The following is a 55,871-nucleotide window of genomic DNA, read 5'->3' as shown; positions in this document are numbered from 1 at the left end:
TGCAGCCGCGCCCCGATGTGGTGGTGATTACCGGCGACCTGGTCGATTTTGGCAGGCCGGAAGAGTATCAGACGCTGCGCGAAGCCCTGCAGCGCCTCCAGTTGCCCTTTTATCTGATGGCGGGCAATCACGACGATCGCGAGGCACTGCGTGCTGCCTTCCCGGATCACACCTACCTGCAAGCGGGGCCGACCCTGAACTGGCAGCTTAGCGTGGGCGGCGTCAGGCTGCTGGCCCTGGACTCCAGCGTACCGCAACAGCCGTGGGGGGAGGTGGATGAGCAGCAGTTGCAATGGCTGGATCAGGCACTGCGCGAGGCCGCGGATCAGCCCACGCTGGTGATGCTGCATCATCCCCCTTTTGCCTGTGGCATTGCGCATATGGATCGGCAACGGTTACGCCATCCTGAGGCACTTGAGGCGATCATTGTCCGCCATCCGCAGGTTGAGCGGGTGCTTTGTGGTCATCTGCATCGCAGCCTGCAGACCCGCTTTGCCGGAACCCTGGCCTGTGTCGCACCCGGCGTGTCGCATCAGGTGGCTCTGGATCTGCATCCGGAGGGGCCGGCTCACTTTATTCTGGAGCCGCCCGGCTTTTTGCTCCATTGCTGGCAGCCAGTGCAGGGAATGGTCACGCATCAGTGCGCGATTGGCCACTTTTCGGGACCCTGGCCATTTTACGATAGTCAGGGGTTAATCGATTAGTGCCAGCTAAATCTGTATTAAGCGGGGTGATATTTGTCTTAATGCTGCTCAAAAATGCCGACACAGTGTAGACTTAAGCCCGGCTATCAGGGCTTCTGGCACACATTAAAAAAATAATCAGGCATTCACGACATGACACTCTTCTCCGGGGCGGCGACGCCATGTTAAAGCTCTTTCGGCCCAAGGCCGACTTGCGCAATCTGATCGCCCTGCTGGTGATTGTCAGCATTGTTATCACGCTCGCGAATACGCTCTACGCCACCTGGCGGGTGCAGCGCCAGGTGCTGATTGACACCACGCTTGAGGCTAACCGGGCCTATGCCGCCAAGCTGGCTTCAACCAGTGAAATCTTTTTTCAGCTGGCGCAGTCACAGTTGCACTACAGCGCCAATCAGCTAAGCCGTGACTTTAATAATGAAGGACTGCTGAATAGCGAAGTCAATCGTCTGCGTGAGCAGACTACCAGTTTCAACTCGGTTGCTGTGGTGGATGAGCAGGGCGCGATCAAAGCGATCTCGCCCGAATCCCTGACGCTGAAAGGGATGCGTGTCACCAGCGACGCCTCCCGCGAAGCGCTGACGTTGCGGCAGCCGATCATCAGTAAACCGACCCTTTCTGCAGCCAATAATCTGCTGGTGTTTGTCTCCTGGCCAATCTGGAGTCCCGATGGCGACTATCTGGGCTACATCGGCGGCACGATCTATCTGAAGAAAAAAAGCATTCTGAATGCGCTACTGGGTGAACAATTCTACCGTGATGGCACCACGGTCTATGTGCTCGACAGTAATAATGAGGTGTTGTATCACCAGAATCGTCAGCTGATTGGTAAAGTTCTGCCCGCCATCGTCAGTCCGCGTGACGAGCAGACCAATGGCTCGCTGATGCTTGCGGGTGCAGGTGAGTCGACGCAGCTGGCGGGCTATGCCGTCGTCCCGACCACCGGCTGGACGGTGGTGGCGCTGAAGCCGATTAACGTCACGCTGAACCCGCTTTCAGGCCTGTTAATGAAAGTCCTGAAGAACTCGGTGCCGTTCGCACTGCTGACCCTGCTGGTTGCGTTAGGGCTGGCACGGCTGATTGCCCGACCACTGTTCCAGCTGGCCCGCAAAGCCAGCCGGATGGATGCGCAGGGCGTATCAAAAGAGATTGGCGGCATCAGTGCCTGGTATTTTGAGGCGGCGCAGGTCAAGCGCGCGCTGCTCACCGGCATCGGACTGGTGCAGGATAAGATCGGTCGTCTGAGTTCGGAAGCCCAGACCGACCCCCTGACTCAGTTGCTGAATCGGCGTGGTCTTAATGCGGTACTGGAGTACTACCGCACGCTACGTCAGCCTTTCTCGGTGCTGGCGCTGGATATCGATCACTTTAAAAACGTCAACGATAGCTGGGGCCACGATGTGGGCGACCGGGTGATTCAGCAGGTGGCGAGCACGCTGCGTGCCAGCGCCCGTCAGTCTGATGTGGTGTGCCGCAACGGCGGAGAGGAGTTTCTGATGCTGCTGCCGGGAACGGCGCTGGATGAGGCGCAGATTATCGCCGAGCGCGTGCGACTGGGTATTGCAGAAGCCTGGCTCACCGACGTGGGACGCATTACCTTGTCTATCGGCGTCGCGGCCTGGAATGGTTCGCAGGATGTCGGGCTGGAAGGCAGTTTAAAACAGGCGGATGCGGCACTCTATGAGGCGAAAAATGCCGGGCGCAACTGCGTTATCGTGGCCGCCGCGTAATCGCGTTAACTCACAGTGTTTCGCAACGGCAGGATAAAAATGGGTGGGGAAGGGGAAGTTAAGCAGGGCGCGGCGTTAAGGCTACCGCGCCCCTCAACATCAGGCTGACTTGACGTAATCCAGCACCATGTCGTGGTGATTCGAGGTCTTGAAGTTATCAAACACTTTTTCGATCCTGCCCTCAGCATCTATCAGGAAGCTGATGCGATGAATGCCGTCATAGGTTTTCCCCATAAACGTTTTTTCACCCCAGACGCCAAACGCCTGGCAGACTTCATGGTTTTCATCGGAGAGCAGGGTAAAGTTCAGCAGCTCTTTTTCGACAAACTTTGACAGTTTTTCCGGTTTGTCGGTGCTGATGCCCAGCACTTCCACGCCCGCTTTTTTCAACTCATCCATGTTGTCACGCAGACCGCACGCCTGCACGGTGCAGCCTGGTGTCATCGCTTTCGGGTAAAAGTACACCAGAACGCGCTGTCCCTGGAAGTCGGTCAGATTCACGTGTTCGCCGTCCTGATCGGGCAGGCTAAATGCGGGTGCAGTATCTCCGGCTTTCAGTGGATTCATTACATCTCTCCATTTTCTTATTCAGGCTGTGGGTAATACACCATCCGGTCAGAAACGGCCAGAGGGAAAATTACCATCAGGGGGTATTTCACCACATAGCCGGTCACCTTTCAGTGGCAGTAATGTGGAGAAATAACTCCGGTTAATTGACCAAAGCTTAGCGTACCGCGCTGACAGATTCGCTGCTGTCGGCATCTGACACACTGTAAAGGCGCAGCGTTCCCTGAGCATTCAGCTCCTGACAAAGGGTATTAAACGCCTGCTCAAACGGGGTGCCACTGGTTCGCGTCGGACTGTGAGCGGTCATTTGAATATAGAGCGTAGGGGGCAAATTGTGTTGCGCTGGCGTAATGCGCGACACCAGTTCGGCCACATTCATCTGATGCTTATCGATAAGATCGGTAAAGCGTTCAATAATATGCGGCGAATCAGCCACCTCAACCTGAATGAAGGCGGTGTCGGGCATCGGCGGACGGAGCCGGGCATTGGTGCGCTTCATGACGATCAGCAGTTCGAGTTCTGCCCCTTTCAGTGGCAGGGTCGATTCAATCAGTGTGATCGCGTTCCAGCTGCCCGACAGCAGCATGATAAAGGTGAACTCATCCCCAAGCATGGCAAGACGGCTATCTTCAATATTGCAACCGCAGCTGCTGACGTGTCGGGTAATGGTGTTGACGATACCCGGACGGTCAACACCGAGCGCGGTGATCACCAGATGATGGGGCTGAGATTGCGGCAAAATGGCTTTTCCTCTGCTTTCGCTAATAACCATAAGGTAAACATAAAAAAAACTGCTGACAAGCGCGGGAATGGCGTGGCTGGCTTGCTTTTCCCTAAGTGTAAAACGTACCATGAAGCACTTGTTTGTCGAGGGGATCGCCAATGTTTACGGGAAGTATTGTTGCACTCGTTACGCCAATGGATGACAGCGGTAATGTCTGCCGGTCGAGTCTGAAAAAACTGATTGATTATCACGTCGCCAGCGGCACCGCGGCGATCGTTTCCGTCGGCACCACAGGCGAATCTGCTACCCTGAGCCATGAAGAACATGGTGATGTGGTGATGCTGACCCTGGAGCTGGCCGATGGCCGTATTCCGGTGATTGCCGGAACCGGGGCAAACGCCACCGCTGAAGGCATCTCTCTGACTAAGCGTTTTGAAAATTCCGGCGTTGTGGGTTGCCTGACCGTGACCCCATATTACAACCGTCCGACGCAGGAAGGGCTGTTCCAGCACTTTAAAGCGATTGCGAATAGCACCAGCCTGCCACAGATGCTGTATAACGTTCCCTCGCGTACCGGTTGTGACATGCTGCCGGAAACCGTTGCCCGCCTGGCCGAAATCAAAAATATTATCGGAATCAAAGAGGCAACCGGGAACTTATCGCGGGTTAGTCAGATCCAAGAGCTGGTTAATGAAGATTTCATTCTGGTGAGTGGCGATGACGCGACTGCGCTGGACTTTATGCAACTGGGCGGCAAAGGCGTTATTTCGGTGACGGCCAACGTGGCTGCGCGCGAAATGGTCGAACTGTGTCAACTCGCACAGCAGGGCAATTTCGTCGAGGCACGCCGCCTGAATCAGCGTCTGATGCATCTGCACCAGACGCTTTTCTGTGAACCCAATCCTATCCCGGTGAAATGGGCTGCGAAACAGCTAGGATTAATCGCTAACGACACGCTGCGTCTGCCAATGACGCCACTGACTGCAGCCGGCCAGCCGAAAGTGGAGCAGGCGCTGGTGAAAGCGGGTTTGCGATAATTTAGGGAGTTTGAATGAATTACTCAGTAAAGCGGTCAACAGTAGCCACAGTGGTGGGGCTTTCTACCCTGATGCTGTTGTCGGCCTGTTCAAGCGATCAGCGTTATAAGCGCCAGGTCAGCGGTGACGAATCTTATCTTGAAGCCAGTCAGTTAAATGAACTGAAAGCGCCTGCCGGAATGATCCTGCCGGTGCAGCGTGGTGATTTCGACGTGCCGCGCACGACCAGTCAGGCACCCACCGGCAAGCAGCTCGACATCCGTCCGCCAGCCCAGCCGCTGGCGCTGATGAACGGCACCCGCGCACAGTTCAGCAACAATACCGGCGCGCTGATGATTGATAACAGCCGCGGTTCAGTCTGGTCGCAGGTCGTCAACGTGGTGCAGTCTTACAAATTCCCGATTGCCTCACGTAATGACGCAGGCCAGCAGCTGACAACGGACTGGGTGCAGTGGAACCGTGCTGATGAAGATCAGCAGTATCGTGGCCGCTACCAGATCAGCGTGCAGTCGCAGAGCTATCAGCAGCAGTTAACCGTTCGTCTGCTTGAGCTGCAGCAGGATGGTAAAACCATTACCTCACCTGTGCAGATCCAGCGTTACACCGCGCAGATGCTGAATGACATCAGCACCGGTATGGACAAGATTGATACGGCGAGTGAAAACGCGGCCTCTGGTCGGGTGAATGGGGCCATTGATGTGCAGAGCGGTGCAGATGATACTGGCCTGCCACTGCTGATCCTGCGTACGCCATACAACGTGGCATGGCAGCGTCTGCCTGATGCAATGAAACGCGTCGGGATGGAAGTGACCGACACGACCCGCTCAACCGGCAGCATGAAGGTGACCTACAAGTCACTGAGCAGCAGCGACTGGGATTCAGTCGGTGCGAAAGATCCGGAATTACCAAACGGTGATTACAAAGTGCAGGTCGGCGATCTCGACAACCGCACCAGTCTGCAATTCATCGACCCGAAAGGGCATGTGCTGACCCAGTCGCAGAACGATGCGCTGGTGGCCGTGTTCCAGGCGGCGCTGAACAAATAAAGTTGCCCCAGGCCGGAGATTCTCCGGCCTTTTTATTTTGTTTTTGGCATAATAGCGCGCGCCGAAGTAAACGATTGCGTCAAGGCAATCGCCGCAGCGGCACTGGCCGCTGAACACCCGTTATTTCAAGTCTGGAGTGAACAAGATGCAAAAGCGAGCTGAGTTGTATCGCGGTAAAGCGAAAACCGTATACAGCACCGATAACCCGGATCTGCTGATACTCGAATTCCGCAACGATACGTCAGCAGGTGATGGCGCCCGAATCGAGCAATTTGATCGCAAGGGAATGGTTAACAACAAGTTTAACCATTTTATCATGACTAAATTGCAGGAAGCGGGTATCCCGACCCAGATGGAAGCGCTGCTGTCAGATACTGAAGCGCTGGTGAAGAAGCTGGAGATGGTGCCGGTAGAGTGCGTGGTTCGTAACCGCGCCGCAGGCTCGCTGGTAAAACGTCTGGGCGTGGAAGAGGGCATTGTGCTCAATCCGCCGCTGTTTGATCTTTTCCTGAAAGATGATGCAAAGCATGACCCGATGGTCAATGAATCCTACTGCGAAACCTTTGGCTGGGTCAGCAAACAGAACCTGGCGCGGATGCAGGAGCTGACCTTTAAAGCCAACGAGGTGCTGAGCAAACTGTTCGACGATGCGGGTCTGATTCTGGTCGACTTCAAACTGGAGTTTGGTCTGTTTAACGGCGAAGTGACGCTGGGCGATGAGTTTTCGCCAGACGGTGCGCGCCTGTGGGACAAAGAGACGCTGGATAAAATGGATAAAGACCGTTTCCGCCAGAGCCTCGGCGGCGTGGTGGAAGCCTATGAAGCGGTTGCACAGCGGCTGGGCGTGAAGCTCGACTGAGTTTGCCTGCCGCGCAGAAAGAAAAAGGAGAGCCCCGGCTCTCCTTTTTTCATTTCAGGGTAAAGCTGGTGATTGCTGCCTCACACAACTAAAATCATGCCATCTGAAAAAATGACTGAGGGAATACAGCATGCGCTGGCAAGGGCGTCGCGAAAGCGACAATGTAGAAGACCGTCGCGATCAATCGTCCGGTTTAGGCGGCGGAGGCCGCCAGATTCGTCTGCCGCGCGGTAAAGGCGGTATTGTGCTGCTGATTGTTGTGGCCATCGCGGGTTATTACGGTTACGACCTGACCGCACTGCTGACAGGCGGCGAAGTTGCACCGACCAGCCAGCAGCAACAGCGCAGCGTCAGCGTCAATGATGATGAGGCTGCGAAATTCACGAAGGTGATTCTGGCCACCACGGAAGACACCTGGGGCAAACTGTTCCAGCAGATGAACAAACAGTATGTGGCACCGAAGCTGGTGATGTATCGCGGCGCAACCCGCACCGGCTGTGGTACCGGACAGTCAGTCATGGGGCCGTTCTACTGTCCTGCCGATCAGACCGTCTACATCGACCTCTCTTTTTATGACGAGATGAAAACCAAACTTGGCGCGGACGGTGACTTCGCCCAGGGCTACGTCGTCGCGCATGAAGTTGGCCACCATGTCCAGAAACTACTGGGTATTGAACCGAAAGTGCGTGAAATGCAGCAGGGTGCCAGCCAGACGCAGGTTAATCAGCTCTCCGTCAAAATGGAACTGCAGGCGGACTGTTTTGCCGGTGTCTGGGGACACTATATGCAGCAGGAAAATATCCTTGAAGCGGGCGATCTGCAGGAAGCGCTGAATGCCGCCGAGGCAATTGGCGACGACCGCCTGCAGCAGAAAGGTCAGGGCCGCGTAGTGCCGGACAGCTTCACCCACGGCACGTCTGAGCAGCGCTACACCTGGTTCAAGCGCGGGTTTGATGGTGGCAATCCAGGACAGTGCAACACCTTCGCCAGCAACTAATGAGTCTGCAGCCTCTTACGCAGCTTATGCAGCAGGCCGGTGTGCGTCGTCTGGCGGTGATCAGCGGCGACCCGGCCTGGTGTTTACTACGGGCTGCGGCGTGGCGTGAAACGCTGACCGGCGACTGGCTGGCGTTGAGCCCGGAACCGCTGTTCTCTGCTTCGGATAAAGGGCCGGGTCAGTATAAAACGCCGGTCCTGCACAAACAGCCTGCTGCGGTGCGCACGCTGCTTGGCCGTGAATTTCGTCATGCTCTGTTTGACGCCCGTCAGGGCTTTCATGCCGACGCTTTCGCTGCGCTGGCTGGCACGCTCACCGCCGGTAGCTGGCTGTTACTGCTGGTGCCGCCCTGGGAACAGTGGGCGCAGCAGCCTGACAGCGACAGCCTGCGCTGGGCCGATGTCGCTGAACCCATCGCCACCCCTTATTTTGTTCACCACCTGCAACAGCTGATATTAGCGGATGACCAGGTGCTGCTGGAGCGGCAGCATCAGCCATGCCGGTTTCCGGCGCAGCCGGACTGGCCGCAGTGGCACTGTCAGGCACCGCAGCAGCAGCAGGCGATACTCGATCAGCTGATGAGGCTGCCATCGGGGGTTGCCGTGCTGACCGCGCCCCGCGGACGCGGTAAATCGGCGCTGGCGGGTATGCTGGCGCGATTGAAAGGGCATTGTCTGGTGACGGCTCCGGCCAAAGCCTCAACGGAGGTGCTGAGCACCTTCGCCGCTGACGCTTTTTACTTTATGGCACCCGATGCGCTGCTGGCGCTGGAGACGCCGCCGCAGGCGGAATGGCTGATTGTGGATGAAGCGGCGGCGATCCCGGCACCGCTGCTGCAGGCGCTGGTCAGTCGATATCCCCGTGTATTGCTCACCACCACCGTACAGGGCTACGAAGGAAGCGGGCGCGGGTTTATCCTTAAATTCTGCGCCGGGCTTCCTGATGCACACTATTTTACGCTCGATGAGCCGCTGCGCTGGTCGCGTTTCGATCCGCTGGAGCAGTGGCTGAACCAGGCGCTGCTGTTTGACGATGCCGTCGCGACCGCACCCGATTCTCCTGTAACGCCTCATCGTGTTGAGCGCCACGATTTCAGCGCGCTGGAGGCCGCGTATCGTCTGCTGACCAGTGCACACTATCGTACCTCGCCACTTGATCTGCGCCGCCTGCTGGATGCTCCGGGCATGCAGCTGTGGCGGGCCGGCGACGCGTCGGCGTTACAGGGCGCGCTCTGGCTGGTGGAAGAGGGCGGTCTTGAACCTGCACTGGCACAGGCGGTCTGGGCGGGCACCCGGCGACCTCGCGGGAATCTGGTGGCGCAGTCGCTGGCAGCCCACGCCGGTCTGGCTGAGGCGGCGACATTGCGCTCGCTGCGCATCAGCCGTATTGCCGTGGCGGCGGAGCGGCGTCGTCTGGGAACCGGACAGCAGCTGGTTGCGGCAGCGGCCAGTGCGGCCGTCGGATATGACTACCTCTCCGTCAGCTTCGGCTACACTGAATCTCTCTGGGCCTTCTGGCGCGCCTGTGGCTTTAGCCTGGTGCGGATTGGCAGTCAGCGCGAAGCCAGCAGCGGCTGCTACGCGGCGATGGCCATGTTGCCCTGTTCTGCTGCGGGTGAGGCATTGCAACACCGCGCGGCAGAACAGCTGGCGCGAGACTGGCCGCTGTTGCGCCAGCATATCGCACTGGAACTGCAGTTTGATCAGGTTACTGACGACGGATTGACCGCGCAGGATATTCGTCTGGCGGCGGGTTTTGCCTGGGCGCAGCGGCCACTGGAAGCGAGCCTGCCGGTGTTGCAGCGTCTGGTGCAGGCCAGTTCAGCCTCTTTACCGCTGCTGGCTGCGGCGGTTGCCACACCCACAGCCCTGGGCGAACTGGCCCAGCAGGCGGGAGTGAGTGGGCGCAAAGCGCTAGTCGCAGCGCTGCGTCAGCAGGCGGCAGCGGCCCTCCAGACACTGGGCGTTGATGCAGCCTTGCTGCACCTGCCGTTGAAATAATTCGACCAGCTGGTTCAAATTATCCTCATATGATTTTATGCCAGGCGGCGTAGAGTGAACACAGGAGGTCAACATGACACTGAAATATGTAATCGTTCAACAGCCTGCCACCACAGCACAGCTGTTTCTGCTCTACCATGGCGTTGGCGATAACCCGGATTCAATGGGCGAGATTGGCAACTGGTTTGCCCGAACGTTTCCCGACGCGCTGGTGGTGTCCGTCGGCTCGCCTGGTGCGAGTCGTCAGTGGTTCGGCGAAACCGACCTGCACGATCAGACCGTCCAGCAGCGGGTTGATGCGGCCATGCCGCAGTTTGTTGGGTCTGTGCGTCACTGGCAAAAAAAGAGCAGCGTGCGGCCGGAAGCGACAGCCTTAATTGGCTTTTCGCAGGGCGGCAGTATGGTGCTGGAAGGGGTTAAGGCGCATCCGGATCTGGCGGGCCGCGCGGTGGTGTTTAATGGCCGGTTTATCACCTTGCCGGAGAAGGCCAGCACCCGCACCACCATCCACCTGATCCACGGTGATTATGATGAGCAGGTCCCGCTGCACCATGCGCAGCAGGCGGAGCATCGGCTGACCGCCTGCGGTGGCGACGTTACCCTGGATATCGTTGACGATCTGGAGCACGCCATCGATCACCGCAGCATGGAGCTGGCGCTGAATCATCTGCGTTATACGGTGCCAAAACGCTACTTTGATGAGGCGTTAAGCGGCGCAAAACCGGGTGACGATGATGTTATCGTGATGATGTAAAAAAGCCCCTGCGCAAGCCCGATCTTAACGCTGATGAGAGCTGACTTTGTGACGAACCATAAAAAAGCCCCTGCATAGCAGGGGCTTTTTCGTTTACTTCTTCTTCGGCCAGTTGTCGTCGTCATCCCATTTATCGTTGAAATCACGATGCGGCGGCAGGTCAGGTTTGTTATCCATAAATTTTTTATGATCGATGCGTTTCAGATCTTTATAAACGTTCATCAGCACGCCAACCATCAGCAGGATCACCAGGATCCACCAGTAATCTTTAATAAATTCCATTTGCTGCTCCTTAAAACCGCCGTCAGGCGATCAGTTGTTCCATGATGCGTTGGTACATCCGGCTCAGCATCTGCAGGTCGGAGGCTTTCACACACTCATTGATTTTATGAATGGTGGCATTCACTGGCCCCAGTTCCACCACCTGTGCACCCATCCGGGCAATAAAGCGGCCATCGGAGGTTCCGCCCGTGGTCAGCAGCTGCGGCTTAATTTCATTATAGTGCGCTACAGCTTTCACGACGGCATCAACCAGCTTACCGCGCGTGGTCAGGAAGGGCTGGCCAGAGAGTTTCCACTCAATGGTGTAACGCAACTGGTGACGATCCAGCAGCTCTGCGACCCGCTGACGAATCATCTCATCGGTGAGTTCGGTGCTGAAGCGGAAGTTAAACTGCACAAACAGCTCGCCGGGGATCACATTGTTACTGCCGGTGCCCGCCTGGACGTTGGCAATCTGCATGCTGGTCGCCGGAAAGAACTCATTCCCCTGATCCCACTCGGTCGCGACCAGCTCGTTCAGCGCGGGCATCGCCCGGTGAACCGGGTTATCCGCCAGATGCGGATAGGCGACGTGGCCCTGCACGCCATGCACCATCAGGTTAGCGGTGATTGAGCCGCGACGGCCATTTTTCACCACATCACCCACCACTTCCGTGCTGGAGGGCTCGCCTACCAGGCAATAGTCGAGCCGTTCGCGGCGCGCCATCAGCCGCTCAACCACTTTAACCGTGCCGTTGGCCCCGCTGGCCTCTTCATCAGAGGTAATCATAAAGGCGAGTCGCCCTCGGTGATTGGGACGCACCGCAACAAAACGTTCGGCAGCCACCACCATTGCCGCCAGCGATCCTTTCATGTCGGCCGCGCCGCGGCCAAACAGCATGCCGTCGCGGATGGTGGGTTCAAATGGCGGATTAATCCAGCGGCTGGCATCGCCAGGCGGCACCACATCGGTGTGACCGGCAAACGCCAGCGTTTCACCTTCGCCACGGGTGGCCCAGAAATTCAGGGTGTCGTCGATGTTCATCGTTTCAATCTTAAAGCCAATGGCTTCAAGACGGGCGATCAGCAGAGCCTGACATCCGGCATCATCGGGGCTGAGAGAGGGGCGACGAATAAGCTGCTGCGTCAGCTCAATGACCGGGCAAAACATATTATGACTTCTCCTGGATAGCATTCTGATAGGTGGCTTCGCTGAAACCGGCGAGCAGGGAGCCATCCGGGGCGCGCAACAGCGGACGCTTAATCATGGCGGGATGCGCCAGCATCAGCGCTTTGGCGCTGCTGGCATCGGTAACCGCGTCGCGATCACTCTCAGGCAATTTACGCCAGGTGGTGCCCCGGGTGTTAAGCAGAGCCTGATAACCCAGTGCATCGATAAACTCCTGCAGCAGGGCATCGTTCAGGCCATCCGCACGGTAGTCGTGGAAGTGATAGTCAACGCCTGCGTCTGTTAAAAAGCGCCGGGCTTTTTTTATGGTGTCGCAATTTTTAATCCCGAACATCACCCACTGCGTGCTCATTGCCCGATCCTTATTGTCCTGTGAGAAGTGAAAGCTGAAAAAAGCAGCCAAAGTGCGAGTTTACCATAGTGTGATCCGTTGCGGCATCTGCACAGGCGCGGGAATCGGGCCACAGAGCACGGCAGCAAGGTCATCGTCCGGCATCGGGTAAACGCTATCAATTTCGCAGCTAACCATTACCCTGCTTATCAATAAGAGCTTAGGAATTTCGCCATGTTGATAAAATAGTCTACCGCTGGGTTTAAAATAAATTATTTTCAACGGGGTTAAGGAGTTGCTGAAGTGTGCGTCAGCTTGCAAAACCAGCAACATTCATGTTTTTATGGCGTATGCCGATAGATATAACAGGTGTAAACGTATTCACCTGTATAAAAAAAGAGCGTAACATTGCCAGCACAATAAGAGAGGGCATTATGATTGACACCGAAATGGGAACCTGGAAAGAATTTATCGAAGCGATGTTACGCAACAAGTAACGCGCGAAGAAAAAGCAGGTTAATCCCGCTTGCTGGAATTCTTACCACACACAGAAATAAGGCGGCCACTGATATCAGTGACCGCTTTTTATTTGCGCCTCTACTTAGTCGAGCGGCTTCTCTTTGAGCGGGAAGCGGCGGCGTACCAGCACAAAGAACAGCGGCACAAAAAAGATCGCCAGCAGTGTGGCAGAGATCATTCCGCCCATCACACCGGTTCCCACGGCATGCTGGCTGCCGGAGCCCGCTCCGCTGCTGATCGCCATGGGCAGTACACCAAAGATAAAGGCCAGCGAGGTCATCAGAATCGGCCGCAGGCGCTGACGCGATGCCTCCAGCGTAGATTCCACCAGCTCGCGTCCACGGCTGTTGATCTCATTAGCAAATTCTACAATCAGGATGGCGTTTTTGGCGGATAACCCCACTACCGTCAGCAGGCCAACCTGGAAATAGACGTCATTTTCCAGCCCACGCATCCAGGTGGCGATTAGCGCCCCGACCACGCCCAGCGGCACTACCAGCATCACCGAGAACGGGATCGACCAGCTTTCATACAGCGCGGCAAGGCAGAGAAAGACCACCAGCAGCGAAATCGCATAAAGTGCCGGCGCCTGCGAACCGGAGAGCCGCTCCTGATAAGAGGCACCGGTCCACTGGAACCCGACGCCCAGGGGCAGGGCATTAACCAGTTTTTCCATCTCATCCATCGCCGTGCCGCTGCTGACGCCACTGGCCGCTTCGCCGACAATCTCCAGCGATGAATAGCCGTTGTAGCGTTCAAGACGTGGGGAACCGGTCTCCCAGCGGCTGGTGGCAAACGCGGAGAAGGGCACCATTTTGCCGCTGCTATTGCGCACGTACCATTTGTTGATGTCGTCTGGCAGCATGCGGAATTCAGCGGCAGCCTGCACATAGACCTTCTTCACCCGGCCACGATCCAGGAAGTCATTCACGTAGCTGGAGCCCCACGCGGTGGTCAGGGTGTCGTTGATGGTATCCAGCGACACGCCCAGCGCCTGCGCTTTACGTGCATCAACATCGATCTGTAGCTGCGGGCTGTCATCCAGTCCATTGTGCCGTACCCGCGACAGCGCGTTGTCATTGCCCGCCATCTCCAGCAGTTTGTCACGCATCGCCATCAGTTGGGTATGACCGACGCCCGCGTGATCCTGCAGTTGCAGGTCAAAGCCGGAGCTGCTGCCCATGCCGGTGATGGCTGGCGGGCTGCTGGCAATCACCCGGCCCTCTTTGATCTTCTGAAATGCCTTCGTCGCGCGATCGATAATCGCGAACGAGGTGCGATCGGCACCGGGCCGCGCTTCCCAGTCTTTCAGCCGCACAAACAGACGCGCCACGTTTTGTCCATTGCCGCCCGGACCTGCGCCGATGGTGGAGAAGACCGACAGCACATTGGCTTTCTCCTCGGTGAGATAATAGTTTTCAACTTTGGCGACGACGCTGGCAGTTTGCTCGAGCGTCGCGCCTGCCGGAAGCTGAACCTGCGTCAGGAATACGCCGCGATCTTCCAGCGGCAGAAACGACGTCGGCAGACGCAGAAACAGAAAGGCCATCAGGCCGATGATGCCGAGATAGAGCAGCAGCCAGCGACCACCCTTGCGCAGGATACCCGCGACCCCGCGCTCGTAGCGGTCAGCATTGCGATTAAAGTGACGATTGAACCAGCCGAAGAAGCCGCGACGCTCAGGCTGCTCGCCCTGCGCCACGGGTTTGAGCAGCGTGGCACAGAGCGCCGGTGTCAGGATCATCGCCACCAGCACCGACAGCACCATCGCCGACACAATGGTAATTGAGAACTGACGGTAGATGGCGCCGACGGTGCCGCCGAAAAACGCCATCGGCACAAACACCGCAGAGAGCACCAGCGCGATACCCACCAGCGCGCCCTGAATCTGGCCCATCGATTTTCGGGTGGCGGCACGCGGCGAGAGTCCCTCTTCATGCATGATACGTTCAACGTTTTCCACCACCACGATGGCATCATCCACCAGCAGCCCGATTGCCAGCACCATGGCAAACATGGTCAGGGTATTGATGCTGAACCCGCAGGCATAGAGCACGCTGAAGGTGCCGAACAGTACCACCGGCACTGCAATAGTAGGAATTAAGGTGGCACGGAAGTTCTGCATAAACAGGTACATCACGCCAAATACCAGCACAATCGCCTCCAGCAACGTCTTCACCACATCTGTGATTGACGCTTTAACGAAAGGGGATGTTTCATAGGCGATTTTTGCTTCCAGACCGTGCGGGAAGTAGTGGGACAGCTCCTCAATGCGCGCCCGCACCAGCTTATCGGTGTTCATCTCGTTGGCACCGGATGCCAGCTTCACCCCCAGGCCTGACGCGGGCTGGCCGTTGTAACGACTCAGATAATCATACTTCTCAGCGCCCAGCGCCACGCTGGCGACATCGCCCAGCGTCACCACCGAACCATCGGGATTGTTCTTCAGGGTAATCGCCCGGAACTGCTCAGGGGTCTGCAGCATCGACTGGGCGTTGACCGTGGCGTTAAGCGCCTGTTTCTCTACCGACGGCAGGCCACCCACCTGACCCACGGCAACCTGGGTGTTCTGCGACTGGATCTCACTGACCACATCTTCCGTGGTCAGCGAATAGGCGATCAGTTTATTGGGATCGAGCCAGATACGCATCGCATATTGCGAGCCGTAAGCGTCAACCTGGCCGACGCCATCAATACGGCTTAGCGGATCCTGAATATTACTGGCGACATAGTCTGAAATATCCTGCTTATCCATGCTGCCGTCGGTTGAAACGAATGCCACCATCAGAATATTACTGTCACCGGTTTTATTGACGGTCACACCCTGCGACTGCACCGCCTGTGGCAATTTGCGCAGTGCGGATTGCAGCTGGTTCTGTACCTGCTGACGGGCTTCATCGGGATTGGTCCCGGCGGTAAAGGTGAGGGTGATCTGTGCCTGGCCGGTGTTGCTGCTGTTAGAGGACATGTACATCAGATTATCGATGCCGGTCATGTTCTGCTCGATCACCTGGGTAACGGTGTTTTCCAGCGTCTGGGCGGATGCGCCCGGATAGTTAGCGGTGATGCGCACGTTGGGCGGTGCCAGATCGGGGTACTGTTCAATAGGCAGCGAAATAATCGAAAGCGTGCCACACAGGCACAGCAGAATCGCCAGAACCCAGGCAAAGATAGGGCGGTCGATAAAGAAATTCGACATTAAATCGACACTCCTCACTACTTTTATCGTTGATCAGGCCCACCAGCAACGGGCGCTCTGGCAGGAAACTCGGCGGGTCTTTGCCATGATTCTCCGCCGCCGTTTACTCTACGTGCGGCAGCGGGGGAAATCGTGGAGAAATTGAGGAGAAAATGTAAATTCGTTGGCTATTTGCGGCTTTCAAGCCACATCACCGTGGCGGCGACGCGTGAGCGGACATCCAGTTTCCGCAGCAGGTTACGAATGTGCACTTTTACCGTCTCTTCAGAGATATGCAGAATAGCGGCAACCTCTTTATTCGACAGGCCACGCGCCACCTCCTGCAGCACATCCCGTTCGCGCTCGGTGAGCTGACGCAGAGGATCGGCACTGTGCTGGCGATTAGCCAGATAGCGGGTGACGCCCTCGCTGAAGACCTTTTCGCCCCGTGATGCCTGCAGGATATGCCCCAGCAGGACCTCCGGCTCGCTGTCCTTGAGCAGATAGCCGTCAGCACCGGCATCCACCATGGCAAAAATATCGCTGCGGGCGTCAGAAACGGTCAGCACCAGAATGCGAGAACTGATCCCTTCATGGCGCAGCGCCTTCAGCGTATCCAGTCCGGACATGCCTTTCATATTCAGGTCGAGCAGAATGATGTCCGGTTCCTGATGGCGGGCCTCCGCCAGCGCTTCAGTGCCGTTGCTGGCTTCGGCGATCACCTCCAGCCGGGGATCCAGCGCCAGCAGCTGACGGACACCGCGGCGCATCAGCGGGTGGTCATCCACAATCATCAATGTTAATGCGGGCTGTTGCATATTTTCTCCGTTTCATAGGTTTCAGACTGCGGCAGATCAGACGGTATTGTTCAGGGACAACACCCTGTTCTGTATCGAATAGCCCGCGGTCGCAAACCGATAGATTATTTTAATGAATTAAGATTAGGTCTGGCCTGCTATTCCAGCGGGCGCGCCGGTTGCGGTGGAAAGCGCAACTCCACCCTGGTACCCCGTGGCTGTGCGTGGAGGGTCAGATGGCCGCTCAGGCGCTGAGCGCGCTCCGCCATAATAGTCAGGCCGTAATGGCCCGGCGGTTCCTCAGTGCTGTTCATCCCCACGCCATCATCGGTAATTGTCAGTAAGTGCTCACCTTTTTCACTGTGCTGATAATCCACCCGGATAACCTGCGCACTGGCGTGACGAATCGCATTCAGCAGCGCCTCACGGACGATCTGCAACACATGCACCTGCTGTTGTGCTTCCAGACTCTGCAGGCCGGTCTGATAGTTAAAGTGTATCTCTGCGCTGCTCTTCTCCTGCAGCGAGGCGATCATCGCCTGCATGGCCGCCACCAGATCCGCCTGCTCAATGGTCAGACGGAAGGTGGTCAGCAGCTCACGCAGCTGACGATAGGCCTCGGCCAGCGCCTGATCGAAGTCCGCGATAATGGTATGGGCGGCGCTATCGTCTTTATCAACGGCGCGGCGCAGCAGGGTCAGCTGAATGCGTAAAAACGAGAGCGACTGCGCCAGCGAGTCATGTAATTCCCGGGCAATGGTCGTGCGCTCTTCAATCAGCAGCATCTGCTGATACTGCTGCTGTGCCTGCCAGATCCAGATAGCCCGTCCCAGCATCGCCGCCAGGCTGCGCATCAGTTCATCCGGAGGCGAGGCACCAGCTGTCTGCCAGCGCAGCTCGCCAATCTGCTGCTCGTCCTGCTGTAACGGCAGACGTTGCCACTGACCGGCTGCCTGATCATCACCGGCGCGAAACTGAAACTGGTCGCTGTCGAGCCGGATCGCCGTCAGTTTCTCGCGCGTCAGTACATTGGTTAACACGGCTTCAAACAGTGCCGGATGCAGCGGGCTGGCGGTCAGCATTTGTGAGCTGTCATAGAGTAGCGACAGCGTGCGATTAGCCTGGGTTAAATCTTCTGTTTTGGCGCGCACCGTGCTTTCCAGCAGCTGGTAGTGCGAATGCAGCCGTGCCGCCATGCCGCTGAAGGCATGCGACAGCACCCGCAGTTCATTCTGCTGCTCAACGTGCAGCGGCGGAAAAGCAAAGTTGCCGCTCTCTACGTAGCGACTGGCGGTGACCAGCGCATTAAGCGGGCGCACCACCTGCAGTCGGGTAAAGCGAATCGTCATCAGTGCCAGCGCCACAATCGCAATGACCCCCACCAGGCTGCTGGCGGCCACCAGATGCATTTTCAACTCGGTATAGCGTTGCAGACCCAGTACAAAGCGATCGATTTCACCGACGTAGATCGGCACCTGCTGCTGATAAGCCACGGTATCGCCCTGTTGCAACTGTTGCTGCAGCGAGGGCCAGGCGGCACGCAGCCGTTGATAGCGAACACTTACTTCACGGGGTACCCAGGGCCGATCAAGTTTCTGCAGCACCGGGGCATCCAGCGTTTGCTGATAGCGCGCCAGATGATGAGCCAGATTTTGCGGCTGCCGGCTGGCATCCCAGGCCATGCGATAGCTCTGCATGCGCAGTGAACCCGCCAGATTGATCGCCTCCGCGTCGCGCTGGCTGCTCAGGAGCGTGACTAATGCCAGACCGGTGGTGAGCAGCGACAGCAGGACAATGGCGCTGAGCGCCTGAGCGATGCTTTGAGTTACGGAACGTTTAACAATCACATGAATGGCCCTGTTGAGAGTGCGGGAATTATAAGAGCGCATTAACGTAACGCAAATGATCCATTCCCTGTTTATCGCACAGGACGTTACACATCGCACATAAAATGACCGCAACTGACAGTTCCCAGGACGTGCTGCTGTTCAACGCTTAAAAAAGGAACAGGTTTACATCGTCCCGATGTTGCTTTTCATTGCAGCGCTAATAATTCATCCAGTCATCAACTCAACCCCGATCACAGATTAAGGAGCATCCAATGAAAAAGCTGAATGCTGTCCTGGCGGGCGCATTACTGGCTACCGCCTCATTTGCCACTTTCGCCGCCGCGCCGGTCGATCAGTCGCAGGCGCAGAGTATGCAGAGCATCGGTAGCGTTTCGGTTTCCGGTGTTCGCGGCTCGCTGGACGATGCGAATCGCCAGCTGTCGCAAAAAGCGGAAGAGATGGGCGCCAGCCATTACCGCGTTATCGGTGTCGATAACCCAGGCGACTCCAGCCTGTGGAGCGGCACCGCAGAGATTTATCGCTAACCCAACCCTCCTGTTTCCATCCCTGTAGCTTTTACCGGCCTGAAAATGGCCGGTTTTTTTGTTTTTGTGCATCAGGATGGATTCTTACAAATCAGCCTGTGCATCTGCCCGGTATATTTTGCTTCGTTCTTGCAGAACGGGTAGGATTCATCGCCGTAAATTCCCGCGCTGCCTGGCACTCACTCACAGGCAAACGCACAGAGGAAAATACCCCATTTCACAGGGCATTACGCCTGAAATGGGGGCGACGACTGATAGTCAGGACAAACAGGAATGCTATGAAATCTAAAAACAAAACCCCAGGCGAGATGCGCGCTGCGAAACGACGCTGGCTCAACTCTCATGACGCCGGCTACCAGAAGGCGATGGGTAACCGTCACGTACAGATGATTGCGATCGGCGGTGCCATCGGTACCGGTTTGTTCCTGGGCGCAGGTGGCCGTTTGCAGGCTGCTGGCCCCGCCTTAGCCATCATCTATCTGGTGTGTGGCATCTTCTCCTTCTTTATTCTGCGTGCGCTGGGCGAACTGGTGTTACACCGTCCCAGCAGCGGCAGCTTCGTCTCCTACGCCCGTGAATTCCTGGGTGAGAAAGCCTCCTACGTGGCGGGCTGGATGTACTTCGTCAACTGGGCAATGACCGGCATCGTCGATATCACCGCCGTCGCGCTCTACATGCACTACTGGGGCGCGTTTGGTGATGTGCCACAGTGGGTCTTCGCCCTGGGCGCGCTGGCGATTGTCGGCACCATGAACATGATCGGCGTAAAGTGGTTTGCCGAGATGGAGTTCTGGTTCGCGCTGGTGAAAGTGCTGGCAATTGTGATCTTCCTGGTGGTGGGCGTGGTGTTCCTTGGCACCGGCAAACCGCTGGATGGCAACAGTACCGGCTTCCATCTGATCACCGATAACGGTGGCATGTTCCCGCACGGCTTACTGCCTGCGCTGGTGCTGATTCAGGGTGTAGTGTTCGCCTTTGCCTCTATCGAACTGGTAGGTACGGCGGCCGGCGAATGTAAAGACCCGAAAACCATGCTGCCGAAAGCGATCAACAGCGTGATCTGGCGTATCGGCCTGTTCTACGTTGGCTCCGTGGTCCTGCTGGTACTGCTGCTGCCGTGGAACGCCTATCAGGCGGGTCAGAGTCCGTTTGTTACCTTCTTCTCGAAGCTTGGCGTGCCTTACGTTGGCAGCATCATGAATATCGTAGTGCTGAGTGCGGCGCTCTCCAGCCTGAACTCGGGCCTCTACTCAACCGGGCGTATTCTGCGCTCCATGTCGATGGGTGGCTCTGCACCGAAATTCATGTCTAAGATGAACGGTCAGCAGGTGCCTTATGCCGGTATTCTGGTGACCATCGCCGTCTATGTGATTGGTGTGGTGCTTAACTACTATGTGCCTTCTCAGGTGTTTGAGATCGTCCTGAACGTCGCCTCGCTGGGGATTATCTCCTCCTGGGCCTTTATCGTGGTTTGTCAGCTGCGTCTGCGCAAAGCCATTAAAGAGGGCAAGGCGGATGATGTCAGCTTCAAGCTGCCAGGCGCGCCGTTTACCTCATGGCTGACGCTGCTGTTCCTGTTCAGCGTGCTGGTGCTGATGGCGTTTGACTACCCGAACGGGACTTACACCATCGCCTCCATTCCGCTGATCGCGGTATTGCTGGTGCTGGGATGGTTTGGCGTGCGTAAGCGTGTTCACGCCATAGCTGAGACCGAACAGGATCATCACGAAGAGGAGCCTCAGCCGACCCGACTGGCTGACGACACCTCGCGCTGATAAGCGCTGCAGCAATCAGGCCAGCCTTCGGGCTGGCTTTTTTTTGGCGTAAACCGCCTCATTCACCGCGAGAATTAGGATAGTTTTCCCGCAAGCTTGCCCCTATGATGAAAGGCTCCCTTTATGCGGTAGCGGAGTCCTCATGTCGTTTAAGATCAACATCATCAAAGATAAGCTCCTGTCCGAAAACTGGTTTGTGCTGCGTAACTACACCTATGAGATCACCGATCGTCGTGGCGAGGTTATCCGCCATAAACGTGAAGTCTACGATCGCGGAAACGGGGCGACCATCCTGCTCTATAATCGTGAAAAGAACAGCGTGGTCCTGACGCGCCAGTTCCGTATCGCCACTTACGTCAACGGTAACGAGGGCGGCATGTTAATTGAAGCCTGCGCTGGCTTGCTGGACGACGACTCTCCGGAAGATTGCATTCGCAAAGAGGCGATTGAAGAGACCGGTTATGCGGTGGGCGAGGTGGAGAAACTCTATGCCTGCTATATGTCGCCGGGCGGCGTCACTGAATTGATCCACTTTTTCGCAGCGGAATATAATGAATCGCTGCGCGACAATGCGGGCGGCGGCGTTGAAGATGAGTCGATCGACGTGCTGGAGCTGCCTTTCCCTGATGCGCTGGCGATGGTCGCCGATGGCCGCATTCGCGACGGCAAAACCGTCATGCTGTTGCAGCATGCGCAGATTGCTGGCTGGCTGATACCATAAAAAATCATGCAGTTAGCCTGTTGCAGCGTGACGGCGTTTAGCGTGGAATAGTGAAACATCATCCACTTTCCATGCACGCTTTTTAAGCAGTTAACTGCGCTTTTTGCACAGGTTCACAGAATGGGAACCCTGGCAGGGCCGTTGATGCGCTATCCTCTCCACTCTGGGTATTCGGGGATCGATTTTCTTAATGTCGTATTGGATGAAATCGCTGTGGCTGTTGCCGTCTCTGTGGGTTGCCTGTGTTCAGGCGGAACCGTTGCAAAAGTCATTCAACGACTGGCAAATCACCTGCAACAATGAAGCCTTTTGCGTGGCGCGCAATATTCCGGGCGACAAAGGGTTAGTGATGACGATTTCGCGGCATGCGGGCGTCAACGATCGCCCCTTGCTGCGAATCGACTACGGCAGTGCCTACAGTGGCGCGCTGCCGGGCGGTTCGCTTCAGGACAACCTGCTACTGGATCAGCGCCGTCTGAAACCCGACCTCAAACACTGGACGGTTGAACCGCACCATCTTGCCACCAGCAATGCCATCGCAATAGATGAGTTTCTTGATCTGGTGATGGAGGCGAAAACCCTTCAGCTCACTTTCGATCCCAATGCGCTGATCTCTCTGCGCGGCATGAAGGCCGCACTGTTGCTGATGGATGACACCCAGGGGCGGGTCAACAGCATGAGCGCATGGGTTAAACGTGGCGATCGCGCCAGCTGGGATGTTCCGCCGCCGCCTGCGCTGCCGCCACTGCCGCCTGCTGTCGAGCCACCCGCGGCATTGACGCGCGACGAGACCAGCGGATTAATTGATTACGGCACCTGGCGGGTCAATACCGACTCCTGCTCACTCGATCCGCTGCGCCGTGAAGTCAGCGTTGCGCCACTCACCGATCAGCGCGCGCTGCTGCTGGTGAGTTGTGAAATGGGGGCTTATAACGTGATCGATCTGGCGTTTGAAGTGACGCGCAGCCAGCCGTATGTCGCGCGCGGCATCACCTTAACTCTGCCGTTTACCCCACCAGGTGCCAGTGATCGGCAGCTTGAGCTGATTAACGCCGAATATGATGCGGCCAGCGGCCAGCTCTACACCTTTGGTAAAGGACGTGGGTTGGGTGACTGCGGCAGTGCCACACGCTGGCAGTTTGATGGCACCCGTTTTGTGTTAGCGGAGTATGCGGAAGAGTCGACCTGTGACGCCTGGCACAGCAGTGATGACTGGCCAACCCTGTGGGTCAGCCAGTCTGACGGTGGCGTACAGCAGCGTTAACGAATCGCCTGCACCATCATCGGTGAGCCAAGCTGATTACCGACCAGTTCGGCCAGCATATTATTCACGCCGTCGCTCATTGGCGTAAAGCGGGTCAGCGGTGAGCGAGTCACCACCACAAAAACCCCCACGTTATGCTGCGGCACCATCGCCATATAGGTGATGAAACCGCCGCCGCCGCCGGTTTTCTGAATAATGCCAGGGCGACCATTTTTTGGCCCCATAAAGACCCAGCCCATCCCCAGCGCATCCGCTTTACCCGGCACATCCATGCCTTCTACTTTGCTCAGCTGATCGCGACGATAGATTAGCGTCTGTAGTCGATCGATCTGCGGCGTGCGGTGGTTAACCGAAGAGTTAAGGAACTGCTGCATCCAGCGGCCCATATCATCCGGCGTGGAGTAAACGCCGCCGCTGCCAATCGCCGCCAGGGTGTTATTACACGGACTGGCCCCTTTTTCCGCCACCATCAGGCGTCCGCACTGCTCTGGGGACGGCGTAAACGTCGTGTCCTTCATGCCGAGCGGGCGGGTAATCAGCTGCTGAAACAGCGCCGGATAGGGTTTGCCGGTGGCGCGCGACAGCGCATCACCCAGCAGATCGTAGCCCAGGTTGGAGTAGGCGGCACTGCTGCCCGGTGCTGCTTTGAGGTTAGCGCGCGATAGCCACGCCCAGCGTTCACCACGGGTCGGCCAGACAAATACCGGACGCTGCGCTTTGCCGCCTGGCTGTTCGCGCGGCAGTCCGCTGGTGTGGGTCGAGAGGTTGATCAGGCGAATGGGCTGACCATTGTAGGTGGGCACGCGTGAACCCGGCGGCGCATATTTACTCAGGGGATCGTCGAGGCGGATCTGTCCGCGCTCAGCCAGCTTCACCATCACTTCACTGGTCATCAGCTTACTCAGCGAGGCGATGCGAATCAGCGAATCTTTCTGCGGACGGACATTGTTGCCGGGACGGGTTTCACCAAAGCTGGCGAACACCCGCTGATTGCCATCAATCGCCACCAGTGCCATGCCGGTTGCACCGCTGCCGTAAAAGATATGTTCCGCATAGCGATCAACAATCTGAGAGGCCAGCAGCGGATCGGGCGCGACCTGCGCCATGCTTTTTAATGGAAGCAGTGAAACCATCAGGGCCAGTAAATAGGGTGTGCGCATGTTCAACGGAAGTGGCTTCGCTATAAAATCGGAGGAAATCTGCCTTCACTCATCGGGATGCATCAGGACAGAACCGCGTTATCCCGGCAGAACAACAGCAGGAACAGACGGACAGCCAGCGCACAGGCAGCATTAAGTATGACGGCTCTATAGTAATGAGTTTGCGCAGGGCGGGAAGAGGGGAATGGAGTTTTTTTTATGTATCAGGCTATAAGTGGAAATGGCCCTTCCCGGTGAGCCGGGAAGGGCATAAGCATTAAACTGGCTTGAGTAATGCTTCAGCGTGGCTGACGATATTCTCAACCGTGAAGCCAAACTCCGGGAACAGCTGACTGGCCGGGGCCGATTCACCAAAGGTGGTCATACCGACAATCGCACCGTCGAGACCGACATACTTGAACCAGTAGTCAGCAATACCCGCTTCTACCGCCACACGCGCTTTCACGCCGCTCGGCAGTACGGATTCGCGGTAAGCGGCATCCTGCGCATCAAACAGGTCAGTAGAAGGCAGTGAAACCACCCGCACCTTGTGACCGCCTGAAGTGAGCTTATCCGCTGCACCCAGGGTGATCTCAATCTCTGAACCGGTTGCGATCAGAATCACTTCTGGTGTGCCGTCGCAATCCTTAAGCACGTAGCCGCCGCGTTTGATGTTTTCGATCTGCTCCGGGGTACGTTCCGGCTGCAGCAGATTCTGACGCGAGAGGATCAGCGCTGTCGGGCCGTGATGACGTTCGACGGCGGCTTTCCACGCTACGGCCGTTTCGACCTGATCGCACGGACGCCATACGCTCATGTTTGGCGTCAGACGCAGGCTGGCGATCTGCTCTACCGGCTGGTGCGTCGGGCCATCTTCGCCCAGACCGATGGAGTCATGGGTGTAGACCAGAATCTGTCGTGCCTTCATCAGCGCAGCCATACGCGCGGCGTTACGCGCATATTCGACAAACATCAGGAAGGTTGCGGTGTAGGGAACGAAACCGCCATGGTGCGCGATACCGTTACCAATCGCCGTCATACCAAATTCACGCACGCCGTAGTGAATATAGTTACCGGCCGGATCCTCTTTGATCGATTTAGAACCAGACCAGATGGTGAGGTTACTCGGTGCCAGGTCAGCAGAACCGCCGAGGAACTCCGGCAGCATTTTGCCATAGGCTTCCAGCGAGTTTTGTGACGCTTTACGGCTGGCGATTTTCTGCGGGTTAGCCTGCAACTCCTGAATGAAACGGGTCGCTTCGGTTTCCCAGTTGGCGGGCATTTCGCCATTCATCCGGCGCTCATACTCTTTCGCCAGCTCTGGATGGGCTTCTTTGTAAGCCGCAAATTTTGCATCCCAGGCTTTTTCACGTTCAGCACCCGCCGCTTTGGCATCCCACTGCTGGTAGATTTCAGCCGGGATCTCAAACGCCGGATAGTTCCAGCCGAGCTGTTTGCGGGTCAGGGCAACTTCTGCCTCACCCAGCGCCGCGCCGTGCGACTCCTCTTTACCAGCTTTGTTCGGCGAACCGAAACCGATAATGGTGCGGCAGATAATCAGTGAAGGCTTATCGGTGACGCTCTGCGCCTCTTTGATCGCCTCACGAATGGCATCAGCGTCATGGCCGTCGATGTCGCCAATCACATGCCAGTTGTAGGACTCAAAGCGTTTATGGGTGTCGTCAGTAAACCAGCCTTCGGTCTCGCCATCGATCGAGATACCGTTATGGTCATAGAAGCCGATCAGTTTGCCGAGACCCAGGGTCCCCGCCAGTGAACAGACTTCGTGCGAGATGCCTTCCATCAGACAGCCATCGCCCATAAACACATAGGTGTGGTGATCGACAATCTCATGATCCGGACGGTTAAACTGCGCGGCCAGCGTGCGTTCTGCAATGGCTAAGCCCACGGCGTTAGCCAGTCCCTGACCCAGCGGGCCGGTGGTAGTTTCAACGCCTGGGGTGTAGCCGATTTCCGGGTGACCTGGCGTTTTAGAGTGCAGCTGACGGAAATTTTTCAATTCTTCAATCGGCAGGTCATAACCGCTCAGGTGCAGCAGGCTATAGAGCAGCATCGAGCCGTGGCCGTTGGAGAGGATAAAGCGGTCGCGATCAAGCCAGGCGGGATTGGTCGGATTATGCTGGAGGAAGTCGCGCCACAACACTTCGGCGATATCGGCCATTCCCATTGGCGCACCGGGGTGGCCTGAATTTGCCTTCTGTACCGCATCCATGCTCAGTGCACGAATCGCGTTTGCCAACTCTCTGCGTGAGGACATAAAGTTCTCCCTTGTTATGCATCAGGGCGGGAAAGTCCCGCCCGACTAAAATAAAGACTACAGGCGTGCGGCGAGCACATCTTCCAGCTTCTGCTGGTCAACCGCGAACTGGCGGATGCCGTCAGAGAGTTTTTCAACTGCCATCGGATCCTGATTATGTTCCCAACGGAACTCCGCCTCGGAGAGCGGCGACGGCTGGTGGAAACCTTCAGTTGAAGGCTCCAGTTTGCGCTCAAGCGGCGCATCACTGTTCTGCAACTCTTCCAGCAGGTTAGGTGACAGGGTCAGGCGGTCGCAGCCTGCCAGCGCGATAATCTGCTCCACTTTACGGAAGCTGGCGCCCATGATGATGGTGCTGTAACGGTGCTTTTTGTAGTAATCGTAGATGCGACGCACGGATTTCACGCCCGGATCTTCATCTGCCACGTAGGGGTCCATGGGTTTGCGCGAGTTATACCAGTCGTAGATGCGTCCAACGAACGGGGAGATCAGGAACACGCCCGCTTCGGCACAGGCACGCGCCTGAGCAAAGGAGAAGAGCAGTGTCAGGTTGCACTGAATGCCGTTTTTCTCCAGCTCTTCCGCTGCGCGGATGCCTTCCCAGGTCGAGGCCAGCTTAATCAGTACGCGTGAGCGATCGATACCGTGCTCTTCATACATCCGAATCAGTTTTTCTGCTTTGGTCACACACATGCCACGATCGAAGGAGAGGCGCGCATCCACTTCGGTCGAAACACGGCCCGGTATGCTTTTCAGGATTTCCATACCAAGGTTGATCGCCACTTTGTCGCTGGCGTTGATAATCTGCGTCTCTTTGCTGCCGCCCTGTTTTTTGGCGTACTCAATCGCGTCATCCATCAGGTGCTTATACCCTTCGAGACCGGACGCTTTCAGAATGAGTGAGGGGTTGGTGGTGGCGTCTTCCGGATGGTAATTACGAATCGATTCGATATCACCACTGTCCGCCACCACGGTGGTGAACTGTTTTAGGGCTTCTAGCTGGTTCATCTCTAAACTCCTTGAAAAGAAAAATGAAAGCGAACAGGGGGCACCTCAGGCCTCGCAGCCGGTCTGTGGCATGTTCTGCTACCGGGAACGCGAACCCATAACATTGCAACAGAGAGTTTCTGATGAACATGCGGTTTCTCTGATTGTTGCGCTGCGAGGCGGTGCGAAGGAGCCGTCATGCGGTGTTAACCGTGGGGTGCGCCATATTCCACCCATAAGCATAGCAGTCAGGAGGAATGACGCAGGCCACACTGTAGCAATCCGTGCCCTGTAAAAAAGAAGAGGCCGATCAGGCGAGAGGTAAGCGCAGCGCGGGTTGAGACGCGCGCTGCAGCGGCAGAAACGATCAGACTGGCAGATTCAGCCAGTTCTTCACCGGCAGGAAATCGCGATAGAGGGCGGCTTCAGGTGAGTCGGCATCGGGCTGATAATCATATTCCCAGCGGACCAGCGGTGGCATCGACATCAGGATCGATTCAGTGCGACCACCTGTCTGCAGACCAAACAGCGTGCCGCGGTCCCACACCAGATTAAACTCCACATAGCGACCACGGCGATAGAGCTGGAACTGGCGCTCACGATCGCCCCACGGGTGATCTTTACGGCGCGCCACAATCGGCCGATAGGCATCCATAAAGCCGCGGCCTACCGCCTGCATAAAGCTGAAGCTCTGCTCAAAGTCGGGCGTATTGAGATCGTCAAAAAAGAGGCCGCCAATGCCGCGCTGCTCATCACGATGCTTCAGATAGAAATAGTCATCACACCACTTTTTATAGCGCGGATAGACATCCTCGCCAAAAGGCTGGCAGAGGTCAGCGGCGGTCTGGTGCCAGTGCAGCGCATCTTCTTCGAAGCCATAAAAAGGGGTCAGGTCAAATCCGCCACCAAACCACCAGACCGGATCGGCACCCGGTTTTTCCGCGATAAAAAAGCGCACGTTGGCGTGGCTGGTAGGTACATAAGGGTTGTTCGGGTGGATCACCAGCGACACGCCCATTGCTTCAAAGCTGCGACCCGCCAGCTCCGGCCGGTGTGCAGTGGCGGATGCCGGCATCTGATCGCCATGCACGTGCGAAAAGTTGACGCCCGCCTGCTCAAACACCGCGCCGTTGCGCAGGACGCGGCTCTGACCGCCGCCGCCGCCAGGACGCTGCCAGCTATCTTCGGCAAACGCTGCGCCGCCATCTTCAGCCGCCAGCTGGTTACAAATCTCATCCTGCAATGCGAGCAGGAACGCTTTTACGCGGGAAATATCAGCCATTTTTTCGCTTATGGTTTGTCAAAGTCTGACGCGATTATACGCAAAACCGCGCCGCTTGCATGAGTGCGGCGAGTCGCACGGCCTGAACCGGCGACATGCATCAGGCGTTGCGGCGATCAAACTCATCAAAGTAATTGACGATGCCGCTGGCAATAGCCGAGGCGATTTTCTGACGAAACGCGGTGGTGCCGAGCAGCTGCTCTTCACGCGGATTAGTAATAAAGGAGGTTTCGACCAGCACCGAGGGGATCGACGGTGACTTGAGTACTGCGAAGGCCGCCTGCTCGGTGTGCTGGCTGTGAAGATGATGAACCGGGCGGATCTGATCCAGTACATGCTTGCCCAGCGTCAGGCTGTTTTTGATGGTGTCCGTCTGCACCAGATCGAACAGAATCTGCTGCAGATAGTGATCCTGCTGCTGCGCTTTCACGCCACCCAGCTTGTCCGCATCGTTCTCCCGCTGTGACAGATAGCGCGCCATCGAGCTGCTGGCACCGCGATTAGAGAGCGCAAACACCGAGGCACCGCTGGCATCGGGACTGGTAAAACCGTCGGCATGAATCGACATAAAGAGATCGGCGCCGTGCTGGTGGGCAATCTCCACCCGCTGATAGAGCGGAATAAAGTGGTCGCTGTCGCGGGTCAGACGCACTTCTATGCGCGGATGGCTCTGTAACTGACGCTGCACGTTGCCGGCAATCTCCAGCACGATGTGTTTCTCTTCGGAACCCTCTTCGCCAACGGCACCAGAGTCGATGCCGCCGTGACCGGGGTCGATCATCACGATACGTTTCCCGTTCTTTGCGGGCGGGGCAGGGCGCGAGTGACGATTTGCACCAGTAAGCGCAGACTGCTCTTTAGCCTGAACCGCGCGCGGCGATAAAATGGCCAGAGCCAGCCCGGAAAGCAGTAACTGACGGCGATGAATCAAACGTTTAAGCAGGTGCATGTGCGGGTCCGGTAACAGGAATCTTGCCGGTGTTATAGCCTAAGGGGCTGCTGCCTGCGATCACAGAACCATTTCAGGGCATTACTTTGTATTGCAGGTCGCGAACAGTAAATTTGCGCTTTTTTATTTGTCGCCCGTCATGGAGGGTTGCGTGCGGCAGAGAATGCGTGATAATCAGCAAATTGTGCTTATTTGCAGGTAAAGAAGATGGAAATCCGCGCCTTCCGCCAGGAAGATTTTGAAGAAGTGATCACCTTATGGGAACGTTGCGATTTGTTACGGCCATGGAACGATCCTGAGCTGGATATCGAACGCAAAATGAATCACGACCCCGATCTCTTTCTGGTCGCTGAAGTGGGCGGCGTGGTCGTGGGCACACTGATGGGCGGCTATGATGGCCATCGCGGCGCGGCTTACTATCTGGCCGTGCATCCCGACTATCAGGGACGCGGCTTTGCGAATGCGCTGATGAACCGTCTGGAGAAGAAGCTTATCGCGCGCGGCTGTCCGAAACTGCATCTGATGATCCGTGAAGAGAATGATCAGGTGGTGGCGTTCTATGAGAAGCTTGATTATGAGCCGGTCGATGCGCTGCTGTTTGGTAAACGTCTGATCGAAGATCGTGAATACTAAGCCGTCACCGGGCTATCTGCCGGACGAGTATGACGCCAGAGGGCAGCTGCGGCTGCCGTTTCTTTTTTGGCTGATCCTGTTACTCCAGGCGCGGACCTGGCTGCTGCTGGTGATGGCCGGTGCGTCACGGCAGCAGGGCAACGATCTGCTGGCGCTGTTCTATCCGGATCGTCAGGCGTTCTGGATCGGCCTTGCGCTGGGTTTACCGGCGCTGGCGGGCCTGCTGCTGACCGGCTATCGCACCCGACTGCCGCGACTCTGGCAGCACTGGCGCAGCGTGCTGGCGCTGTCGCTGCTGGTGAATCTGCTCTGGCAGGGAATGCAGTTTGTGCAGGGCGATCTGCTCACCTCACCGCTGCCATTGCTGCTGACGTTGTTTGACCTGCTGGCCCTGATCTGGCTGCAATCCAGCCGCCGCTGTCGCGACTGCTTTCTGCCCGAACATCATCTTCACTAAACTTTTTGTCGCTTTGCGACTCCAATCAGTTCCGCCTTTCCGGCATCGCATTTACAGGAGTTCTCATGAAAGCTGTTCGTTCCACGCTACTGATCGCCGCCGTTGTACTGAGCGGCTGTGCCAGTTCGGGTTCCGGCGCTGACAGCAGCCAGCAGGCAAGCTGGTGGAATCCGCTGACGTATCACTGGTCTTCGGCGCTGCCGTGGAACTGGTTCGGTTCCTCGCTGACCGCGACTGAACAGGGCGTGGGTGGGTTAACTGCCTCGACCGCCATGAAAGAGGACGCGATTAATGCCGGACTGAACGGTGACTATAGCCTGCGTCAGGGCATGCGCAGCCAGAACGGTCAGGTGGTCTCTTTCTGGCAGGCGCTGAATGATGGCAACGTTAAGCTGGTTATTTACGGGCAGTCGCAGGTCGAACGTATTGAGGTCATGGACAGCGCAATCGCCAGCAGTGATGGCAGCAAAGTGGGTGATCTCTTCAGTAATAAGTTCAGCAAAGCCTTCGACAACTGCACCTTAGCCAGCGGCACCGATGCGCGTGACGTGGCATGCCGTGCGCCTGGCAGTCAGCATCTGACCTATGTTTATCAGGGTGACTGGCATGGACCGGAGGGATTAATGCCCTCGGACGATACGCTGAAAAGCTGGAAAATCAGCAAGATTGTCTGGCAGCGTTAATTCCTCGTCTTCAGCGCGCCGCCCGTCAGGCGGCCGCTGAGCCTCCCAAAACCTTTGCCGGCGCGCACGGCACGGGGTTCCTCCTCCCTATCGGCTTTTGCTGATTTCTGCATAAACAGTGCCGTCGTCTTATGCTTTTTTCGACTTTGAAATCATCAAACGATATATAAAACCGTTACTGGTTTTCACTGAGTTATAAATAAACTGGTGCCTCAGCGGGTGAGATCCGCATCAAACTTTTTCAGGGTGCCAAATGACATTACAAGCGATGAAAAAAATCGTGAGCGGTATCGCGTTGTCGCTGAGCCTGGCCGGCGCAGCCAATGCCACTGAACTTCTTAATAGCTCTTACGATGTGTCGCGGGAGCTGTTTGTCGCCCTGAATGCTCCCTTCGTTAAACAGTGGGATGCCAGCCATCCCGGCGATCCACTGACCATTAAGATGTCGCACGCCGGTTCATCGAAGCAGGCGCTGGCTATCCTGCAGGGACTGCGCGCGGATGTCGTCACGTACAATCAGGTTACGGATGTGCAGGTGCTGCACGATAAAGGCAACCTGATTGCCGCAGACTGGAAAAGCCGTCTGCCGAATAACAGCTCGCCTTTCTACTCCACCATGGCGTTTCTGGTGCGCAAAGGGAATCCAAAACAGATTCACGACTGGTCAGATTTGACCCGCAGTGATGTGAAGCTGATTTTCCCGAATCCGAAAACCTCCGGGAATGGCCGCTATACCTATCTGGCCGCCTGGGGCGCAGCGGATAAAGCGGACGGGGGCGATCAGGCCAAAACCCGTGCCTTTATGACGCAATTCCTGAAAAACGTTGAAGTATTCGACACCGGCGGTCGCGGTGCGACCACGACCTTTGCTGAGCGTGGCCTGGGCGACGTATTAATTAGCTTTGAGTCCGAAGTGAATAACATCCGCAACCAGTACGGCAAAGATGAGTATGAAGTGGTGGTGCCGAAAACCAACATTCTGGCGGAGTTTCCGGTGGCATGGGTGGATAAAAACGTCGCCACCAATAAAACCGCTGATGCGGCCAGCGCTTATCTGAACTATCTCTATACACCTGAAGCGCAGAATATTATTACTCACTACTACTATCGCGTGAACAATGCACAGCTGATGGCGGAGCAGAAAGATCGCTTCCCGCAGACCAACCTGTTCCGGGTGGAAGAGGCGTTTGGCGGCTGGGATAAGGTGATGAAGACGCACTTCGTCAGCGGCGGTGAGCTTGATAAGTTGTTAGCGGCGGGGCGCGGATAATGTTTGCAGCCAGCCAGAAACGCGTGTTGCCCGGCTTTGGTCTCAGCCTCGGCACCAGTCTGCTCTTTACCTGTCTGATTCTGCTGCTGCCTATCAGCGCGGTGATCATGCAGCTGTCGCAGATGACGCTGCAACAGTACTGGGATGTGGTGACCAATCCGCAGCTGATTGCCGCCTATAAAGTAACGCTGCTCTCTGCAGGCGTCGCCTCACTGTTTAATGCGGTGTTCGGCATGCTGATGGCATGGATCCTGACCCGTTACCGTTTTCCGGGGCGGACGCTGCTGGATGGCCTGATGGATCTGCCGTTTGCACTGCCTACGGCGGTGGCGGGTCTGACCCTGGCCGGACTCTTTTCGGTCAACGGCTGGTATGGACAGTGGTTCGCTCAGTTCGACATCAAAATTTCCTATACCTGGATTGGTATCGCCATCGCCATGGCCTTTACCAGCATTCCGTTTGTGGTGCGTACCGTACAGCCGGTGCTGGAAGAGTTAGGCCCGGAGTATGAAGAGGCGGCCGAAACGCTGGGTGCCACGCCGTGGCAGAGCTTCCGCCGCGTCGTGTTGCCGGAAGTGGCACCGGCGCTGCTGGCCGGAACGGCGCTCTCCTTTACCCGCAGCCTGGGTGAATTTGGTGCGGTGATCTTTATTGCCGGTAACATCGCCTGGAAAACGGAAGTCACCTCGCTGATGATTTTTGTCCGGCTGCAGGAGTTCGACTATCCGGCGGCCAGCGCCATCGCCTCGGTAATCCTGGCGGCATCGCTAATTCTGTTATTTGCGATTAACACATTACAGAGCCGCTTTGGCCGTCGTCTGGGAGGTCACTAATGGCTGAGGTTTCACAAATTAATCACGCTGCTCGTCAGCCAGTGAACTGGGGCAAGTGGCTGCTGATTAGTATCGGCGCGCTAATCTCGATTCTGCTGCTGGTGGTGCCGATGGCCTCCATCTTCTGGGAAGCGCTGAATCAGGGGCTGATTGTCGCTCTCAGCAATCTGGCGGATCCGGACATGCTGCACGCCATCTGGCTGACCGTGATGGTGGCGCTGATCACCGTACCGGTTAACCTGGTGTTCGGCACGCTGCTCGCCTGGCTGGTGACGCGCTTTACCTTTCCGGGTCGTCAGTTGCTGCTGACCCTGTTTGATATTCCTTTTGCCGTGTCGCCGGTCGTGGCCGGTCTGATGTATCTGCTGTTCTGGGGCGTTAATGGCCCGGCAGGCGGCTGGCTGGATGCGCATAACATCCAGATTATGTTTGCCTGGCCTGGCATGGTGCTGGCGACGGTATTTGTGACCTGTCCGTTTGTGGTGCGCGAACTGGTCCCGGTGATGCTGAGTCAGGGCAGTCACGAAGATGAAGCGGCGGTGCTGCTGGGCGCCTCTGGCTGGCAGATGTTCCGCCGCGTAACGCTGCCGAACATTCGCTGGGCGCTGCTGTATGGCATCGTGCTGACCAACGCCCGTGCGATTGGTGAATTTGGTGCGGTCTCGGTGGTATCGGGATCGATTCGCGGTGAGACCTACACATTACCGCTTCAGGTTGAATTATTGCATCAGGACTACAACACCGTTGGCGCGTTCACCGCGGCCGCCCTGTTAACCCTGATGGCAATTGTGACGCTGTTTCTGAAAAGCATTGTGCAGTGGCGTTTAGAGCAACAGCACAAACGCCTGCAACAGGAGGGAAATCATGAGCATTGAGATTAACAAGATCAACAAATCCTTTGGTCGCACATCGGTGCTGAACGATATCTCTCTGGATATTGCCTCGGGTGAAATGGTGGCGCTGCTTGGCCCATCAGGCTCGGGTAAAACCACGCTGCTGCGCATTATTGCCGGGCTGGAGCATCAGAACAGCGGTCAAATCCGTTTTCATGGTAACGATGTCAGCCGCCTGCATGCTCGCGATCGTCAGGTCGGTTTTGTCTTCCAGCACTACGCGCTGTTCCGTCATATGACGGTATTCGACAACATCGCCTTTGGCCTGACCGTGCTGCCGCGTCGTGAGCGTCCTTCAACGGCGGAGATCAAACAGCGTGTTACCCGTCTGCTGGAGATGGTGCAGCTGGCTCATCTGGCGAATCGCTTCCCGGCACAGCTGTCGGGCGGCCAGAAACAGCGTGTGGCGCTGGCGCGTGCGTTAGCGGTTGAACCGCAGATTCTGCTGCTGGATGAACCCTTTGGCGCGCTGGATGCTCAGGTGCGTAAAGAGCTGCGCCGCTGGCTGCGTCAGCTGCATGAAGAGCTGAAATTCACCAGTGTGTTTGTCACCCACGACCAGGAAGAGGCGATGGAAGTGGCGGATCGCGTGGTGGTGATGAGCCAGGGCAATATTGAACAGGTCGGCACGCCAGATGATGTGTGGCGCGATCCGGCGACCCGTTTTGTGCTGGAATTCCTGGGTGAAGTGAACCGCTTTGATGGCGAGATTCAGGGATCACAGTTCCACGTTGGCGCGCACCACTGGCCGCTGGGCTATACCTCGGCCCACCAGGGCGCGGTTGAGCTGTTCCTGCGTCCGTGGGAAATCGACGTGTCACGCCGCAGCAGTCTGGAAACCCCGCTGCCGGTACAGGTACTGGAGGTGAGCCCGCGTGGACACTTCTGGCAGCTGGTCGTCCAGCCTGCAGGCTGGCAAAGCGAGCCGGTCTCGGTGGTGTTTGAAGGTGAGCAGACAGCGCCGATTCGCGGCGAGCGTCTGTTTGTTGGCTTGCAGCAGGCGCGTCTCTATAAGGGCGATACGCCACTGCGCGCAGTTGCCTTTGCACAAAGCGCCTGATATTTTCTCTTCAACACCGGGCGGGAGTGACACTCCCGCCTTTTTTTCGCATCTGGTTTGTAAGATGCCAGGAACCGCACCGTGACGACTCTCGAAAATACCATCGGCAATACCCCGCTGATTAAGTTGCAGCGCCTTACGCCCGCCAACGGCAGCGAGGTCTGGCTCAAGCTGGAAGGCAATAATCCGGCAGGTTCGGTAAAAGATCGCGCGGCCTGGTCGATGATCAATCAGGCAGAGCTGCGTGGTGATATTTCACCTGGCGATCAGCTGATTGAAGCCACCAGCGGCAACACCGGGATTGCGCTGGCGATGATCGCGGCGATGAAAGGCTACCGACTTCGCCTGCTGATGCCCGACAACATGAGTCAGGAGCGGCAGGACGCGATGCGCGCCTATGGCGCAGAGTTAATCCTGGTGCCACGTGAACAGGGCATGGAGGGCGCACGCGATCTGGCGCAGGCGATGGCGGCGCGCGGTGAAGGCCGGGTGCTGGACCAGTTTAATAATCCCGATAATCCGCTGGGTCACTATCAGACCACCGGCCCGGAATTGTGGCAGCAGTCGAACCAGCGCATGACCCATTTTGTCTCCAGCATGGGCACCACCGGCACCATTACCGGCGTAGGACGATATCTGAAAGAGCTCAACACGGGCGTGCAGGTGATCGGTTTGCAGCCCAGCGAAGGCAGCAGTATTCCAGGCATTCGTCGCTGGCCGCTGGCCTATCTGCCGGGGATCTACCGTCCCGATCTGGTGGATGATGTGATAGATATGACGCAAAAGGAAGCGGAAGAGACGATGCGCGCGCTGGCACGCCGTGAAGGCATTTTCTGTGGCGTCAGTTCAGGCGGCGCGGTGGCGGGTGCGCTGCGCATTGCGCAGGCCAATCCTGGCAGCGTGGTGGTGGCGATCGCCTGCGATCGCGGTGACCGTTATCTCTCTACCGGACTCTACCATCAGTAACTTCTGCTGATGCGGAATCAGGCCTGTGCGTGCATTTACTGCCCACAGGCCTTTTTTTAACCCCAATTTTCGGTGCCAGACAGACTGAATCTGTAAGGATCGCGTAAATCAGGCTGCGCGAATGTTCAGCACAGGACAAAATAGCGGCAATTCTCCAGAGAGATAACCATGAAAATTTTGCTTGTTGATGATGATGTTGAATTAGGCACCATGTTAAGCCAGTACCTGATCGGGGAAGGGTTTGATGCCCAGCTGGTTCTGACCGGCAGCGCCGGCGTGCAGGGCGCGTTATCGGGAGAGTTCACCGCCATGATCCTGGACATTATGCTGCCCGACATGAGCGGCATTGATGTGTTGCGTCAGGTGCGCCAGAACAGCCGGATACCGGTGATTATGCTGACTGCCAAAGGCGATAATATTGATCGCGTGATCGGTCTGGAGATGGGCGCGGATGACTATATGCCCAAGCCCTGCTATCCCCGTGAACTGGTGGCGCGTCTGCGCGCCGTATTGCGCCGTTTCGAAGAGCAGGCGCCACAGCCAGACGCCAGAGAGCCGCTGCGCTGGGGGGAACTCATGCTTAATCCCGCCACCCGCATTAGCGAATGGCAGGGTAAAACCTTTGATCTGACGGCGTCGGAATTTAATCTGCTGGATCTGCTGCTGCGTGCGCCGGACAGAGTGGTGTCAAAAGATGAGCTCTCCGAAAAGGGACTCGGTCGTCCGCGTGAAGCCTATGACCGCAGCGTCGATGTGCATATCAGTAACATTCGTCAGAAGCTCAGTGCATTAACCGCTGACAGCATCAACATCGAAACCGTTCGCAGCATCGGCTACCGTATTCGATGAAGCAGAGTTACCGTGGACGCATGTTCTGGAAGATCTTTATCGGCTTCTGGATCGTTTTCGTCATTATGAGCCAGCTTATCTGGCTCGGCTTTACGCTCTCCGGTAAACGGCATGAACCGCCTGAACTCGTGGCTATCCGTCGTATTGTGGATCTGCAGATGACCTCCGCCGCGTCAGTGCTGGAGCGGGGCGGGCCTGATGCGCTGAATGCGATGCTCTCAGACTGGGATAACAGCGACCAGCAGTTCTTCCACGTCACCCAACAGACAAAACCGTCACAATCAGAAAACAGTGGCAACCTGGATATCAGAGGGCGCTTTCCTGAAGAGGTGGTGCGCTGGGTTCGCGGTGCAGATGGCAAAGCCTATCAGCTGCGCTACGACCTGGATGGCATGCGTAAAGACAGCACGCTGAACATGATGCCGCGCAAATTTCTGAATATTCCTGAGCCGATGTTTGTCTTCGCCGGCTCGGTGGGATTGCTGTTCAGTCTGCTGCTGGCCTGGAATCTGACGCGACCTATGCGTCAGCTGCGGGAAGGATTTTCCCGCGTGGCTGAGGGCGATTTAAGCGTGCGGCTGTTTCCGATCATGCGTAAGCGGCACGACGAGATCTCAAACGTCGCTGAAGCCTTTGACGCTATGGTCGAGCGGCTCGATACCCTGGTGCGCGCCCGTGAAGAACTGTTGCATGATATCTCACATGAGCTCCGTTCACCGCTGGCCCGACTGCAGCTGGCGACCGGGCTGGCCAGACAGACGCCAGAAAGCGTGAACAGTTCGCTTGATCGCATTGATGAAGAGGCGCGTCGGCTGGACAAGATGATCGGTGAACTGCTGACACTGTCGCGGGCTGAGCATGAAAGCATCCCGGATGAGCAATATTTTGATCTGACCGGCTTGCTGCAGGCGGTTATTACCGATGTCCGTTATGAAGCGCAGATCCCAGGCGTGCAGGTAGAGTTGCAGGTCGACGAGCGGGCTGATTACACCGTGCGGGGCAATGCAGAGCTGATACGGCGCGGAGCAGAGAATGTATTACGCAATGCGCTGCGCTTCTCTCAGCCAGGGCAGCGGATTGATGTTCATCTGCGCACAGAACAGCAGTGGCTGGTGATTCAGGTGCGCGATCATGGGCCGGGTGTCGATGAGGATAAGCTCTCCAGCATCTTTGACCCGTTTGTGCGGGTGAATTCGCCGCTGATGGGCAAAGGTTATGGTCTGGGACTGGCTATCGTGCGCAAGGTGGTGCTGGCGCATCATGGTGAGGTTGAGGCAAGAAACCGGCCAGAAGGCGGACTGGAACTGACGCTGCGTCTGCCGCACTGGCAGCCCTGAACAGGTATACAGCAGAAACGATAACGGCACCCGCGGGTGCCGTTATGTTATGAACGAATGCTTACTTTCTGATGCGAATCACCGGCGTTTCGCCGACGGTGACCTGGCCAGTCAGCTTAATCAATTCCTTGATTTCATCCATGTTGGAGATGACAACCGGTGTCAGGGTTGATTTCGCTTTCTCTTCCAGCAACGGCAGGTCGAATTCGATAACTACGTCGCCTTTTTTGACCTTCTGGCCTTCTTCAGCGATGCGTTTGAAGCCTTCACCTTTCAGTTCAACCGTATCGATACCGAAGTGGACGAACAGCTCAATGCCATTGTCTGATTCGATCGAAAAAGCGTGATTGGTTTCAAAAATCTTACCGATAGTGCCATCAACAGGAGCAACCATTTTGTTGCCGCTGGGCTTGATCGCAATACCGTCGCCCACGATTTTTTCTGCAAACACCACATCTGGTACGTCTTCAATGTTCACGATTTCGCCTGACAGAGGCGCTACGATGTCAATTGTCCCAGCGCTATCCGTTTTTTCGCCAAAAAGTTTAGAAAACAAACCCATGATCTTCTCCTAAGCAGTAATTTGGGGCCAGCATCATGCGGATTAGCAGAGCGTTTTTTCCTTAATGAACTTGTTTACCAGGTTCATTAAATCTTCCGCTGTCGGTTGAGCCAGTGCCTGCTCCGCCAATGCCTTCGCATCTTCAAAATTAGTATTACGAATGATTTTCTTGATGCCAGGGATAGAAATGGCACTCATGCTGAACTCGTCCAGCCCCATTCCCAGTAACAGTAGTGTAGCACGTTCATCACCTGCCAGCTCACCACACATGCCGGTCCATTTACCTTCAGCGTGAGATGCATCAATGACTTGCTTGATTAAGTTAAGCACAGACGGCGCCATTGGGTTGTACAGGTGCGAGATCAAATCATTACCACGATCGACCGCCAGAGTATACTGCGTCAGATCGTTTGTCCCAATACTGAAGAAGTCGACTTCCTTCGCCAGATGATGAGCAATCACGGCTGAAGCCGGGGTTTCCACCATGATGCCGACTTCGATGCTCTCATCAAAGGCTTTACCTTCTTCACGCAACTGCGCTTTCAGCAGTTCCAGTTCCGCTTTCAGGCTGCGTACTTCTTCAACCGAAATAATCATCGGGAACATGATGCGCAGTTTACCGAAAGAGGAGGCGCGCAGAATGGCACGCAGCTGCGCATGCAGAATCTCTTTGCGGTCCATGGCGATACGGATAGCGCGCCAGCCGAGGAACGGGTTCTCTTCTTTTGGCAGGTTCATGTAAGGCAGGTCTTTGTCGCCGCCGATGTCCATGGTACGCACGATAACGGCCTGTGAACCCATAGCTTCAGCGACGGCTTTGTACGCCTGGAACTGCTCTTCTTCGCTTGGCAGTGAGTCACGATCCATAAACAGGAATTCGGTGCGGTAGAGACCCACGCCTTCAGCGCCGTTACGTTCAGCACCGGCGATATCGCGCACAGTACCGATGTTGGCGCAGACTTCAACCTGATGACCATCCAGCGTAACGGCTGGCAGATCTTTCAGCTTAGCTAATTCATGTTTTTCCGACAGATACTGGTTCTGTACGGCTTTCAGCTCTTCCTGAATCGCTTCAGAAGGATTGACGTGAATCGCATTGTTAACGCCATCCAGAATCAGGAAATCGCCATTTTTAACCGTGACGGTCACATTGCCGGTACCGACAATGGCTGGGATCTCCAGCGAGCGCGCCATGATTGAGGTATGTGAGGTACGGCCACCCAGATCGGTGATAAAGCCCAGCACCTTCTTCAGGTTCAGCTGTGCGGTTTCTGACGGCGTTAAATCTTTTGCCACCAGAATGGATTCGTCCGGAATAGCGCTCAGGTCAACGATATGCAGACCGAGGATGTTTTGCAGCAGACGCTTACCGATGTCACGTACGTCAGCCGCACGCTCTTTCAGATATTCGTCATCTAACTCCTCCAGTGCTTTCGCCTGGCCATCGATAACCGAGTAAGCAGCAGCATCGGCAGAAGCGTGATCTTTTTTGATCAGGTCGATGATTTCCTGCTCCAGCTCTTCATCTTCCAGCAACATAATGTGGCCTTCGAAGATTGCTGCTTTCTCTTCACCGAGGGTTTCACCCGCTTTGACGCGAATCGCTTCCAGTTGTAATGCCGCTTTGCTGCGGCCATCGAGGAAGCGCTGAACTTCCTGCTCAACCTGGTCATCAGAAATTTTCTTGCGGTTGATGACGATCTCGTCTTCTTTCAGCAGCAGTGCTTTGCCGAAAGCGATACCTGGTGATGCTAAAATGCCTGAAATCATAACGCTACCTTTTAATCACGATGGCTGATGGGACTCTGTGCGGTGCCATTGTCGCGGGACACGTACTCTACGAAAGCAATAACGCGGACAGGTTGTCCGCGATCAAGATGTTTGCACTCAATGGCGCAGAGGAGTCGATTTGCTGGAGAGCTGAGCGGAGATTACTCCAGTTCAGCCATCAGTTTGACCAGATGCTCAACTGCTTTCTGCTCGTCTTCACCTTCCGCGGAAAGGGTCACAACCGTTCCCTGGGTTAAACCCAGTGTCTGCAGCTTGAACAGGCTCTTCGCGCTCGCTGATTTACCGTTAGAGGTCACGGTAATTTCTGACTGGAAAGCTTTGGCTTCTTTAACGAATTGCGCAGCTGGGCGAGTGTGCAGACCGTTTGGTGCAGTAATGGTAACTTCTTGCTGGAACATTCTATTTCCCCAACGTTATCAGGATGAGTGTTATGGATCTAAAGTCTAGCCTGGAGCCTTTACTTTAGCCTGTGTAGGTGCGCGGGTATAGCTTCATGCTGACCAAAGACGCGCATGCGTCAAATCTACAGTCCGTTGCGTCTCAAAACCGATTCTACACGTCACCGGTTAATTATGCCGTGATTCGCCGTTTCACTGAATCCGTAAATCGATTCAGCTTGATCCACTTCAAACGCGGATTAATTTCAGGCATCGAAATAATTGGCAGTCTAAATACCAGAGCGGCGTCACTGAAATCAATCTGCCGGGTGATGAAAGTGAGATCTGCACCACAAAAAAGCACCCGATTGGGTGCTTTTTTCTCCATTTTCGGACTATCGGCCTCTGCTACTGAAGCTCTTTTTCAGTGAAGAGATCGGCAAACAGGGCGGTACTCAGATAGCGTTCACCGGAGGAGGGGAGGATCACCACAATATTTTTGTTGGCGAAGGCTTCATCTTCCTGCAGCTTCAGCGCCGCGGCAACGGCAGCACCGGATGAGATACCGGCCAGAATACCTTCCTCTTCCATCAGCCGACGCGCCGTACTGATCGCTTCTTCATTGGTGATGGCCACAACGCGGTCCACCAGATTCAGCTCAAGGTTGCCCGGGATAAAGCCTGCGCCGATACCCTGAATTTTGTGTGGGCCGGGCTTGATCTCATCGCCCGCCAGCGCCTGAGCAATCACCGGGGAATCGGTCGGCTCAACCGCGACGGTAATCAGATCTTTTTTGCCTTTGGTGTTTTTGATGTAGCGGCTCACGCCGGTCAGCGTACCGCCGGTGCCGACACCGGCAATAAAGACATCCACTTCGCCGTCCGTGTCTTCCCAGATTTCCGGGCCGGTGGTCTTTTCATGGATTTCCGGGTTGGCTGGGTTGCTGAACTGCTGCAGCAGCACATATTTATCCGGATTGCTGGCAACAACCTCTTCAGCTTTGCTGATGGCACCTTTCATGCCTTTGGCGCCTTCGGTCAATATCAGCGTCGCGCCCAGCGCCTTCAGCAATTTACGGCGCTCAACTGACATGGTTTCTGGCATCGTCAGCGTTAATTTATAACCGCGCGCTGCGGCGACATAGGCCAGAGCAATACCGGTATTGCCGCTGGTCGGTTCAACCAGTTCAACACCCGGTTTCAGAATACCGCGTTTTTCTGCGTCCCAAATCATATTGGCACCGATACGGCATTTTACGCTGAAGCTCGGGTTACGGGATTCAACTTTCGCAAGGATGCGGCCGTTACCGATGCGGTTCAGTCGAACCAATGGCGTATGACCAATTGTCAAAGAGTTGTCTTCATAGATCTTACTCATAGCCTGTCCTTAACTGTATGAATTATTGGGAACCCTATGAGCATACCTTTTCTGCCTGGTGGCGGAAGGAAAGAAATCGTATATCTATATGTCGCCCGGCAATAAGCCCTGCTAAAAAGAGCATAAGGCGCGCTGATGAATTTAACGCAACTCATGACGTGCCAGCGTTGACCGGTAGCGATCGACCCACATGGCGGTGGCACCGCAGACGGCAACCGGCATGATCACCAGGTTCAGAACCGGGATCATGGTGAACAGACTGATTAGCGCGCCAAACTGCATATTGGCCGTTTTGTGCTGACGCAGGGCGTTGCGCATCTGCTGAAACGGCACTTTATGGTTATCAAACGGGTAGTCGCAATACTGGATGGACAACATCCAGGCGCTGAACAGGAACCACAGCACCGGCGCAACGGTCTGGCCAAAGCCAGGAATAAAGTAGAGCAGCAGCAGTCCCAGCGCGCGGGGCAGGTAATAACCCAGTTTTTGCATCTCGCGCTTCATAATGCGCGGCACATCCTTGATCATTCCAGCCCAGCCGCTGTCCGGCAGGGGCTTGCCCGTCAGGCGGCCTTCCAGCTGCTCGGCCAGCAGGCCGCAAAACGGAGCGGCAATTAAGTTTGCCAGGGTCGAAAAGAAGTAGCTAAACACCAGCACAATCGCAATCACTGACAGCGGCCATAACAGATAGCTCAGCCACTGCAGCCAGTCCGGAATATGGGCCATCAGCCGCGGGATCCAGTCACCGAGACGATAGAACAGCCAGATGAAAGCGCCACCCAGCATCACGATATTGATCAGCAACGGCATCACCACAAAGCGGCGAATGCCAGGCAGACGTACCAGTTTCCAGCCCTGGCTAAAGTAGTGCATGCCGTTAAAATTTGAGACGGAATTCTCAATGGCCATAAAGCCAGTTCTCCTGAAGATGTTAAGGCGCGCCCACTATAACCTGGCTTTTTCTCCAGGCCAGGTGCCGTTTGGGTAAAAAAACAGCGAAAAAGCGTGGGTTGCCTATCTTATTTGTCAGAAAATAGTGCACAGACTTGCACTTGTGTAGCAGGGCAAATACAGTTAGAGGATAAAGTTTGCCGCGGTGGCAAGGTATTGGAACAACAGAGAATACAATGATGCAGGATTTGCGTCTGATATTAATCGTTGTTGGCGCGATCGCCATTATAGCGCTCCTTCTTCACGGGCTGTGGACCAGCCGTAAAGAGCGTTCGTCAGTGTTCCGCGATCGCCCGCACAAACGTCTAAAACAACGTGATGAAAATGATGAGCAGGACCTGATTGACGACGAGGATGATGGCGTCGGCGAGGTTCGCGTTCGTTCTGATCGCAACGTACATCAGGAACCGCGTTTCGATGAGATTCGCGAGCCACAGCCAGAAGCGCCGCGTAAGCCTGCGCCCGCTGAGCCTGTGCGTCAGCCTGCGCCACGACCCGCACCGCAACCCGAACCTGAAAGCGACCCGCTTTTTAACACGGCACCGCAGCCTGCTCCGCAGTCGCGCCCTGAACCGGTTCGTCAGCAGCCCGCACCCACTTTTGTCGCGCCGCCCGTTCAGGCCGACCCACTGCTGGATCTCGACCCGCTGGAATCTGTACAGCCAGCACCGCAGTACCAGGCAGAACCTGAGCCGCAGCCTGAAGTGACATCGGCGCCCGCGCCAGCACAGCCTGCTGCTAAAGCGCCAGCGGAAAAACCGAAAGAAGCGGTACTGGTGCTGCATGTTGCCGCACACTCGGGCGGTGAACTGAACGGTGAGGCCCTACTGCAGGGTATTCTCCAGGCGGGCTTCCAGTTTGGTGAAATGAACATTTTCCATCGTCATCTCAGTCCGGCTGGCAGCGGCCCTGTATTGTTCAGTCTGGCCAATATGGTTAAGCCGGGCTCATTCAATCCTGACCTGATGACCGATTTCAGCACGCCTGGCATCTCTATCTTTATGATGGTGCCTTCTTATGGCGATGCGAATCAGAACTTCAAGCTGATGCTGCAGTCGGCTCAGCGTATCGCTGATGATGTAGGTGGCGTGGTGCTGGATGATGAGCGTCGCATGATGACGCCACAGAAGCTGGAAACTTACAAAGCGCGTATCCGCGATGTGGTTGGCGTCTGAGACCTGCGCTAAACGCTATCTGAATTGTTAAAAACAAACCCCCGCCTGTCGGGGGTTTTTTATCTGATGGGGCTTTATGAAATCCGTCCAGGATCACATCACCGAACTGCGCACCACGTTGCGCCATCATGAATATCTCTATCACGTTATGGATGCGCCGGAAGTGCCGGATGCTGAATACGATCGTCTGATGCGTGAACTGCGTCAGCTGGAGGAGGAGCACCCGGATCTCATTACGCCAGACTCGCCGACACAACGCGTGGGTGCCGCGCCGCTGACGGTCTTCGAGCAGGTGCGCCATGAAGTCCCGATGCTGTCGCTGGATAACGCCTTTGATGAAGCCACGTTTATGGCTTTCAACAAGCGGGTGCAGGATCGCCTGAAAAGCAGTGACGACATAACCTACTGCTGTGAACTCAAGCTCGATGGCGCTGCGGTCAGCCTGATGTATGAAAATGGTCTGCTGGTCCAGGCCGCAACGCGCGGTGACGGCACAACCGGCGAGAACATTACCGCCAATGTCCGCACCATTCGCGCTATCCCGCTGCGGCTTAAAGGCGACAACATTCCGGCACGGCTGGAAGTGCGTGGCGAAATATTTATGACGCAGCGCGGCTTTGAAAAGCTGAATGAGGAAGCACGCCGGACTGATGGCAAAGTCTTTGCTAATCCGCGCAATGCAGCAGCCGGTTCTCTGCGTCAGCTGGATCCGCGCATTACCGCCAAACGTCCGCTGACCTTCTTCTGCTACGGTTTTGGCCTGCTGGAAGGCGGTGAGATGCCGCACAGTCACATGGGGCGTCTGCAACAGTTTAAAGCCTGGGGCCTGCCGGTCAGCGACCGCATTAAGCTGGTGCACAACGCAGAAGAAGCCCTGGCCTTCTATCGTGATATTGAGCAACAGCGTCCGAATCTGGGTTTTGATATTGATGGCGTGGTGATCAAAGTCGATTCACAGGAACTGCAGGAAAAACTGGGCTTTGTGGCGCGCGCGCCGCGCTGGGCGATTGCCTTTAAATTCCCGGCACAGGAACAACTGACCTGGGTGCGGGACGTCGAATTTCAGGTTGGCCGCACCGGGGCTATCACACCGGTGGCTCGCCTTGAGCCGGTGCAGGTCGCGGGCGTTATCGTCAGCAATGCCACGCTGCATAACGCGGATGAAATCGAGCGGCTGGGATTACGCATCGGGGATCGGGTCGTTATTCGCCGCGCCGGTGATGTGATCCCGCAGGTGGTCAACGTGGTGCTCGCCGAGCGCCCTGAACAGACGCGTGAAGTCCTGTTCCCGGCACACTGTCCGGTTTGTGGTTCCGAGGTTGAACGGGTCGAAGGGGAATCGGTCACGCGCTGCACGGGCGGTTTAATCTGCGGTGCTCAGCGCAAAGAGGCGCTGAAGCATTTTGTCTCGCGCCGGGCACTGGATGTTGATGGCATGGGCGATAAGATTATCGACCAGCTGGTGGAGAAAGAGTACGTCAACACACCTGCGGATCTGTTCCGTCTCACGGCGGGCAAACTGACCGGATTGGATCGCATGGGGCCGAAATCGGCGCAAAACGTTGTCGACGCGCTGGAGAAAGCGAAATCGACTACGCTGGCGCGTTTCCTCTATGCACTGGGCATTCGTGAAGTGGGTGAAGCCACCGCTGCCAATCTGGCTAACCATTTTGGTGAGTTGCAGAAGGTCATGGATGCCGATCTTGAGGCGCTGATTGCGGTGCCGGATGTCGGCAAAGTCGTTGCGGCACACGTGCGCAACTTCATGGAAGAGGAGAGCAACCGTGAGGTTATCCGCCAGCTGGTCGAGGATATCGGTATTCACTGGCCGCAGGTGGTGGTGGTGAGAGCCGAAGAGATCGACAGTCCGTTCGCGGGTAAAACGGTGGTGCTGACTGGCTCACTGTCGCAGATGAACCGCGATGATGCCAAAGCGCAGCTGATCGCGCTGGGCGCAAAAGTCAGCGGCAGTGTCTCGAAGAAAACCGATTTGCTGATTGCCGGTGAAGCGGCTGGTTCAAAGCTGGCGAAAGCAGCGGAGCTTGGCATTGAAGTGATTGATGAAGCGGAAATGATCCGCCTGCTGGGAGCCTCAGATGGATGAACATCAGCTGGTGGCGATAGCCAATACGCCTATGCCATTTGGCAAATATAAGGGGCGGATGCTGATCGATCTGCCTGAGCCTTATCTGCTGTGGTTTGCCCGCAGTGGGGACTTTCCGTCTGGTCTGCTGGGTGATCTCATGCAACTCACCCTGACAATAAAAATTGAGGGTCTGGAAGGGTTAGTTAAACCGCTTCAGACCCGTAAGTAACGCTGCCCGCACTGGCGGGCAGCCGATCTATTTCTGAGACTCCATCACCGAATCTTTGACCTGCACAGCCTGCTGCTTCTCATTGGTCTTCTTATAACGTCCGGCAATAAATGAGCAGACCATCAGCTGTACCTGATGGAAAATCATCAGCGGCAGCACAATAATCCCCACGGTACTGGCCGGGAACAGGATATTCGCCATCGGCACGCCATTCGCCAGACTCTTCTTCGAACCACAAAACAGCACCACAATCTCATCGGCGCGTTTAAAGCGGAACAGACGCGAGGCCAGCAGGTTGATAATCAGCACGGCGGTCAGCAGAAGGATTGAGCCTGCCACAATCCACAGCAGCGTAATCAACCCAACGCGATGCCAGATGCCGTTAACCACCGCTTCACTGAAGGCGGAGTAGACCACCAGCAGAATCGAGGTCTGGTCGGTTTTGCCAATCAGGCTGCGGTGCTTTTCAACCCAGCCCCCGATCCAGCGCCGTGAGAGGTGTCCCAGCACGAAAGGCACCATCAGTTGCAGCATAATCTTCCCGATCTGCTCCAGTCCATCGCTGGGCGCGCTGCTGTGAATATCCATCACCAGGTTCACCAGCAACGGCGAAATAAACACACCCAGCAGGCTTGATGCAGAGGCGCTGCATACCGCTGCCGCAACATTACCGCCCGCCATGGAGGTAAACGCGATAGCGGACTGCACGGTCGCAGGCAGGATACAGAGGTAGATAAAGCCGGTATAAATTTCCGGGCCGACATTAACCGGATGCCACCAGACCAGCAACAGACCCAGCACCGGAAACAGCACAAAGGTGCTGAACATAATCCACAGATGCAACCGCCAGTGACTGCTGCCTGAGATGATCTTTTCACGCGACAGCTTGGCACCATGCATAAAGAACAGCAGTGCTATCGCTGCCGTCGCGAGATAGCTGAATATATCAACGTAGATCCCTCTGGCTGGCAGGAAAGAGGCCAGTAGCACAGTGATGATGAGTTTAACCATCATCGGATCGAGTTTTAAAAATCCCATTGTTAAATTCCGGTAAATTTTTCAATAGCGCGATTGTGCGTGAAACCTGTTTAGAAATAAAATTGATTTATTGAATTAATCTATGAGCGGAATCGATGAATTACACCCTGCGTCAGCTACGAACCTTTATTGCGGTGGCACACTATGGCGGATTCAGCCAGGCGGGGCAGGCGATAGGTCTGAGTCAGTCGGCGGTCAGCCACAGTATTAAAGAGCTGGAAGCGGAAACCGGCGTGCGATTGCTGGATCGAACCACCCGGGAAGTGATGCTGACTGAAGCGGGAAAACAGCTGGCGTCACGCATGGAGCGCCTGCTGGAGGAGATTCATACCACGCTGCTGGATATCCGCAGTTTTGGCGAACAGCGCAGTGGTACCGTCAGGGTGGCAGCCAGCCAGACCATTTCCGCTCATCTGATGCCGCAATGTCTGGCCGCCAGCCAGCAACACTTTCCTGACATCAAAGTGATACTGCACGATCGCGCCCAGCAGTGGGTGCTGCAAAGTGTGCGTAACGCCGAAGTCGATTTCGGGATTGTGATTGGGCCACTCAGCGACAGCGATTTTGACAGCATCGCGATTCTGGATGAGCCTTTCCTGCTGCTATGCCGTGATGATGATCCGCTGGCGCAGGTGGAAAGGGCAGAATGGTCAATGCTGGATGGCCGCACCATGGTGCTTCAGGACTATGCTTCGGGCAGTCGGGTCCTCATTGATGCGGCGATGCAGCAGCAGAATATCAGGGCTGAAGTCGTTCAGGAGATTGGTCATCCCGCTACGCTGTTTCCGATGGTACAGGTGGGGATCGGCATCAGTATTCTGCCCGCGCTGGCGTTACCGTTGCCGGCTGATCGCGCATTAACGGTGCGGCGTCTGTATCCGGAAATCAATCGTAGCCTTACGCTGATCAAGCGTAAAAACCGTTCGCTGACGCCTGCTGCCGAAGCGATCTGGCAGGAGGTGCGCCAGCAGGCGACGCTGCTGGCGCAACAACGCGAGGCCAGGCCCGCATTTTAGATGTAGACATCAATTTTGTTGGTGTCGGTAGGGCGGTTAATCCCGTCTGCTTTGCTCTCACTGACGGACGAGCTGTCACTCTTTGGCTGATCCTGCTCGGCCTGCTTCTGTTCCAGCTGAGCAATCTGCGCCTGCAGCATGGTGATTTGTGACTGATACATCTGCTGCATTTCAGACTTCTGTTCGTCAGTCAGTTCTTTGTTGTCGGCCAGCTCTTTGACTTGCGTTAAGACGTTCTGAATCTGTTTATTCAGCGCCGCGACCTGCGAGGCAACACTACCGCCACCGCTGTCACCGCCACTGACTGCACTGCTTAGAATTCCGGAAATTGAAGACATCATTTTTCTCCCTGTAAGTTGTCAGATACGTTATCGGCACGCTGTGAAACGACTTGAGAGCTGAAATTGTTAAGGTTGCGAAAAGGCGAGAGCTTATCTGTTAAGCCAATGTCAGTGCAGCAGAAAAAAAACAGGCACCAAAAAGGGCTAAAAGACAGCAGATAAGCTTAAAGCGAGGGGAGCACAGGCCTGTAGCAAAGCATCGCGGGACAGGGACAAAAACGCCGGGAGCGTTTTTGAACAACGCAAAGCGTTGGCCCGTCTGCGGGCGCACCTCAGGGATGAGGTGCGTAATCGCCCGCGCTGAGCCTGCCATGGATGGCGATTTTGCGTCTTTGCGAAAGGCCTGTGCTCCCTGAGCCAGCACTTTGTTTAAAGTCTGAAATAGCTGGAAAAAGCAGTTCCACTCTGAAGCGCAGGAAATCTCTCAATAGCAGAAACGAAAAAAGCGCCTTAAGGCGCTTTATTCTGAATTGGTGGGTCGTGCAAGATAGCCTCGGCCCGTCGTGGGCCTCGCCCTGCGGGTGATGCTGTCGCATCAGCCTGAATCGCTCCCGGCGATTCAGTCGAACCTGCAGCAGGTTCTCATCCTGCACGGTAAAGTCCGTGCCCCGGAAACGAAAAAAGCGCCATAAAGGCGCTTTTTTCTGAATTGGTGGGTCGTGCAGGATTCGAACCTGCGACCAATTGATTAAAAGTCAACTGCTCTACCAACTGAGCTAACGACCCGAAGTGGTGGGTGATGACGGGTTCGAACCGCCGACCCCCTCCTTGTAAGGGAGATGCTCTACCAACTGAGCTAATCACCCACTTCGTACTTCAGTACTACTAACAGGCAAGATATGGTGGGTGATGACGGGTTCGAACCGCCGACCCCCTCCTTGTAAGGGAGATGCTCTACCAACTGAGCTAATCACCCATATCTTCATACCTGTTCACTGCGGGCCACGCTGTTAAGAGTGGTGGGTGATGACGGGTTCGAACCGCCGACCCCCTCCTTGTAAGGGAGATGCTCTACCAACTGAGCTAATCACCCCCGCTGTGTGGAGTCGCATTATAGGGATAGTTGATTTTGAGTCAACGCTTTTTAAAACATAAATGTGCGTTCGGTTTATTTTTAAACACCCTGTCGCGCTTTTAGCCAATGTGCTGGTTTTACTGGCAGAAAAGCCCCTTTTCCCGGGCGGCAACCGGCGGGCATGCATTGAGGATTCACCGTCAGATGCTAGAATGTGCCCACTGTTTTTTCGCGTCTAACCTGTTTTTTGTCATCCAGACAGAGAACCCGCGCATCTAAGGCTATACTCAATGAAAATCAAAACACGCTTCGCGCCCAGCCCGACTGGCTATCTGCATGTAGGTGGCGCCCGTACCGCACTTTACTCCTGGCTCTTTGCCCGTCACAACCAGGGCGAGTTCGTGCTGCGCATTGAAGATACCGATCTGGAGCGCTCCACGCCGGAAGCTATCGAAGCCATCATGGATGGCATGAACTGGCTGAGCCTCGACTGGAATGAAGGCCCTTACTACCAGACAAAACGTTTTGATCGTTACAACGCGGTCATTGATGAAATGCTGGAAGCGGGCACAGCCTATAAATGCTACTGCTCTAAAGAACGTCTGGAAGCGCTGCGTGAAGAGCAGATGGCCAACAACGAAAAGCCGCGTTACGACGGCCGCTGCCGTGACAGCCATGAACATCATGCAGATGATGAGCCGTGCGTTGTGCGTTTCCGCAATCCGCAGGAAGGTTCGGTCATCTTTGACGACCAGATCCGTGGCCCGATTGAGTTCAGCAACCAGGAGCTGGATGATCTGATCATCCGCCGCACCGATGGTTCGCCAACCTACAACTTCTGCGTCGTCGTGGATGACTGGGATATGGGCATCACCCATGTGATTCGCGGTGAAGACCACATTAACAACACGCCACGTCAGATCAACATTCTCAAAGCAATTGGCGCGCAGGTTCCGGTCTATGCCCATGTCTCAATGATCCTTGGCGATGACGGCAAAAAGCTCTCCAAGCGTCATGGCGCGGTAGGGGTGATGCAGTATCGTGATGATGGCTACCTGCCGGAAGCGCTGCTCAACTACCTGGTTCGTCTGGGCTGGTCACATGGCGATCAGGAAATCTTCAGCGTGGCCGAAATGGCTGAGCTCTTTACCCTGGATGCAGTCAGTAAGTCTGCCAGTGCGTTCAACACTGAGAAACTGCAGTGGCTGAACCATCACTACATCAATACGCTGCCGCCAGAATATGTGGCGACACACCTGCAGTGGCATATTGAAGAGCAGAAAATTGATACCCGCACGGGGCCGGAACTGGCGAAGCTGGTTGGTCTGTTAGGCGAGCGCTGCAAAACATTGAAAGAGATGGCTGCATCCTGCCGCTACTTCTATGAAGACTTTGCAGAATTTGATGCCGATGCCGCGAAGAAACATCTTCGTCCGGTAGCGCGTCAGCCGCTGGAAGTGGTACGCGATAAGCTGGCCGCGATCGAAGAGTGGACGGCTGAAAACGTACATCAGGCTATTCAGAGCACCGCAGATGAGCTGGAAGTCGGGATGGGGAAAGTGGGCATGCCGCTGCGCGTGGCCGTAACCGGTGCCGGTCAGTCACCCGGACTGGATGTCACCGTGGAAGCAATAGGCCGCAGCCGCAGCGTTGCACGTATTGAGCAGGCGCTGGCCTTTATCAGTGAGCGGGAAGCGCAGGCTTAATAAACAGAACCGGAAGCTACGCGCTTCCGGTTTTTACTCTTCAGTGATATCCAGACGCTGCAACATGCCTTTAATACCTATCCGTAATATCAGCGCTGACAGCTGCTCCTGTTCAGCCTGACTCATTTGCGGAACCGCATTTACTAACAGTGCCGTCAGTGAATCTGCCGGAACCCTATACATTGCGGCGGGTTCGTGCAGGCTACGCGTCGAATGGATAAATTTTTCTACGCGATCATCGACATGAATCAATCGCGCCTTGCCGCCCTGAATGCCGGGTCTGGGCAGGGTGGTCCAGTTTTCGCGCTTAATCCATTTGTTCACTGTCTGTCGGCTCAGGCCCGTCTCTGAGGCGAGTTCTTCGGGTGTTAACCATTCCTTTTTCATCATACCTTCCCTGATAAATACACCTTACTCTTCGCTGATTCCCAGTCGCTGCAAAACGCCCTTGATACCTTCGCGTAAGATTAGTGCAGTGAATTGATCCTGCTCGTCCTGAGTCATTTGCTGGACGGAACTTATTAATAACGCAGGTAATGAATTAGACGGAGTGCCATAAGTTGCCGTCGGCTCGTTAAGGTTACGGGTCGACTGAATAAAACTTTTCACGCGCTCATCAATGTGAATCAATCGGGCTTTACCGCCTTGCACACCGGGCTTCGGCGTGGTCGTCCAGTTTTCCCGCTTGATCCATTTATTCACCGTTTGCCGACTGTAACCCGTCTCTGCAGCCAGCTCTTCGGGGGTAAGCCATTCCTTTTTCACGATGCAGTCCCTGATTAATACATTAGCAGGACATATTACAGCAAAACGTAACGGGGGAAAGTAACTGAAGCTGAAATTGCCTTTTGTCTCTCGACAAAAGGCAAAACATCATTACTGAGGATTACTGGCGGGTTCAGCGGCAGGGCGGAATGCAAGGAAATAGGCCAGACCAACGAACACGGCACCACCCACGGCATTGCCTGAGAAGACGGCAATAAAATTAGGGAAGTACTCTGCCCAGCTCATCTGACCGGCAAAAATGGCGGCCGGAATAATAAACATGTTAGCGACAACGTGCTGGAAGCCAATGGCCACAAATGCCATCACCGGGAACCACATGCCGAAGATCTTGCCGACCACATCTTTACTGGCAAAGGCCAGCCATACCGCCAGGCAAACCAGCCAGTTACAGCCGATACCGGAAATAAAGGCGTGCAGGAAATCAGCGTGGACTTTTGCAGAAGCGATAGCAACGGTCTTCTTCAGGTAATCGCCCTCGGTCATACCCAGCATGTGACCAAAGAACCAGGCGACAGCCACGCTGCCGAGAAAGTTAGCCAGGGTAACCCAGAACCAGTTGCGCGCCACGCTCATAAAGCTGATGCGACGGGCGAACCAGGCCACCGGTAAGGTCATCATATTACCGGTCAGCAGCTCACCACCCGCCAGCACGGTCATGATGATCCCCACCGGGAAGACCGCGGCGCCTAACAGGCCGCCAAATGAGCCCCATTCAGCGGGCAGGGTGTTGATCACATGAAGATCCAGCAGGAAGCCGGTCGCAATAAATGCGCCCGCCATAAAGCCGAGAATCAGAAGGATGCTGACAGGTGCACGGCTTTTAGCCACGCCTGACTGGATCGCCAGTTGTGCGATTTCTTTAGGTGTATGCAGCGACATAGTATCTCAGTAGTTTTTTTATGATTAATGGGACGATAACGCCTGGTGGACGCGTGGTATGCGGGAGAGGGTCCCGGGTACCACTAAATTAGCGGGCTAAGTTTTGCATGCGAAAAAGCCGAAGACAAGAAAATTCCTATAACATATTTAACCGTGAATTAACCTGACGGCAGACTGAATAACATTAAAAAAACGGTCCTGTGTGAACAGACACGATTTTCCCCTGCAGCATGCTGCTGAAACTTCGCAGGTTGCCGCCTTTTTCAGCGATCAAACAGAGAATGTCATTTTGCCGTTGACACCCCGGAGGGGGTTTCATATTATGCCGTCCGTCGCTTAACGCGACAGTTTTTCGGTTCGGGGCTATAGCTCAGCTGGGAGAGCGCCTGCATGGCATGCAGGAGGTCAGCGGTTCGATCCCGCTTAGCTCCACCAAACTTCTTCCCAAAAGTTTGGCACTGAAAAACGATTCCAGATGTGGGGGTATAGCTCAGCTGGGAGAGCGCTTGCATGGCATGCAAGAGGTCAGCGGTTCGATCCCGCTTATCTCCACCATTTTCTGACACGCCGTTGTCAAAATCCTTTCTGATTAATCTCTTATTCGCCAGTTGCTGCGGATCCCAACGCTATTGCTTTGCCATTCACGCTGCTGCGCACGCTTAATTGCGTTATTAACCGGCATAACCTGTCATGGCATCCGATGCTGTTTGCAGGACGTTGTGCCGCCTCTCGTGCACGATCTGAATGCAGATGTGACATGTGCAATGAAAGAGGTAACGCGGGAAAGGGGAATCAGCGGGAAGCAGAGCAAGGATAGAGCAGAAAGAGAAGGGCGAGACCTGCTCGCCCTTTGATGCTTAGAGTAGAGCGCAGAACCGTGCTTAGAACGCCAGAACCAGACCGGCGATAGCAGCGGAAAGCACGCTGACCAGCGTAGAGCCGTACAGCAGCTTCAGACCAAAACGGGAAACCACGTTGCCCTGTTCTTCGTTCAGACCTTTAATCGCACCGGCCACGATGCCGATAGAAGAGAAGTTAGCGAACGAGACCAGGAACACAGAAAGAATACCTTCTGAATGTGGCGACAGCTGACCCGCGATTTTCTGCAGATCCATCATGGCAACAAACTCATTCGACACCAGCTTGGTCGCCATAATACTGCCGACCTGCAACGCTTCGCCAGCAGGCACGCCCATCACCCAGGCAAACGGATAGAAGACAAAGCCGAGAACGCCCTGGAAGGAGATGCCGAAGATCAGATCAAACAGCGCATTCAGACCTGAAATCAGCGCGATAAAACCAATCAGCATGGCGGCAACGATAATCGCGACACGGAAACCGGCCAGGATATACTCGCCCAGCATCTCAAAGAAGCTCTGGCCTTTGTGCAGATCCTGCAACTGCAGATCTTCTTCGTTCTCAACGCGATAAGGGTTGATCAGCGACAGCACGATAAAGGTGCTGAACATGTTGAGCACCAGCGCGGCGACCACATACTTCGGCTGCAGCATGGTCATGTAGGCGCCGACGATCGACATCGATACGGTCGACATCGCGGTCGCGGCCATGGTGTACATGCGGCGCTGTGACATTTGGCCCAGGATATCTTTATAGGCGATGAAGTTTTCTGACTGTCCCAGTATCAGAGAACTTACGGCGTTGAAAGATTCCAGTTTTCCCATGCCATTCACTTTCGACAGTACGGTACCAATACCGCGAATCACCCATGGCAGGATACGGAAATGCTGCAGAATACCGATCAGCGCAGAGATAAAGACGATAGGGCACAATACGTTAAGGAAGAAGAAGGCCAGACCTTTGTCGCTCATGTTGCCAAAGACGAAGTTAGTACCCTCAGCGGCATACTTCAGCAGATGGTCAAAGAAGCCCGCGAATCCTTTGACGAAACCGAGTCCCGCTTCTGAGTTCAGGAAGAACCAGGCGAGCACAATTTCAATCACCAGTAGCTGTATAATGTAGCGAATGCGAATGCTTTTACGATCGTGACTGACCAGCAAGGCGAGTATCCCGACCACCACCAGTGCTAAAAGAAATTGCAAAATATGGGACATGGTTGCTCCAAATTTGAGGAGGGTTGTATT

52 protein-coding genes, 6 tRNA genes and 1 other RNA gene (1 of these 59 only partly in view) are annotated in these 55,871 nt (G+C 55.7%); 30 read left to right on the top strand and 29 right to left on the bottom strand.

Going from position 1 to position 55,871, the window contains the following annotated elements:
• Positions 1-704, top strand: partial view of a phosphodiesterase gene (locus tag PAG01S_RS11880; protein WP_022624147.1) — the 3' portion only. The gene continues 127 nt to the left of window position 1, outside the view; only the last 704 of its 831 coding nucleotides appear in the window; the start codon falls outside the window, past its left edge; it ends in the stop codon at positions 702-704.
• Between the two features lie 161 nt (positions 705-865).
• On the top strand, positions 866-2,431 hold the full coding sequence (locus PAG01S_RS11875; protein WP_010260020.1) for a sensor domain-containing diguanylate cyclase: 1,566 nt from the start codon (positions 866-868) through the stop codon (positions 2,429-2,431).
• A 99-nt stretch (positions 2,432-2,530) separates the two neighbouring features.
• On the opposite strand, the gene bcp is transcribed toward PAG01S_RS11875, so the two are convergent.
• A complete protein-coding gene (gene bcp, locus PAG01S_RS11870; protein ID WP_010260016.1) occupies positions 2,531-2,998 on the bottom strand; it encodes a thioredoxin-dependent thiol peroxidase in 468 nt (155 codons plus the stop codon).
• A gap of 157 nt (positions 2,999-3,155) precedes the next feature.
• The gene (locus tag PAG01S_RS11865; protein ID WP_010260011.1) at positions 3,156-3,737 is read right to left on the bottom strand and encodes a glycine cleavage system transcriptional repressor; all 582 of its coding nucleotides are present in this window, start codon (positions 3,735-3,737) and stop codon (positions 3,156-3,158) included.
• Positions 3,738-3,880: 143 nt separating this feature from the next.
• On the opposite strand from PAG01S_RS11865, the gene dapA reads away from it, so the two are divergent.
• From dapA to ypfH, 6 genes are all read left to right on the top strand, one after another.
• The gene (gene dapA, locus PAG01S_RS11860; protein WP_010260008.1) at positions 3,881-4,759 is read left to right on the top strand and encodes a 4-hydroxy-tetrahydrodipicolinate synthase; all 879 of its coding nucleotides are present in this window, start codon (positions 3,881-3,883) and stop codon (positions 4,757-4,759) included.
• Between the two features lie 14 nt (positions 4,760-4,773).
• A complete protein-coding gene (bamC, locus tag PAG01S_RS11855) occupies positions 4,774-5,805 on the top strand; it encodes an outer membrane protein assembly factor BamC (protein WP_010260005.1) in 1,032 nt (343 codons plus the stop codon).
• 145 nt (positions 5,806-5,950) lie between these two features.
• Positions 5,951-6,664, top strand: a complete 714-nt coding sequence (purC, locus tag PAG01S_RS11850) for a phosphoribosylaminoimidazolesuccinocarboxamide synthase (RefSeq protein WP_010260002.1) — start codon at positions 5,951-5,953, stop codon at positions 6,662-6,664.
• A 130-nt stretch (positions 6,665-6,794) separates the two neighbouring features.
• Positions 6,795-7,661 (top strand): KPN_02809 family neutral zinc metallopeptidase, encoded by an 867-nt coding sequence (gene ypfJ / locus PAG01S_RS11845; protein WP_033769714.1) that lies wholly within the window; start codon positions 6,795-6,797, stop codon positions 7,659-7,661.
• Positions 7,661-9,661 carry a tRNA(Met) cytidine acetyltransferase TmcA gene (locus PAG01S_RS11840; protein ID WP_062758782.1) on the top strand — a complete coding sequence of 667 codons (2,001 nt, stop codon included), beginning with the start codon at positions 7,661-7,663 and terminating at the stop codon, positions 9,659-9,661. Before ypfJ ends, PAG01S_RS11840 begins: the two co-directional genes overlap by 1 nt.
• Positions 9,662-9,734: 73 nt before the next feature.
• A complete protein-coding gene (gene ypfH, locus PAG01S_RS11835; protein WP_010259992.1) occupies positions 9,735-10,415 on the top strand; it encodes an esterase in 681 nt (226 codons plus the stop codon).
• Between the two features lie 93 nt (positions 10,416-10,508).
• On the opposite strand, the gene PAG01S_RS11830 is transcribed toward ypfH, so the two are convergent.
• The 3 genes from PAG01S_RS11830 to PAG01S_RS11820 are packed head-to-tail and all read right to left on the bottom strand — an operon-like array spanning position 10,509 to position 12,217.
• On the bottom strand, positions 10,509-10,697 hold the full coding sequence (locus PAG01S_RS11830; protein ID WP_003848800.1) for a YpfN family protein: 189 nt from the start codon (positions 10,695-10,697) through the stop codon (positions 10,509-10,511).
• 22 nt (positions 10,698-10,719) lie between these two features.
• Positions 10,720-11,847, bottom strand: coding sequence for a succinyl-diaminopimelate desuccinylase (gene dapE, locus PAG01S_RS11825; protein WP_010671351.1), 1,128 nt, complete (start codon positions 11,845-11,847; stop codon positions 10,720-10,722).
• A 1-nt stretch (position 11,848) separates the two neighbouring features.
• Positions 11,849-12,217 (bottom strand): ArsC family reductase, encoded by a 369-nt coding sequence (locus PAG01S_RS11820; protein ID WP_010671352.1) that lies wholly within the window; start codon positions 12,215-12,217, stop codon positions 11,849-11,851.
• Positions 12,218-12,501: 284 nt separating this feature from the next.
• On the opposite strand from PAG01S_RS11820, the gene PAG01S_RS22240 reads away from it, so the two are divergent.
• Positions 12,502-12,693: a hypothetical protein gene (locus PAG01S_RS22240; RefSeq protein WP_010259981.1), complete on the top strand. Its 192-nt coding sequence runs from the start codon at positions 12,502-12,504 to the stop codon at positions 12,691-12,693.
• 104 nt (positions 12,694-12,797) lie between these two features.
• On the opposite strand, the gene acrD is transcribed toward PAG01S_RS22240, so the two are convergent.
• From acrD to narQ, 3 genes are all read right to left on the bottom strand, one after another.
• Positions 12,798-15,914, bottom strand: coding sequence for a multidrug efflux RND transporter permease AcrD (gene acrD, locus PAG01S_RS11810; protein ID WP_062758779.1), 3,117 nt, complete (start codon positions 15,912-15,914; stop codon positions 12,798-12,800).
• Between the two features lie 167 nt (positions 15,915-16,081).
• Positions 16,082-16,711, bottom strand: a complete 630-nt coding sequence (locus PAG01S_RS11805) for a response regulator (protein ID WP_033758590.1) — start codon at positions 16,709-16,711, stop codon at positions 16,082-16,084.
• A gap of 137 nt (positions 16,712-16,848) precedes the next feature.
• A complete protein-coding gene (gene narQ, locus PAG01S_RS11800) occupies positions 16,849-18,537 on the bottom strand; it encodes a nitrate/nitrite two-component system sensor histidine kinase NarQ (protein ID WP_062758776.1) in 1,689 nt (562 codons plus the stop codon).
• A 254-nt stretch (positions 18,538-18,791) separates the two neighbouring features.
• On the opposite strand from narQ, the gene PAG01S_RS11795 reads away from it, so the two are divergent.
• The 4 genes from PAG01S_RS11795 to PAG01S_RS11780 all read left to right on the top strand — a co-directional run bounded on the left by PAG01S_RS11795 (position 18,792) and on the right by PAG01S_RS11780 (position 22,824).
• Entirely contained in the window at positions 18,792-19,064 is a 273-nt protein-coding gene (locus PAG01S_RS11795) for a YdgH/BhsA/McbA family protein (protein ID WP_010671356.1), read from the top strand.
• 278 nt (positions 19,065-19,342) lie between these two features.
• A complete protein-coding gene (ansP, locus tag PAG01S_RS11790) occupies positions 19,343-20,839 on the top strand; it encodes an L-asparagine permease (protein ID WP_010259970.1) in 1,497 nt (498 codons plus the stop codon).
• Positions 20,840-20,981: 142 nt separating this feature from the next.
• Positions 20,982-21,560, top strand: coding sequence for a GDP-mannose pyrophosphatase NudK (nudK, locus tag PAG01S_RS11785; protein WP_010259968.1), 579 nt, complete (start codon positions 20,982-20,984; stop codon positions 21,558-21,560).
• Positions 21,561-21,750: 190 nt separating this feature from the next.
• Positions 21,751-22,824, top strand: coding sequence for a DUF1176 domain-containing protein (locus PAG01S_RS11780; RefSeq protein ID WP_010259965.1), 1,074 nt, complete (start codon positions 21,751-21,753; stop codon positions 22,822-22,824).
• On the opposite strand, the gene ampH is transcribed toward PAG01S_RS11780, so the two are convergent.
• The 5 genes from ampH to amiA form a co-directional block, all read right to left on the bottom strand.
• A complete protein-coding gene (gene ampH, locus PAG01S_RS11775) occupies positions 22,821-23,984 on the bottom strand; it encodes a D-alanyl-D-alanine-carboxypeptidase/endopeptidase AmpH (protein WP_010259962.1) in 1,164 nt (387 codons plus the stop codon). The genes PAG01S_RS11780 and ampH overlap by 4 nt on opposite strands.
• Positions 23,985-24,240: 256 nt before the next feature.
• A complete protein-coding gene (tkt, locus tag PAG01S_RS11770) occupies positions 24,241-26,241 on the bottom strand; it encodes a transketolase (RefSeq protein WP_010259958.1) in 2,001 nt (666 codons plus the stop codon).
• A gap of 57 nt (positions 26,242-26,298) precedes the next feature.
• Positions 26,299-27,249, bottom strand: coding sequence for a transaldolase (tal, locus tag PAG01S_RS11765; RefSeq protein ID WP_010259954.1), 951 nt, complete (start codon positions 27,247-27,249; stop codon positions 26,299-26,301).
• 346 nt (positions 27,250-27,595) lie between these two features.
• Positions 27,596-28,510, bottom strand: coding sequence for an oxygen-dependent coproporphyrinogen oxidase (gene hemF / locus PAG01S_RS11760; RefSeq protein ID WP_010671360.1), 915 nt, complete (start codon positions 28,508-28,510; stop codon positions 27,596-27,598).
• A 100-nt stretch (positions 28,511-28,610) separates the two neighbouring features.
• Entirely contained in the window at positions 28,611-29,459 is an 849-nt protein-coding gene (amiA, locus tag PAG01S_RS11755; RefSeq protein WP_010259947.1) for an N-acetylmuramoyl-L-alanine amidase AmiA, read from the bottom strand.
• 207 nt (positions 29,460-29,666) lie between these two features.
• Here amiA and PAG01S_RS11750 point away from each other — a divergent pair, with 207 nt between their 5' ends.
• The 10 genes from PAG01S_RS11750 to PAG01S_RS11705 all read left to right on the top strand — a co-directional run bounded on the left by PAG01S_RS11750 (position 29,667) and on the right by PAG01S_RS11705 (position 38,440).
• Positions 29,667-30,092, top strand: a complete 426-nt coding sequence (locus PAG01S_RS11750; protein WP_003848834.1) for a GNAT family acetyltransferase — start codon at positions 29,667-29,669, stop codon at positions 30,090-30,092.
• Positions 30,082-30,549 (top strand): DUF2919 family protein, encoded by a 468-nt coding sequence (locus PAG01S_RS11745; protein WP_010259942.1) that lies wholly within the window; start codon positions 30,082-30,084, stop codon positions 30,547-30,549. Before PAG01S_RS11750 ends, PAG01S_RS11745 begins: the two co-directional genes overlap by 11 nt.
• Positions 30,550-30,614: 65 nt before the next feature.
• Complete coding sequence (locus PAG01S_RS11740) at positions 30,615-31,232, top strand: RpoE-regulated lipoprotein (RefSeq protein WP_062758773.1); 618 nt, start codon at positions 30,615-30,617, stop codon at positions 31,230-31,232.
• A gap of 253 nt (positions 31,233-31,485) precedes the next feature.
• Entirely contained in the window at positions 31,486-32,502 is a 1,017-nt protein-coding gene (locus tag PAG01S_RS11735; RefSeq protein WP_033769723.1) for a sulfate ABC transporter substrate-binding protein, read from the top strand.
• Positions 32,502-33,335 carry a sulfate/thiosulfate ABC transporter permease CysT gene (gene cysT / locus PAG01S_RS11730; RefSeq protein ID WP_010259932.1) on the top strand — a complete coding sequence of 278 codons (834 nt, stop codon included), beginning with the start codon at positions 32,502-32,504 and terminating at the stop codon, positions 33,333-33,335. Before PAG01S_RS11735 ends, cysT begins: the two co-directional genes overlap by 1 nt.
• Entirely contained in the window at positions 33,335-34,210 is an 876-nt protein-coding gene (gene cysW, locus PAG01S_RS11725) for a sulfate/thiosulfate ABC transporter permease CysW (protein ID WP_010259929.1), read from the top strand. The genes cysT and cysW overlap by 1 nt, the downstream gene beginning before the upstream one ends.
• On the top strand, positions 34,200-35,288 hold the full coding sequence (gene cysA / locus PAG01S_RS11720) for a sulfate/thiosulfate ABC transporter ATP-binding protein CysA (protein ID WP_033758582.1): 1,089 nt from the start codon (positions 34,200-34,202) through the stop codon (positions 35,286-35,288). Before cysW ends, cysA begins: the two co-directional genes overlap by 11 nt.
• Positions 35,289-35,369: 81 nt before the next feature.
• The gene (cysM, locus tag PAG01S_RS11715; protein ID WP_033788113.1) at positions 35,370-36,254 is read left to right on the top strand and encodes a cysteine synthase CysM; all 885 of its coding nucleotides are present in this window, start codon (positions 35,370-35,372) and stop codon (positions 36,252-36,254) included.
• A gap of 168 nt (positions 36,255-36,422) precedes the next feature.
• Complete coding sequence (locus PAG01S_RS11710) at positions 36,423-37,103, top strand: response regulator transcription factor (protein ID WP_010671364.1); 681 nt, start codon at positions 36,423-36,425, stop codon at positions 37,101-37,103.
• Positions 37,100-38,440: an ATP-binding protein gene (locus PAG01S_RS11705; protein ID WP_062758771.1), complete on the top strand. Its 1,341-nt coding sequence runs from the start codon at positions 37,100-37,102 to the stop codon at positions 38,438-38,440. The genes PAG01S_RS11710 and PAG01S_RS11705 overlap by 4 nt, the downstream gene beginning before the upstream one ends.
• 61 nt (positions 38,441-38,501) lie before the next feature.
• Here PAG01S_RS11705 and crr read toward each other — a convergent pair whose 3' ends face one another.
• The 5 genes from crr to cysZ all read right to left on the bottom strand — a co-directional run bounded on the left by crr (position 38,502) and on the right by cysZ (position 43,456).
• Positions 38,502-39,002, bottom strand: coding sequence for a PTS glucose transporter subunit IIA (crr, locus tag PAG01S_RS11700; RefSeq protein ID WP_010259911.1), 501 nt, complete (start codon positions 39,000-39,002; stop codon positions 38,502-38,504).
• Between the two features lie 42 nt (positions 39,003-39,044).
• Positions 39,045-40,772: a phosphoenolpyruvate-protein phosphotransferase PtsI gene (gene ptsI / locus PAG01S_RS11695; RefSeq protein WP_010259908.1), complete on the bottom strand. Its 1,728-nt coding sequence runs from the start codon at positions 40,770-40,772 to the stop codon at positions 39,045-39,047.
• A gap of 161 nt (positions 40,773-40,933) precedes the next feature.
• A complete protein-coding gene (gene ptsH / locus PAG01S_RS11690; protein ID WP_003848868.1) occupies positions 40,934-41,191 on the bottom strand; it encodes a phosphocarrier protein Hpr in 258 nt (85 codons plus the stop codon).
• 387 nt (positions 41,192-41,578) lie between these two features.
• On the bottom strand, positions 41,579-42,547 hold the full coding sequence (gene cysK, locus PAG01S_RS11680) for a cysteine synthase A (protein WP_010259895.1): 969 nt from the start codon (positions 42,545-42,547) through the stop codon (positions 41,579-41,581).
• Between the two features lie 141 nt (positions 42,548-42,688).
• Positions 42,689-43,456, bottom strand: coding sequence for a sulfate transporter CysZ (cysZ, locus tag PAG01S_RS11675; protein WP_060680702.1), 768 nt, complete (start codon positions 43,454-43,456; stop codon positions 42,689-42,691).
• Positions 43,457-43,674: 218 nt separating this feature from the next.
• Here cysZ and zipA point away from each other — a divergent pair, with 218 nt between their 5' ends.
• The 3 genes from zipA (at position 43,675) to PAG01S_RS11660 (ending at position 46,988) form a co-directional block, all read left to right on the top strand.
• The gene (gene zipA / locus PAG01S_RS11670) at positions 43,675-44,673 is read left to right on the top strand and encodes a cell division protein ZipA (RefSeq protein ID WP_029519439.1); all 999 of its coding nucleotides are present in this window, start codon (positions 43,675-43,677) and stop codon (positions 44,671-44,673) included.
• Positions 44,674-44,749: 76 nt separating this feature from the next.
• Entirely contained in the window at positions 44,750-46,777 is a 2,028-nt protein-coding gene (gene ligA / locus PAG01S_RS11665) for an NAD-dependent DNA ligase LigA (protein ID WP_022624163.1), read from the top strand.
• A complete protein-coding gene (locus PAG01S_RS11660) occupies positions 46,770-46,988 on the top strand; it encodes a DUF3820 family protein (protein WP_003848878.1) in 219 nt (72 codons plus the stop codon). Before ligA ends, PAG01S_RS11660 begins: the two co-directional genes overlap by 8 nt.
• A 27-nt stretch (positions 46,989-47,015) precedes the next feature.
• Here PAG01S_RS11660 and PAG01S_RS11655 read toward each other — a convergent pair whose 3' ends face one another.
• Complete coding sequence (locus PAG01S_RS11655) at positions 47,016-48,026, bottom strand: bile acid:sodium symporter family protein (RefSeq protein ID WP_062758768.1); 1,011 nt, start codon at positions 48,024-48,026, stop codon at positions 47,016-47,018.
• Positions 48,027-48,121: 95 nt separating this feature from the next.
• On the opposite strand from PAG01S_RS11655, the gene PAG01S_RS11650 reads away from it, so the two are divergent.
• Entirely contained in the window at positions 48,122-49,042 is a 921-nt protein-coding gene (locus PAG01S_RS11650) for a LysR family transcriptional regulator (RefSeq protein WP_010259882.1), read from the top strand.
• Here PAG01S_RS11650 and PAG01S_RS11645 read toward each other — a convergent pair.
• The 6 genes from PAG01S_RS11645 to PAG01S_RS11620 all read right to left on the bottom strand — a co-directional run bounded on the left by PAG01S_RS11645 (position 49,039) and on the right by PAG01S_RS11620 (position 50,416).
• Complete coding sequence (locus tag PAG01S_RS11645) at positions 49,039-49,380, bottom strand: FlxA-like family protein (RefSeq protein ID WP_010259880.1); 342 nt, start codon at positions 49,378-49,380, stop codon at positions 49,039-49,041. The two genes, PAG01S_RS11650 and PAG01S_RS11645, sit on opposite strands and share 4 nt — an antisense overlap.
• A 474-nt stretch (positions 49,381-49,854) precedes the next feature.
• Positions 49,855-49,990: non-coding RNA, RtT sRNA (locus tag PAG01S_RS11640), on the bottom strand.
• Between the two features lie 43 nt (positions 49,991-50,033).
• Positions 50,034-50,109 (bottom strand) — tRNA-Lys (locus PAG01S_RS11635).
• A gap of 4 nt (positions 50,110-50,113) precedes the next feature.
• Positions 50,114-50,189: transfer RNA gene (locus PAG01S_RS11630), tRNA-Val, on the bottom strand.
• Between the two features lie 34 nt (positions 50,190-50,223).
• Positions 50,224-50,299, bottom strand: a tRNA-Val gene (locus PAG01S_RS11625).
• A gap of 41 nt (positions 50,300-50,340) precedes the next feature.
• Positions 50,341-50,416: transfer RNA gene (locus PAG01S_RS11620), tRNA-Val, on the bottom strand.
• Positions 50,417-50,688: 272 nt separating this feature from the next.
• On the opposite strand from PAG01S_RS11620, the gene gltX reads away from it, so the two are divergent.
• Entirely contained in the window at positions 50,689-52,104 is a 1,416-nt protein-coding gene (gene gltX, locus PAG01S_RS11615; protein WP_010257834.1) for a glutamate--tRNA ligase, read from the top strand.
• A 33-nt stretch (positions 52,105-52,137) separates the two neighbouring features.
• On the opposite strand, the gene PAG01S_RS11610 is transcribed toward gltX, so the two are convergent.
• From PAG01S_RS11610 to PAG01S_RS11600, 3 genes are all read right to left on the bottom strand, one after another.
• Entirely contained in the window at positions 52,138-52,491 is a 354-nt protein-coding gene (locus PAG01S_RS11610; protein WP_010257835.1) for a YfeC-like transcriptional regulator, read from the bottom strand.
• A 24-nt stretch (positions 52,492-52,515) separates the two neighbouring features.
• The gene (locus PAG01S_RS11605) at positions 52,516-52,869 is read right to left on the bottom strand and encodes a YfeC-like transcriptional regulator (RefSeq protein WP_010257838.1); all 354 of its coding nucleotides are present in this window, start codon (positions 52,867-52,869) and stop codon (positions 52,516-52,518) included.
• A gap of 111 nt (positions 52,870-52,980) precedes the next feature.
• Complete coding sequence (locus PAG01S_RS11600) at positions 52,981-53,769, bottom strand: formate/nitrite transporter family protein (protein WP_010257841.1); 789 nt, start codon at positions 53,767-53,769, stop codon at positions 52,981-52,983.
• 359 nt (positions 53,770-54,128) lie between these two features.
• Here PAG01S_RS11600 and PAG01S_RS11595 point away from each other — a divergent pair.
• Positions 54,129-54,204, top strand: a tRNA-Ala gene (locus tag PAG01S_RS11595).
• Positions 54,205-54,248: 44 nt separating this feature from the next.
• Positions 54,249-54,324, top strand: a tRNA-Ala gene (locus PAG01S_RS11590).
• Positions 54,325-54,650: 326 nt separating this feature from the next.
• Here PAG01S_RS11590 and PAG01S_RS11585 read toward each other — a convergent pair.
• Positions 54,651-55,841, bottom strand: a complete 1,191-nt coding sequence (locus PAG01S_RS11585; RefSeq protein WP_010671371.1) for a NupC/NupG family nucleoside CNT transporter — start codon at positions 55,839-55,841, stop codon at positions 54,651-54,653.
• Positions 55,842-55,871 lie beyond the last annotated feature (30 nt).

The organism is Pantoea agglomerans NBRC 102470 (assembly GCF_001598475.1).
Lineage (GTDB): Bacteria > Pseudomonadota > Gammaproteobacteria > Enterobacterales > Enterobacteriaceae > Pantoea > Pantoea agglomerans.
Note: the sequence above shows the minus strand (reverse complement) of the source record. Positions and strands in the feature narration are given on the sequence as shown.

What these genes read in the sequence shown, in the direction of transcription:
- PAG01S_RS11875 (WP_010260020.1), top strand. Translation starts at nt 866, where the DNA reads ATGTTAAAGCTCTTTCGGCCCAAGGCCGACTTGCGCAATCTGATCGCC.
- bcp (WP_010260016.1), bottom strand. Translation starts at nt 2,998, where the DNA reads ATGAATCCACTGAAAGCCGGAGATACTGCACCCGCATTTAGCCTGCCC.
- dapA (WP_010260008.1), top strand. Translation starts at nt 3,881, where the DNA reads ATGTTTACGGGAAGTATTGTTGCACTCGTTACGCCAATGGATGACAGC.
- bamC (WP_010260005.1), top strand. Translation starts at nt 4,774, where the DNA reads ATGAATTACTCAGTAAAGCGGTCAACAGTAGCCACAGTGGTGGGGCTT.
- purC (WP_010260002.1), top strand. Translation starts at nt 5,951, where the DNA reads ATGCAAAAGCGAGCTGAGTTGTATCGCGGTAAAGCGAAAACCGTATAC.
- ypfJ (WP_033769714.1), top strand. Translation starts at nt 6,795, where the DNA reads ATGCGCTGGCAAGGGCGTCGCGAAAGCGACAATGTAGAAGACCGTCGC.
- PAG01S_RS11840 (WP_062758782.1), top strand. Translation starts at nt 7,661, where the DNA reads ATGAGTCTGCAGCCTCTTACGCAGCTTATGCAGCAGGCCGGTGTGCGT.
- ypfH (WP_010259992.1), top strand. Translation starts at nt 9,735, where the DNA reads ATGACACTGAAATATGTAATCGTTCAACAGCCTGCCACCACAGCACAG.
- PAG01S_RS11830 (WP_003848800.1), bottom strand. Translation starts at nt 10,697, where the DNA reads ATGGAATTTATTAAAGATTACTGGTGGATCCTGGTGATCCTGCTGATG.
- dapE (WP_010671351.1), bottom strand. Translation starts at nt 11,847, where the DNA reads ATGTTTTGCCCGGTCATTGAGCTGACGCAGCAGCTTATTCGTCGCCCC.
- PAG01S_RS11820 (WP_010671352.1), bottom strand. Translation starts at nt 12,217, where the DNA reads ATGAGCACGCAGTGGGTGATGTTCGGGATTAAAAATTGCGACACCATA.
- acrD (WP_062758779.1), bottom strand. Translation starts at nt 15,914, where the DNA reads ATGTCGAATTTCTTTATCGACCGCCCTATCTTTGCCTGGGTTCTGGCG.
- PAG01S_RS11805 (WP_033758590.1), bottom strand. Translation starts at nt 16,711, where the DNA reads ATGCAACAGCCCGCATTAACATTGATGATTGTGGATGACCACCCGCTG.
- PAG01S_RS11795 (WP_010671356.1), top strand. Translation starts at nt 18,792, where the DNA reads ATGAAAAAGCTGAATGCTGTCCTGGCGGGCGCATTACTGGCTACCGCC.
- ansP (WP_010259970.1), top strand. Translation starts at nt 19,343, where the DNA reads ATGAAATCTAAAAACAAAACCCCAGGCGAGATGCGCGCTGCGAAACGA.
- nudK (WP_010259968.1), top strand. Translation starts at nt 20,982, where the DNA reads ATGTCGTTTAAGATCAACATCATCAAAGATAAGCTCCTGTCCGAAAAC.
- PAG01S_RS11780 (WP_010259965.1), top strand. Translation starts at nt 21,751, where the DNA reads ATGTCGTATTGGATGAAATCGCTGTGGCTGTTGCCGTCTCTGTGGGTT.
- ampH (WP_010259962.1), bottom strand. Translation starts at nt 23,984, where the DNA reads ATGCGCACACCCTATTTACTGGCCCTGATGGTTTCACTGCTTCCATTA.
- tkt (WP_010259958.1), bottom strand. Translation starts at nt 26,241, where the DNA reads ATGTCCTCACGCAGAGAGTTGGCAAACGCGATTCGTGCACTGAGCATG.
- tal (WP_010259954.1), bottom strand. Translation starts at nt 27,249, where the DNA reads ATGAACCAGCTAGAAGCCCTAAAACAGTTCACCACCGTGGTGGCGGAC.
- hemF (WP_010671360.1), bottom strand. Translation starts at nt 28,510, where the DNA reads ATGGCTGATATTTCCCGCGTAAAAGCGTTCCTGCTCGCATTGCAGGAT.
- amiA (WP_010259947.1), bottom strand. Translation starts at nt 29,459, where the DNA reads ATGCACCTGCTTAAACGTTTGATTCATCGCCGTCAGTTACTGCTTTCC.
- PAG01S_RS11750 (WP_003848834.1), top strand. Translation starts at nt 29,667, where the DNA reads ATGGAAATCCGCGCCTTCCGCCAGGAAGATTTTGAAGAAGTGATCACC.
- PAG01S_RS11740 (WP_062758773.1), top strand. Translation starts at nt 30,615, where the DNA reads ATGAAAGCTGTTCGTTCCACGCTACTGATCGCCGCCGTTGTACTGAGC.
- PAG01S_RS11735 (WP_033769723.1), top strand. Translation starts at nt 31,486, where the DNA reads ATGACATTACAAGCGATGAAAAAAATCGTGAGCGGTATCGCGTTGTCG.
- cysT (WP_010259932.1), top strand. Translation starts at nt 32,502, where the DNA reads ATGTTTGCAGCCAGCCAGAAACGCGTGTTGCCCGGCTTTGGTCTCAGC.
- cysW (WP_010259929.1), top strand. Translation starts at nt 33,335, where the DNA reads ATGGCTGAGGTTTCACAAATTAATCACGCTGCTCGTCAGCCAGTGAAC.
- cysA (WP_033758582.1), top strand. Translation starts at nt 34,200, where the DNA reads ATGAGCATTGAGATTAACAAGATCAACAAATCCTTTGGTCGCACATCG.
- PAG01S_RS11710 (WP_010671364.1), top strand. Translation starts at nt 36,423, where the DNA reads ATGAAAATTTTGCTTGTTGATGATGATGTTGAATTAGGCACCATGTTA.
- PAG01S_RS11705 (WP_062758771.1), top strand. Translation starts at nt 37,100, where the DNA reads ATGAAGCAGAGTTACCGTGGACGCATGTTCTGGAAGATCTTTATCGGC.
- crr (WP_010259911.1), bottom strand. Translation starts at nt 39,002, where the DNA reads ATGGGTTTGTTTTCTAAACTTTTTGGCGAAAAAACGGATAGCGCTGGG.
- ptsI (WP_010259908.1), bottom strand. Translation starts at nt 40,772, where the DNA reads ATGATTTCAGGCATTTTAGCATCACCAGGTATCGCTTTCGGCAAAGCA.
- ptsH (WP_003848868.1), bottom strand. Translation starts at nt 41,191, where the DNA reads ATGTTCCAGCAAGAAGTTACCATTACTGCACCAAACGGTCTGCACACT.
- cysK (WP_010259895.1), bottom strand. Translation starts at nt 42,547, where the DNA reads ATGAGTAAGATCTATGAAGACAACTCTTTGACAATTGGTCATACGCCA.
- cysZ (WP_060680702.1), bottom strand. Translation starts at nt 43,456, where the DNA reads ATGGCCATTGAGAATTCCGTCTCAAATTTTAACGGCATGCACTACTTT.
- zipA (WP_029519439.1), top strand. Translation starts at nt 43,675, where the DNA reads ATGATGCAGGATTTGCGTCTGATATTAATCGTTGTTGGCGCGATCGCC.
- ligA (WP_022624163.1), top strand. Translation starts at nt 44,750, where the DNA reads ATGAAATCCGTCCAGGATCACATCACCGAACTGCGCACCACGTTGCGC.
- PAG01S_RS11660 (WP_003848878.1), top strand. Translation starts at nt 46,770, where the DNA reads ATGGATGAACATCAGCTGGTGGCGATAGCCAATACGCCTATGCCATTT.
- PAG01S_RS11655 (WP_062758768.1), bottom strand. Translation starts at nt 48,026, where the DNA reads ATGGGATTTTTAAAACTCGATCCGATGATGGTTAAACTCATCATCACT.
- PAG01S_RS11650 (WP_010259882.1), top strand. Translation starts at nt 48,122, where the DNA reads ATGAATTACACCCTGCGTCAGCTACGAACCTTTATTGCGGTGGCACAC.
- PAG01S_RS11645 (WP_010259880.1), bottom strand. Translation starts at nt 49,380, where the DNA reads ATGTCTTCAATTTCCGGAATTCTAAGCAGTGCAGTCAGTGGCGGTGAC.
- gltX (WP_010257834.1), top strand. Translation starts at nt 50,689, where the DNA reads ATGAAAATCAAAACACGCTTCGCGCCCAGCCCGACTGGCTATCTGCAT.
- PAG01S_RS11610 (WP_010257835.1), bottom strand. Translation starts at nt 52,491, where the DNA reads ATGAAAAAGGAATGGTTAACACCCGAAGAACTCGCCTCAGAGACGGGC.
- PAG01S_RS11600 (WP_010257841.1), bottom strand. Translation starts at nt 53,769, where the DNA reads ATGTCGCTGCATACACCTAAAGAAATCGCACAACTGGCGATCCAGTCA.
- PAG01S_RS11585 (WP_010671371.1), bottom strand. Translation starts at nt 55,841, where the DNA reads ATGTCCCATATTTTGCAATTTCTTTTAGCACTGGTGGTGGTCGGGATA.